General features: G+C 53.4%; 58 protein-coding genes and 1 riboswitch (2 of these 59 cut by a window edge). Of the genes, 16 read left to right on the top strand and 42 right to left on the bottom strand.

Features of this window, described 5'->3' with window-relative positions; all coding sequences use genetic code 11:
• From G5B47_RS20595 to G5B47_RS20550, 10 genes are all read right to left on the bottom strand, one after another.
• Positions 1-284: the start of a hypothetical protein gene (locus tag G5B47_RS20595; RefSeq protein ID WP_165102159.1), read on the bottom strand. It extends 331 nt beyond the left edge of the window; the window shows 284 of its 615 coding nt (coding positions 1-284); it begins with the start codon at positions 282-284; the stop codon falls past the left edge of the window.
• 234 nt (positions 285-518) lie between these two features.
• Positions 519-1,085, bottom strand: coding sequence for a hypothetical protein (locus G5B47_RS20590; protein ID WP_165102157.1), 567 nt, complete (start codon positions 1,083-1,085; stop codon positions 519-521).
• A gap of 387 nt (positions 1,086-1,472) precedes the next feature.
• Positions 1,473-1,709, bottom strand: coding sequence for a hypothetical protein (locus G5B47_RS20585; RefSeq protein ID WP_165102154.1), 237 nt, complete (start codon positions 1,707-1,709; stop codon positions 1,473-1,475).
• A 171-nt stretch (positions 1,710-1,880) separates the two neighbouring features.
• Positions 1,881-2,033 carry a hypothetical protein gene (locus G5B47_RS20580; RefSeq protein WP_165102152.1) on the bottom strand — a complete coding sequence of 51 codons (153 nt, stop codon included), beginning with the start codon at positions 2,031-2,033 and terminating at the stop codon, positions 1,881-1,883.
• Between the two features lie 217 nt (positions 2,034-2,250).
• A complete protein-coding gene (locus tag G5B47_RS20575; protein WP_165102149.1) occupies positions 2,251-2,817 on the bottom strand; it encodes a hypothetical protein in 567 nt (188 codons plus the stop codon).
• Positions 2,818-3,020: 203 nt separating this feature from the next.
• On the bottom strand, positions 3,021-3,728 hold the full coding sequence (locus tag G5B47_RS20570; RefSeq protein WP_165102146.1) for a GNAT family protein: 708 nt from the start codon (positions 3,726-3,728) through the stop codon (positions 3,021-3,023).
• 229 nt (positions 3,729-3,957) lie between these two features.
• Positions 3,958-4,335, bottom strand: a complete 378-nt coding sequence (locus G5B47_RS20565; protein ID WP_165102143.1) for a hypothetical protein — start codon at positions 4,333-4,335, stop codon at positions 3,958-3,960.
• Entirely contained in the window at positions 4,332-4,529 is a 198-nt protein-coding gene (locus G5B47_RS20560; RefSeq protein WP_165102140.1) for a hypothetical protein, read from the bottom strand. Before G5B47_RS20560 ends, G5B47_RS20565 begins: the two co-directional genes overlap by 4 nt.
• A gap of 119 nt (positions 4,530-4,648) precedes the next feature.
• Positions 4,649-5,296 carry a restriction endonuclease gene (locus G5B47_RS20555; RefSeq protein WP_235957240.1) on the bottom strand — a complete coding sequence of 216 codons (648 nt, stop codon included), beginning with the start codon at positions 5,294-5,296 and terminating at the stop codon, positions 4,649-4,651.
• Positions 5,297-5,662: 366 nt separating this feature from the next.
• On the bottom strand, positions 5,663-6,022 hold the full coding sequence (locus tag G5B47_RS20550; protein ID WP_025336304.1) for a HesB/IscA family protein: 360 nt from the start codon (positions 6,020-6,022) through the stop codon (positions 5,663-5,665).
• A gap of 387 nt (positions 6,023-6,409) precedes the next feature.
• Here G5B47_RS20550 and mqnE point away from each other — a divergent pair, with 387 nt between their 5' ends.
• Together mqnE and G5B47_RS20540 are read left to right on the top strand one after the other, a co-directional pair.
• Complete coding sequence (gene mqnE, locus G5B47_RS20545) at positions 6,410-7,516, top strand: aminofutalosine synthase MqnE (protein WP_165102137.1); 1,107 nt, start codon at positions 6,410-6,412, stop codon at positions 7,514-7,516.
• Positions 7,517-7,553: 37 nt separating this feature from the next.
• The gene (locus G5B47_RS20540) at positions 7,554-8,615 is read left to right on the top strand and encodes an NAD(P)/FAD-dependent oxidoreductase (RefSeq protein WP_165102135.1); all 1,062 of its coding nucleotides are present in this window, start codon (positions 7,554-7,556) and stop codon (positions 8,613-8,615) included.
• Positions 8,616-8,622: 7 nt separating this feature from the next.
• Here G5B47_RS20540 and G5B47_RS20535 read toward each other — a convergent pair whose 3' ends face one another.
• A complete protein-coding gene (locus G5B47_RS20535) occupies positions 8,623-8,877 on the bottom strand; it encodes a YuzB family protein (protein WP_165102132.1) in 255 nt (84 codons plus the stop codon).
• Positions 8,878-8,959: 82 nt separating this feature from the next.
• Here G5B47_RS20535 and G5B47_RS20530 point away from each other — a divergent pair, with 82 nt between their 5' ends.
• The gene (locus tag G5B47_RS20530; RefSeq protein WP_165102129.1) at positions 8,960-9,208 is read left to right on the top strand and encodes a NifU family protein; all 249 of its coding nucleotides are present in this window, start codon (positions 8,960-8,962) and stop codon (positions 9,206-9,208) included.
• 212 nt (positions 9,209-9,420) lie between these two features.
• On the opposite strand, the gene G5B47_RS20525 is transcribed toward G5B47_RS20530, so the two are convergent.
• The 14 genes from G5B47_RS20525 to G5B47_RS20460 form a co-directional block, all read right to left on the bottom strand.
• Positions 9,421-10,287 (bottom strand): MetQ/NlpA family ABC transporter substrate-binding protein, encoded by an 867-nt coding sequence (locus tag G5B47_RS20525; protein ID WP_165102127.1) that lies wholly within the window; start codon positions 10,285-10,287, stop codon positions 9,421-9,423.
• 152 nt (positions 10,288-10,439) lie between these two features.
• A complete protein-coding gene (locus tag G5B47_RS20520; protein WP_025336310.1) occupies positions 10,440-11,108 on the bottom strand; it encodes a methionine ABC transporter permease in 669 nt (222 codons plus the stop codon).
• A complete protein-coding gene (locus tag G5B47_RS20515) occupies positions 11,108-12,124 on the bottom strand; it encodes a methionine ABC transporter ATP-binding protein (protein ID WP_165102124.1) in 1,017 nt (338 codons plus the stop codon). Before G5B47_RS20515 ends, G5B47_RS20520 begins: the two co-directional genes overlap by 1 nt.
• A 110-nt stretch (positions 12,125-12,234) precedes the next feature.
• Positions 12,235-12,379: riboswitch (SAM riboswitch) on the bottom strand.
• Positions 12,380-12,445: 66 nt separating this feature from the next.
• A complete protein-coding gene (locus G5B47_RS20510; RefSeq protein ID WP_165102121.1) occupies positions 12,446-13,180 on the bottom strand; it encodes a Cthe_2314 family HEPN domain-containing protein in 735 nt (244 codons plus the stop codon).
• Between the two features lie 37 nt (positions 13,181-13,217).
• The gene (locus tag G5B47_RS20505) at positions 13,218-14,996 is read right to left on the bottom strand and encodes a UbiD family decarboxylase (RefSeq protein WP_165102118.1); all 1,779 of its coding nucleotides are present in this window, start codon (positions 14,994-14,996) and stop codon (positions 13,218-13,220) included.
• 25 nt (positions 14,997-15,021) lie between these two features.
• Positions 15,022-15,975 carry a COX15/CtaA family protein gene (locus tag G5B47_RS20500; RefSeq protein WP_165102116.1) on the bottom strand — a complete coding sequence of 318 codons (954 nt, stop codon included), beginning with the start codon at positions 15,973-15,975 and terminating at the stop codon, positions 15,022-15,024.
• Positions 15,976-16,170: 195 nt separating this feature from the next.
• Entirely contained in the window at positions 16,171-16,515 is a 345-nt protein-coding gene (locus G5B47_RS20495) for a thioredoxin family protein (RefSeq protein WP_025336315.1), read from the bottom strand.
• A gap of 85 nt (positions 16,516-16,600) precedes the next feature.
• Positions 16,601-18,226 carry a putative polysaccharide biosynthesis protein gene (locus tag G5B47_RS20490; protein WP_165102113.1) on the bottom strand — a complete coding sequence of 542 codons (1,626 nt, stop codon included), beginning with the start codon at positions 18,224-18,226 and terminating at the stop codon, positions 16,601-16,603.
• A gap of 26 nt (positions 18,227-18,252) precedes the next feature.
• Positions 18,253-18,738: a DUF456 domain-containing protein gene (locus G5B47_RS20485; RefSeq protein ID WP_165102110.1), complete on the bottom strand. Its 486-nt coding sequence runs from the start codon at positions 18,736-18,738 to the stop codon at positions 18,253-18,255.
• Between the two features lie 63 nt (positions 18,739-18,801).
• Positions 18,802-19,572, bottom strand: coding sequence for a Cof-type HAD-IIB family hydrolase (locus G5B47_RS20480; RefSeq protein ID WP_165102108.1), 771 nt, complete (start codon positions 19,570-19,572; stop codon positions 18,802-18,804).
• A 22-nt stretch (positions 19,573-19,594) separates the two neighbouring features.
• Complete coding sequence (locus tag G5B47_RS20475) at positions 19,595-21,685, bottom strand: peptidoglycan D,D-transpeptidase FtsI family protein (protein ID WP_165102105.1); 2,091 nt, start codon at positions 21,683-21,685, stop codon at positions 19,595-19,597.
• 245 nt (positions 21,686-21,930) lie between these two features.
• On the bottom strand, positions 21,931-24,027 hold the full coding sequence (locus G5B47_RS20470) for a peptidoglycan D,D-transpeptidase FtsI family protein (RefSeq protein ID WP_165102102.1): 2,097 nt from the start codon (positions 24,025-24,027) through the stop codon (positions 21,931-21,933).
• A 42-nt stretch (positions 24,028-24,069) separates the two neighbouring features.
• Positions 24,070-25,212 carry a transglutaminase domain-containing protein gene (locus G5B47_RS20465; RefSeq protein ID WP_165102100.1) on the bottom strand — a complete coding sequence of 381 codons (1,143 nt, stop codon included), beginning with the start codon at positions 25,210-25,212 and terminating at the stop codon, positions 24,070-24,072.
• 79 nt (positions 25,213-25,291) lie between these two features.
• Entirely contained in the window at positions 25,292-25,741 is a 450-nt protein-coding gene (locus G5B47_RS20460) for a hypothetical protein (protein ID WP_165102202.1), read from the bottom strand.
• A gap of 396 nt (positions 25,742-26,137) precedes the next feature.
• Here G5B47_RS20460 and G5B47_RS20455 point away from each other — a divergent pair, with 396 nt between their 5' ends.
• On the top strand, positions 26,138-27,334 hold the full coding sequence (locus G5B47_RS20455) for an MFS transporter (protein ID WP_165102097.1): 1,197 nt from the start codon (positions 26,138-26,140) through the stop codon (positions 27,332-27,334).
• 544 nt (positions 27,335-27,878) lie between these two features.
• The gene (locus tag G5B47_RS20450; protein ID WP_165102095.1) at positions 27,879-28,226 is read left to right on the top strand and encodes a toprim domain-containing protein; all 348 of its coding nucleotides are present in this window, start codon (positions 27,879-27,881) and stop codon (positions 28,224-28,226) included.
• Positions 28,227-28,343: 117 nt separating this feature from the next.
• Here the strand turns inward: G5B47_RS20450 and G5B47_RS20445 are convergent, their stop codons facing one another.
• Both G5B47_RS20445 and cyoE read right to left on the bottom strand, forming a co-directional pair.
• The gene (locus G5B47_RS20445) at positions 28,344-28,961 is read right to left on the bottom strand and encodes an SCO family protein (protein WP_165102092.1); all 618 of its coding nucleotides are present in this window, start codon (positions 28,959-28,961) and stop codon (positions 28,344-28,346) included.
• A 15-nt stretch (positions 28,962-28,976) separates the two neighbouring features.
• On the bottom strand, positions 28,977-29,915 hold the full coding sequence (gene cyoE / locus G5B47_RS20440) for a heme o synthase (protein WP_165102089.1): 939 nt from the start codon (positions 29,913-29,915) through the stop codon (positions 28,977-28,979).
• A gap of 260 nt (positions 29,916-30,175) precedes the next feature.
• On the opposite strand from cyoE, the gene G5B47_RS20435 reads away from it, so the two are divergent.
• Positions 30,176-31,180, top strand: a complete 1,005-nt coding sequence (locus G5B47_RS20435; RefSeq protein ID WP_165102086.1) for a metal-dependent hydrolase — start codon at positions 30,176-30,178, stop codon at positions 31,178-31,180.
• Positions 31,181-31,350: 170 nt separating this feature from the next.
• Positions 31,351-31,518: a hypothetical protein gene (locus tag G5B47_RS20430; RefSeq protein WP_165102083.1), complete on the top strand. Its 168-nt coding sequence runs from the start codon at positions 31,351-31,353 to the stop codon at positions 31,516-31,518.
• A 72-nt stretch (positions 31,519-31,590) separates the two neighbouring features.
• Here G5B47_RS20430 and trpS read toward each other — a convergent pair whose 3' ends face one another.
• Positions 31,591-32,577, bottom strand: a complete 987-nt coding sequence (gene trpS / locus G5B47_RS20425) for a tryptophan--tRNA ligase (RefSeq protein WP_165102080.1) — start codon at positions 32,575-32,577, stop codon at positions 31,591-31,593.
• Positions 32,578-33,079: 502 nt separating this feature from the next.
• Here trpS and G5B47_RS20420 point away from each other — a divergent pair.
• The gene (locus G5B47_RS20420) at positions 33,080-34,057 is read left to right on the top strand and encodes an aldose 1-epimerase (RefSeq protein ID WP_165102077.1); all 978 of its coding nucleotides are present in this window, start codon (positions 33,080-33,082) and stop codon (positions 34,055-34,057) included.
• A 262-nt stretch (positions 34,058-34,319) separates the two neighbouring features.
• Positions 34,320-34,556, top strand: coding sequence for an alpha/beta-type small acid-soluble spore protein (locus tag G5B47_RS20415; protein WP_025336329.1), 237 nt, complete (start codon positions 34,320-34,322; stop codon positions 34,554-34,556).
• Positions 34,557-34,673: 117 nt separating this feature from the next.
• Here G5B47_RS20415 and G5B47_RS20410 read toward each other — a convergent pair whose 3' ends face one another.
• A complete protein-coding gene (locus tag G5B47_RS20410; protein WP_165102074.1) occupies positions 34,674-35,081 on the bottom strand; it encodes an O-methyltransferase in 408 nt (135 codons plus the stop codon).
• A 300-nt stretch (positions 35,082-35,381) separates the two neighbouring features.
• A complete protein-coding gene (locus G5B47_RS20405) occupies positions 35,382-37,181 on the bottom strand; it encodes a M3 family oligoendopeptidase (protein ID WP_165102071.1) in 1,800 nt (599 codons plus the stop codon).
• Between the two features lie 262 nt (positions 37,182-37,443).
• On the opposite strand from G5B47_RS20405, the gene G5B47_RS20400 reads away from it, so the two are divergent.
• Together G5B47_RS20400 and G5B47_RS20395 are read left to right on the top strand one after the other, a co-directional pair.
• A complete protein-coding gene (locus G5B47_RS20400) occupies positions 37,444-37,626 on the top strand; it encodes a YycC family protein (protein WP_165102068.1) in 183 nt (60 codons plus the stop codon).
• Entirely contained in the window at positions 37,623-37,853 is a 231-nt protein-coding gene (locus G5B47_RS20395) for a hypothetical protein (protein ID WP_025336333.1), read from the top strand. The genes G5B47_RS20400 and G5B47_RS20395 overlap by 4 nt, the downstream gene beginning before the upstream one ends.
• Positions 37,854-37,896: 43 nt before the next feature.
• Here the strand turns inward: G5B47_RS20395 and G5B47_RS20390 are convergent, their stop codons facing one another.
• Both G5B47_RS20390 and G5B47_RS20385 read right to left on the bottom strand, forming a co-directional pair.
• Positions 37,897-38,607 (bottom strand): DUF2225 domain-containing protein, encoded by a 711-nt coding sequence (locus G5B47_RS20390; protein ID WP_165102200.1) that lies wholly within the window; start codon positions 38,605-38,607, stop codon positions 37,897-37,899.
• A 29-nt stretch (positions 38,608-38,636) separates the two neighbouring features.
• Entirely contained in the window at positions 38,637-39,026 is a 390-nt protein-coding gene (locus tag G5B47_RS20385; protein WP_165102065.1) for a globin domain-containing protein, read from the bottom strand.
• 516 nt (positions 39,027-39,542) lie between these two features.
• Between G5B47_RS20385 and ylbJ the strand changes: the two genes are divergently transcribed.
• From ylbJ to G5B47_RS20370, 3 genes are all read left to right on the top strand, one after another.
• Positions 39,543-40,811: a sporulation integral membrane protein YlbJ gene (gene ylbJ, locus G5B47_RS20380; RefSeq protein ID WP_165102062.1), complete on the top strand. Its 1,269-nt coding sequence runs from the start codon at positions 39,543-39,545 to the stop codon at positions 40,809-40,811.
• Between the two features lie 194 nt (positions 40,812-41,005).
• Positions 41,006-41,809 (top strand): NAD kinase, encoded by an 804-nt coding sequence (locus G5B47_RS20375; RefSeq protein ID WP_165102059.1) that lies wholly within the window; start codon positions 41,006-41,008, stop codon positions 41,807-41,809.
• A gap of 398 nt (positions 41,810-42,207) precedes the next feature.
• Positions 42,208-43,659: a S41 family peptidase gene (locus G5B47_RS20370; RefSeq protein WP_165102056.1), complete on the top strand. Its 1,452-nt coding sequence runs from the start codon at positions 42,208-42,210 to the stop codon at positions 43,657-43,659.
• 124 nt (positions 43,660-43,783) lie between these two features.
• Here the strand turns inward: G5B47_RS20370 and G5B47_RS20365 are convergent, their stop codons facing one another.
• Positions 43,784-44,455, bottom strand: a complete 672-nt coding sequence (locus G5B47_RS20365) for a YutD family protein (protein ID WP_165102053.1) — start codon at positions 44,453-44,455, stop codon at positions 43,784-43,786.
• A 43-nt stretch (positions 44,456-44,498) separates the two neighbouring features.
• On the bottom strand, positions 44,499-45,401 hold the full coding sequence (gene lipA / locus G5B47_RS20360; protein ID WP_165102050.1) for a lipoyl synthase: 903 nt from the start codon (positions 45,399-45,401) through the stop codon (positions 44,499-44,501).
• 240 nt (positions 45,402-45,641) lie between these two features.
• On the opposite strand from lipA, the gene G5B47_RS20355 reads away from it, so the two are divergent.
• Positions 45,642-46,742 carry a M23 family metallopeptidase gene (locus G5B47_RS20355; protein ID WP_235950146.1) on the top strand — a complete coding sequence of 367 codons (1,101 nt, stop codon included), beginning with the start codon at positions 45,642-45,644 and terminating at the stop codon, positions 46,740-46,742.
• A 27-nt stretch (positions 46,743-46,769) separates the two neighbouring features.
• Here the strand turns inward: G5B47_RS20355 and G5B47_RS20350 are convergent, their stop codons facing one another.
• The 7 genes from G5B47_RS20350 to G5B47_RS20320 form a co-directional block, all read right to left on the bottom strand.
• Entirely contained in the window at positions 46,770-48,734 is a 1,965-nt protein-coding gene (locus G5B47_RS20350) for a sigma-54-dependent Fis family transcriptional regulator (RefSeq protein WP_165102048.1), read from the bottom strand.
• A 227-nt stretch (positions 48,735-48,961) separates the two neighbouring features.
• Positions 48,962-50,347: a dihydrolipoyl dehydrogenase gene (gene lpdA, locus G5B47_RS20345; RefSeq protein WP_165102045.1), complete on the bottom strand. Its 1,386-nt coding sequence runs from the start codon at positions 50,345-50,347 to the stop codon at positions 48,962-48,964.
• 14 nt (positions 50,348-50,361) lie between these two features.
• Positions 50,362-51,798, bottom strand: a complete 1,437-nt coding sequence (locus G5B47_RS20340) for a dihydrolipoamide acetyltransferase family protein (RefSeq protein WP_165102042.1) — start codon at positions 51,796-51,798, stop codon at positions 50,362-50,364.
• Between the two features lie 16 nt (positions 51,799-51,814).
• Complete coding sequence (locus G5B47_RS20335; RefSeq protein WP_165102040.1) at positions 51,815-52,786, bottom strand: alpha-ketoacid dehydrogenase subunit beta; 972 nt, start codon at positions 52,784-52,786, stop codon at positions 51,815-51,817.
• Positions 52,783-53,739, bottom strand: a complete 957-nt coding sequence (locus tag G5B47_RS20330) for a thiamine pyrophosphate-dependent dehydrogenase E1 component subunit alpha (protein WP_206107466.1) — start codon at positions 53,737-53,739, stop codon at positions 52,783-52,785. Before G5B47_RS20330 ends, G5B47_RS20335 begins: the two co-directional genes overlap by 4 nt.
• 292 nt (positions 53,740-54,031) lie before the next feature.
• On the bottom strand, positions 54,032-54,535 hold the full coding sequence (locus G5B47_RS20325; protein WP_165102036.1) for a hypothetical protein: 504 nt from the start codon (positions 54,533-54,535) through the stop codon (positions 54,032-54,034).
• Between the two features lie 146 nt (positions 54,536-54,681).
• Complete coding sequence (locus G5B47_RS20320) at positions 54,682-55,350, bottom strand: alpha/beta hydrolase (RefSeq protein ID WP_165102034.1); 669 nt, start codon at positions 55,348-55,350, stop codon at positions 54,682-54,684.
• 525 nt (positions 55,351-55,875) lie between these two features.
• On the opposite strand from G5B47_RS20320, the gene G5B47_RS20315 reads away from it, so the two are divergent.
• The gene (locus G5B47_RS20315; protein WP_165102032.1) at positions 55,876-56,547 is read left to right on the top strand and encodes a DUF559 domain-containing protein; all 672 of its coding nucleotides are present in this window, start codon (positions 55,876-55,878) and stop codon (positions 56,545-56,547) included.
• 271 nt (positions 56,548-56,818) lie between these two features.
• Here the strand turns inward: G5B47_RS20315 and yunB are convergent, their stop codons facing one another.
• On the bottom strand, positions 56,819-57,671 hold the 3' portion of the coding sequence (yunB, locus tag G5B47_RS20310; protein ID WP_407945237.1) for a sporulation protein YunB. Its footprint extends 299 nt past the window's final position; the window shows 853 of its 1,152 coding nt (coding positions 300-1,152); the start codon falls outside the window, past its right edge — the gene reads right to left on this strand; the stop codon is at positions 56,819-56,821.

Here is a 57,671-nt window from a genome sequence, read left to right as displayed (position 1 = left end):
GTCCATCTTAAATCCGTATAAATATGCAAAAAGTAACCCAATACAAATTCCTTCCACTCCGTCTCCGATCGTTTCGACAAATATTCACGGCACTTCTCCATGATCAATTCCTTGGCCGGTAATTTATCGTTATGTACGAGATGGGTCACGCCTTTTTCTTCCCTGGACACGTAGCCTCTCATATGTATGGCATCCGGAGCGATACTGCCTAATAATAGATCTGGAGTAGAATTACCATCCGTTAAGATTTCTGGAATTGCAAAATGAACCATAGGCCAAGGCAAATCAATTCCTCCCTTGATATTCCCCTCAATTATGCTCTTGCTGGAATTTCAGTTAATGTTGTTGCATTTACGAACCCGAGGGGCTTAAGGTGCGCCAGCACCGGGTCGAAGACTTAGCCTCGCGGGTTGTCGCCTGTAGATGCTTCTTCGAGATACTCCAGTCAACCCAGGAGCGGTAGCGACGCAGCGTGAATACGTTGCTATCAAAAGGTCTTGTCCTCCATGAAATAATACCTAGCTCTCTTCAAGTTTTTTTAATTTGTAGTAACTACTAATATTTATATAAGTCCATATTTGTAAAACTGTCATAGCCAAAAGAAAAGCAGTATATACAATCGCTAGTTTTAAGCTTAAATTGATTCCAAATAACAAATAATTTGCAATAGGTATTAATATCGAACCAAATGAAATCAATACTCCAATTCCAGAAACAAATCTATAAGTTTTTTTAAGTAATATGGGCAGCAAAATATTTAAGAAGATTATACAAATAATTATTAATGATAAATACGAAAGTATTTGAAGATTTACTTTTAATAGTCCATTGCTGGTAATTGTATTTAGATTAAAAGCCAAAAGGCTCAAAAATATTAATAAAACAAACATAGGCAACAATAAATTTCCTAAGGTGACCACCATGATAAAATTCTCTTTTTTCTGTTCTTCTCTATCAATTCTTGACTTCTTACGAGACTGCATAGCAAATGTATAAGCAACAAATACTAATCCAATTAATGTAGCGCATGTACCTACTAATGTCGTAAAAACTGAAGTGATAATTGAGATCTGTTCTGACGTCATAATACTACTCCTTAATTTTCACATGACTTTCTGATAGCGTTCCTGTATTCACGACGTCCCACCAACTTAAGGCTTCGTCAGAAGCTGGCCACAATGTGTTTAGTCGGTGCGGATGTGTCCGCCTGATCCAGCTTCTTTGTATGTCTTTTGGTAAAGTTGAATCCTTTTTTTCCGCTTTATCTATTGCATGCTTCATTTGCATTGCTGCCTCAAATTCATGAGCGATTAATAAGCTTCCATTAACTAACTTTACAATTTTATAGTCGCTTCTCCCGGTTCCTTATATCCTGTAATTGAAAATACCCGTTTATTCGGATTCATCAATCTGTTCGAAGAGAGTTGATACTTTGTGAAGTTACTAGGAATTGGTTCATCAAATTTAGATTACTAAACAATAATTGCAGTCTTGTGAAATACACCAGCGGCAAGAACATTGGATAGCTTAGGGATAACATCAATCCCCATCGCAGTATCCTCAAAATTTTCATTCTTTTCATTTTCAATTAATGAAAATGCTATACTAATTCTTTCTCTAGGATTTTCTATTGGTTTCAAACATCTCTCTTTTAATGATACGAACCCATAATCATCCTCAGTTTCAGAACGTTCTATCCAGTAAAACATTCCAGTAATCTTCCACATCGAGCGAACTAATAGCTACGCTTCGTAATCATTAAATCCTTGATTATCTTCTAAACTTCCAAAAATTTTTGAGACTGGTAACTCCAATATTTTCCTAACTAAGTATTACAATCCTCACAAATTGGAATTACACAATGCTTCCCAGGTATTTTTTTATTTTCCTGTTGTTCCCTTAATTGGGTTGGGGAAAAAATTGGTTTTCTTCAATAACCATTGAGGAAAAATATGTCCTTTGTTGGATTTTTTATCTTTTTCTGCGCAACAAATACATATTTGTTTAACTAACTCTCGATCTTGATTTTCCATAATTATTTACTCCTACTCATTACGAATCTTTCAGCTAAGGTTTCCGTATTCACGAATCCGAGGGGCTTAAGGCCCGAAAGCGCCTGATGAAGACTTAGCTCGTGGGGTTGTTTACAGCCATAACCTCTTCGTCCCTTAGCTTCTTCAGACCAAGGGATCCCAAGGTCCCGCAGCGTGAATTTTATGGTATCGGATGCTTCCCAATTCATCGAATCACCTAAACTAACTTAGTAGCGTCTAATAGATCAACAATAAAAAAAGATAAAATAGAATTAATAATGCCTAAGCACATTATGGATAAAGAAATTGAGTTTTCTTTAATAAAAGTAGATGTTAAAAATTTGATTTTTGGAATTCTGAAGTCATCTTTAACTTGAAATAAACAATCATTAATATCCAATAAAACTTCTAAATAGACGAAGAAAAAAGCTGATAGTATTATCCAAATGTTTTGTTCAACTTGTTCCATTGATGAAAATTGCACGATTATTACTACCCATACTGTAAACATTATCTTAATTAAAGATTTGACTAGAACAATTATAAATTTCAAATTCATATACCCTAGACCCATAAAAAAACCAACGGTCATAATGTAGATTTTTAGTATAGTGTCTAAAAGATCATAATATGCGGTTCCTTTAAGGGTATTAGCCCACAATACCAAAGTTAATATATAAATAAAAAAACTAATTATAAGAATAATAAGCATCTTTGGAATACTTAAGACTTGCTTTCGTATTTCTTTCTTTCTTTTTTTAGACTTTTCAATTCTTGTTTCCAATGTTTTCTCCTTTAGTTGGAAATTTCCGATAATGTTTCCGCATTCACGAACCTGGAGGCTTAAGACGCATTAGCGCCGGGTCGAACACACTTAGCTTCGCAGGTTTGTCTGCTGTCTTAACTTCCTCGCTTTACCTCAGCCAACAAGGAAAGCCAGTAACGCAGCAGAAATATGATGTTAGATCAAGTATTTCTCTTCAAAAATTATTCGCGATATCTTAGTTTACTTATTTCTACTTCCATTACTATGTCACTGTTTATAGAATTAAAAACTCTTTTAAATCCTAGCTTTTCATAATAGTTTACTAATTTTATAGGTTTCATCTTTCTTTTCCCCGATTCTATTTCCTGAGTTATGGGTTCCTGAGGAATAAGAAAAACCATCCCATTATAATCTTTTATAAAATGTTCGAAGGCATAGTTTATAAGTTGCAGCCCTAGTTTTTCTCCTCTAAAGGCTTTATGAACTTTTAATGTTTGAATATAATATAAGCTTCCAAAATCAAAAGGATCATCATAAAGCTCTCGATCTAAAATTTCATCTGCCCGTGAGCCTACTACTGCATGATCGCCATCTATCGCGTCAAGCCAGTAAAACCAATTAGGTCCTATTTCATCTTTCCACTCATTTGGAAACTCAGTGATATGTAATTCTGCGATATCAATTAAATTCTTATCCTCATCAATAGCATAACTCTCTTTTAATCTCTGTATAATTTCTTCAGAGTTATCATATTCATCGGTGAGTAGATCAAGTGAGGCAACAAGCTTTACAGTGTGAAATATAAAGCTTGAACTCGGGTCGAAAGAAGGTTCAGGAAAATCTAAATCGTTGCATTGGGATTCATAACTTATAAAAGGATAAATTTCATATTCATTTTCAATACTAGATTGGTGAAATTTTATAATCATGTGTTAGCTCCTATAAGGTATTTTAATTATTTTATTAACGTTTCTGCAAAAACAAACCCGAAAGGTGTAAGATTTAGCCTTACAGGGTGGTTACTGAATATCCTCGCTTTATCTTTAAAATTCCACCTATCTACGCTAAATAGAAATATGAACATTCCAATCCAATACAGCTAGCTGTATCTATTATTTTAGAACCACTATTAAAATGTTAATATTTCATGAAATAAACCTATCTATTCCACTTTAACAATTCTTGCTTCACTAAATAAAAATTATCACCGTCATCTTCTTCGGCTGCATCCCAATCTGAATTAAATAGGGCATTTGAACGAATTAAATATTCAAGCTCAATTCCTCTACCTTCAATTATTAGTTTTACAACGTATGATAATCTGTTCACCATAAAATTGTTTAATGTCTTCATATCTGTTTGTGTTAGTTGATGATTAGAGTGTATATCTTCAACAGGGCCTGATCTAAAAGCAAAGTTTGTTAACGCCTTCGATATCGTATCAATATTTTCAGCTATCATAACTCGTTCAAACGCCTTTTGGTTTAATTCATGATAATCTTCATCTATATTATTTATTAAATCTTCTATTATCATTTCTTTTCTTGTAATCCCCAGTTTCCTTCTCTTTTGTTGTACTTTCGATTAGACACGTTAAATAATTCAGCTATCTCCCAATCAAATCTACCTTCATTCCAATGTAATTGCTTTAATTCATTTAATGTTAATTGATTAAAATCGACAACTTCACCATTTGCTTTTTTTAACTGATAAGATTCAAAAAGTGTCATCAAATTAGATCCTTTCATTTTTTATAATATTATTTTTCATACTTTCCTATAACGTTCTTTGTATTCCCGGACAATGCGTCGTGAGTAACATTAGAAAAACTGCAACTTGAAATACAAAATCACTTCCCCATCACCCTCTTCACATACTTCTCCGCCTTATAATCTTTCCGAACCTCACGCAGTACCGGCTTACTCGCCTCACTCCACGATTCCAAAATCATTCTCGGCTCCGATTCAATAAGATCCTGCGCCGCTCTAACGTTATCCTTTTTAAAAGCTTCAATAATATTAATCAAGTCCGCTCGATCCAGCAGCTTTACATAGTTAATTCCTGCTAATGTCTCACAGGGTTCGGTAAACTTTGCAGTAGCGATTACGATGGCTTTCTTCGCCTGGTAATATCTCATACAAGAGAAGACCTCTTGCACAGCGCTGATGCCGACTGAATTACCTTCAGAATACCGCTTTGCTTGCACAACATTTCTGATGCCATCTCGATCAGTAAAAACGACGTCTGCTCCAAAATCACGACTCCCGACAGTCTTGTATACACCTGAGTAGCCAAGTTCTATAAAAAGTCTGTATAGGTACATTTCAAACTCTGAACCATCTAGCATCTTGTCAATATCAGCAATCGTAATCGACTTTAAATCGTAGTTTTCTTCAAGAGACTGAGTAGATTTTTTTCGTTTTTGAAGCATGCTGAAGAACAAGAAGCTGACACCAAAAAACAAAATAACGATTAACGCTATAAATGCATAGATCAATAGAACTACCTCCGTTGGCTTAATGGTAAAATGATACCATAATTTTCTTGGGATATAATCGACAAAATTGGGTTTTATGATACAAAAAAGAGACAATCCTACTGGAGTGCCTCTCTTCGCCATATTCAAGCCCAACTTTAAGCATAAAAAACCTCCCGAAGCTGCGCTTAGAAATCAACACAAGCTTGGGAGGCACGTAATCCGCAACCCTGAAACAGCGTTCCCTAAGTTGTTAACGCCGGACTTTCGGGATTGTTAACATTCCATTTCACCGGCGAAATCCTCAGCTCCGAACGCTCGATTGGACCGGGATGCCGGCTCGGCTACCGTTCAGATCAGCTGAGAAAAACCGCGTCACTCCAACGCTCAGCAAGGCTCCTCGCTAGGCTTCCCCGCGTCCGTTGCCGTTCTGAAGCTGTGCCCGCAGCCGCAGGTGGCGGTGGCGTTCGGGTTGTTGATGGTGAAGCCGCCGGACATGCCGGATTCCTCGAAGTCGATTTCGAGGCCGTCGAGCAGGCGCAGGCTGTCTTTTTCCATAACGACCTTGAGGCCTTTCACGTCCATATAGACGTCCTGATCGGTTTCGTTGTCGTCAAAGCCCATCGCGTACGAAAATCCGCTGCATCCTCCAGCGGTTACGCCAAGGCGAAGGAACATATTCGGGATCTCCTGCGAGTCGCGCATGGTCTTCAGCTGCTCCGCAGCCGTATCGCTGATTGTAATCATGGTTTCCAGCCTCCTTTAAAATATATGGGATCGGCCGTGCTTGGCCAAAAGTTATTGTCTATATAAAATAAAGTATACTTCACTCCACCCCGCTCCACAAGCCGCAGATGAGGGGACAAGAACGGTTCCGGGCGGTTGCTCACCTTTCAAGAGAGGTTTATAATAGGAAAAAGCACTATGCAAAATTCGAAATTTTGTCACGCGCGGCCTATGACTCCATAGAAAATGAAATTGCTGCCGCTTCGATATGTTGTTCTTGAAAACATCTGCGTCGTTTTTCCGTTTGCGAGAAACAGCGGGGTGTTTTCTTATTGGTAGGCCGCACTCGCTATCGTTTGCCCATGCTGGCTGAGCCTCTGATCTCAAACCTTACTAGGAGGAATCATAATGTCTACACTTATTACGCCCCACACCGATGCCAGAATGGCGGATATTATTGAAAAGGTTCATGCCGGCGAGCGATTGACCCTGGAGGATGGCGTTTATTTATATGATAGTAACGATCTCCTGACGATCGGCCAGCTCGCAAACGAGGCCAACCTTCGGAAGAACGGAAACAAGGTGTATTTTATCGAAAATATGAGCCTGTACTTCACCAATGTGTGCGAATCGCGCTGCGCGTTCTGCAACTTCCGCAAGGATGAGGGAGAAGAAGGCGCGTATACCCTCTCCGGCGAGGAAATGATCTCCTATGTGGAGCAGCATATCCACCCCGGCGTGCGCGAGTTCCATATTGTGGGCGGGCACAACGCAAACGTTCCTTTCCAGTACTATGTTGATTCGCTTCAGGCGCTGCATGACCGTTTTCCTGATGTGACCTTGAAGGCTTATACGGCGGCGGAGATCGATTTCTTCACCCGGATCAGCGGTCTGAGCATCCGCGAAGTGCTGGAACGCTTGCAGGCTGCGGGTCTTAAGACCCTGACAGGCGGAGGAGCGGAAATTCTGTCCGACCAATACCGCCAAAAAATGCACGTCGACAAAGCGAATGTCGAACAATATCTGGAGGTGCACCGGCAGGCGCACAAGCTCGGCATGCGGACCCATACGACCATGCTGTACGGCTCCATTGAGTCCCACGAGGACCGCGTCCGGCACATGCTGCAAATCCGCGAGCTTCAGGACGAAACAAACGGCTTCATGGTGTTCATCCCGCTGTCGATGCAGCCCAAGAGCAAGAATGCCGGCATTATGCGCCGCAACTCCGCGTACGAGGATCTCAAGACGATCGCCATCAGCCGTCTGATGATCGACAATATCGACCACATCAAAGCTTACTTCATTAATATCGGACCGCAGCTGACCCAGGTCTCGCTGAGCTTCGGCGCTTCGGACGTGCACGGTACGATTCTGAAGGAACGGATCAGCCATTCCGCCGGTGCACTGACTCCCGAAGGTCTTACACGCGAAGAACTGATCTGGCTCGTGAAGGGCGCCGGCAAAATCCCCGTTGAGCGCGATACCTTCTACAACGAAATCAAGGTATACGAATAGCCAACCCATTTCACAGCGGAAAGGAAGGGCGCACTGCATGAAGAAACTGCTTGTTCTCGGGGGCGGCTATGGCGGCCTCGCACTGATCCAGGATTTGCTTAACCACCAACTCCCCAACGACGTGGAAATCGTCCTGATCGACCGAATGCCCTTCCAGGGCATCAAGACGGAATATTATGCGCTTGCTGCCGGTACGGTTTCCGACCATAATCTTCGCATCGCCTTTCCCGTTCACCCCAGACTCTCAATCAAGTACGGCGAAGTCGGCTCCATTGATCTGGAGAGGCGGCTCGTCCTTATGGCAGACGGCGAGCCTGTCCCTTACGATATCCTGGCCATCGCCCTCGGCTGCACCGATAATTATCACGGCATTCCCGGCGCCGAGGAGCATACCTGCAGCATCCAATCGCTCCCTGGCACCAGAGAGACCTACCGCCGCCTGAGCGATGTGAAGCCCTACGGCACCGTCAACATTGTGGGCGGCGGCCTGAGCGGCGTCGAGCTTGCCGCCGAGCTGCGCGAAAGCCGGCCTGATCTGAACATCTCCATTCTCGACCGGGGTGATCGTGTGCTGTCCGCTTTTCCGGCCAAGCTGTCCGAGTACGTCGAGGAATGGTTCAGCGAGCATCAGGTGCAGACGCTCAGCCGGATTTCGGTCTCCCACATTGAGAAGGATGCGGTCTTCAACGGCTCACAGGCAATCGCTTCCGACGTTACGGTCTGGACCGGCGGTATTCAGCCTGTCCAAGTTGTACAAAACCTCAATGTGGCCAAAGACCGCGGCGGAAGAGTGCTTCTCGGCCAATACTATAACATCCCGGAGTATCCGGAAGTCTATGTGATCGGCGACTGCGCCAGCCTGCCGTATGCGCCCAGCGCTCAGGCGGCGGGCGCCCAGGGCGAGCAGATCGGGCAGATTTTGCGTGCCCTGTGGCGAAACGAGAAGCCGAGACTGCATAAAATCAAGCTGAAGGGAACGCTCGGTTCCCTGGGAAAAACCGAAGGCTTCGGCCTGCTCGGCAGCCGTTCCGTTATGGGCCGGGTGCCCCGTATCTTAAAGAGCGGCGTGCTGTGGATGTCCAAGCGTCATTTTGGCTAAAGGCCGCTTAGTCGATTTCGAGATTGTCCCAGGCTTCCAGTTCCTTGATCTTGGAATCAATGGCGGCTTCCAGCTCTTCGGGCGAATCGGCGGCGACGACTTCTCCGTTTACCATCGCGAACGGCTCGAAGCGGCATTGGCTGCAGTTGCCCAGGCAGGTGTATTCGATGACATCGTAATCGAGATTCTGTTCCAATTTATTCTTAAGCGCTTCGGTGCCATGTCCTAGGTTGCTGACACAAAATTCAATAATTGGTCTCATGTTGATCTCCTTGGCCCTTACTAACCGTTTTATTTTTTAAGTATTTGTACTATAATATACGTACGAAAGGAGTGATTGAGAAATGAGTGAGAATACACAAAGCACTAGCATGTACGATGAAGTGCTGGAAGTTCTTGATAAACTGCGTCCGTTCCTCCAGCGCGATGGCGGCGACGTTGAGCTCATCGACGTTGAGGACGGTATTGTTAAACTGAAATTGATGGGTGCCTGCGGCAGCTGCCCAAGCTCCACGATTACGCTGAAAGCCGGAATTGAACGTGCTCTGGTCGAAGAAGTTGAAGGTGTTGAGGAAGTCGTTCAAGTATTCTAATTTTCGCGTACACACCGTCCCGGTGCTTTGCCCTATGGCAAACGCCGGGATTTTTTGTGCCTAATTTGCGCCTAATCTATCGGTCAATTATATTAAATTTAATCTTTCGCCACAACCTTGTCTCTTAGCGGAACCCGAACCCGTGATCTCCATGAAAAAAATCCCGCACGCCCAAAACGGGCAGTACGGGATTGGTTTCAGCTTGCAGTCAATTAGAACGCCGGGATGATGGAGCCTTGGTACTTGTCTTCAATAAATTTCTTCGCTTCCGGGGAAGTCAGCGCGGCTGCCAGCTTCTTGATGGCGTCTTTCTCCTTGTCGTCCGGACGGGCTACAAGCAGGTTCGCATATGGAGAATCTCCGCTCTCGATGAACAGGGCGTCCTTCGTCGGAACGAGTCCCGCTTCCAGCGCGTAGTTGGCGTTGATCAGCGCCAGGTCGACTTCATCCAGCTGACGCGGCAGGTTAGCGGCTTCCAGCTCGATGATTTTGAGATTCTTTTTATTTTCCGTGATATCCGATTTGGTGGACGCAATATTGTTAGGGTCCTTCAGCGTGATCAGACCGTTCTTCGCCAGCAGAATCAGCGCGCGGCCGCCGTTGGTGGCATCGTTCGGAATGGCTACTTTCGCGCCGTCTTTCAGTTCGTCGATCGATTTGATTTTTTTGGAGTAAGCGCCAAAAGGTTCAACATGGACAGCGGCGACGGAGGTCAAATTCCAGCCGTTCTTTTGATTCTGGTCGTCCAAGTAAGGTTTATGCTGGAAGAAGTTCGCATCCAGTTGGCCTTCGGCCAGCTGTACGTTCGGCTGAACGTAATCGGTGAATTCCTTGATTTCAAGCTTGATGCCCTGGGCTTCAAGCTGCGGTGCGATAGCCTTCAAAATTTCTGCGTGCGGAATCGGAGAAGCTCCGACAACAAGCGTAACGGGTTCTGCGCTTGGAGCAGCCGAGGCTCCGGCAGCAGGCGCACTGGAGGCGGCAGCGTTGGAGGCTTTGTTTCCTCCGTTGTTAGCACCGCAGGCAGCCAGCACCGTAATCAGCGTCAGGCTGAGCAAGGTCAACAGCATTTTTTTCATTTGATAAATCCCCCTCTGAAAGTGTATGTGTGTTAACGGAGGCTTGTACGGTTCCCCAACCGCCAGCTCTGCCGGTTTCGGCGAAAGCCTCTGCTTCCATCGGAAGCGGAAGGCGCCCTCGCCTCAATAAGGTATTTTTATATAAATAGGCCTTATTTTCGTGTGAAATGTCTTACCAGCCGGTCGCCCGCCATCTGCAGGAACTGCACCAGCACAACAAGCAGAATAATCGAGACAATCATGACTTCCTTCTCATAACGCTGATAGCCGTAGCGGATCGCCAAATCCCCAAGTCCCCCGCCGCCGACCATGCCTGACATGGCTGTGTACGACACAAGCGTAACAACGGTTATCGTTATCCCCGCAAGCAGGCCAGGACGGGCTTCCGGCAGCAGCACGCGCATCACGATCTGGGTTGTCGAAGCTCCCATTCCCTGCGCGGCTTCAATCACGCCACGGTCCACCTCGCGCAGCGACGTTTCCACCAGACGGGCAAAGAACGGCGCGGCTCCGATGACAAGCGGCGGTATGGTTCCCAGAACCCCGATGGACGTACCGACCACGGCCCGGCTGAACGGGATCAGCGCAATTACGAGAATAATAAACGGCACCGAGCGCAGAATATTAACAATGAAGGAAATAACCGCGTATAAGCCTTTTACAAAAGGAAGCTGTGATCTCCCCCATAAATATAACACAATTCCGAGCGGTAAACCAAGGATTATTGTAAAAATCGCGGAACTGCCCAGCATTTTCAAGGTATCCACCGTACCGGTAATCATCTCATCCCAGTCAACAGCTGAAAAATCAAGACCGAATATCATGACAGCACCTCCACATCAAGTCCCTGCGCGGTCAGCTCGGAAATTGTTCTGCCGATGGCTGTGGCGTCTCCTTCGAAGCGGACAACGAGCTGGCCGTACGGAATGTCTTTAATGGTGGAGATGGTTCCTTGCAGGATAGCGAAGTTCACTCCAGTACCGCTGGCTACGCGCGACAGTGTTGATTCGTACGTCTTTTCCCCAAGGAACGTAATCTTGACCGCCGTCGTCCCGTCGGGATGCGGAGCCTGCAGCGCCGCAAGGAGCGGACTGTCGTCATGGGCTTCGCTTTGGATGAACTCCTTCGTCACCCCATGCCTTGGCTTCAGGAACACATCGGCCACCCGCCCCTGCTCGACAATGCCCCCGCCGTGAATCACGGCCACCCGGTCGCAAATGCTCTGGATGACATGCATTTCATGCGTAATCAGCACAATGGTCAGATTGAACTGCTTGTTGATGTGAAGCAGCAGCCTAAGGATCGAATCGGTCGTCTGCGGATCAAGCGCCGAGGTGGCCTCGTCGCACAGCAGCACGTCCGGATCGCTGGCCAGCGCCCGGGCGATGCCGACCCGCTGCTTCTGCCCGCCCGACAGCTGAGCCGGGTATTTGCTCCGGTGTTCGGTGAGGCCCACAAGTGCGAGAAGCTCATTCACCTTCCGGTCGACCTCGGCCTTTGGTGTGTGCACCAGCCGGAGTGGAAAGGCGATATTGTCATAAACCGTCGCCGACGAGAGCAGGTTGAAATGCTGATAAATCATGCCGATCTTCCTCCGGCGCTCCTGCAGCTGGCTTTTGCCAAGCCGGGTCAGCTCCGTGCCGTCGACCCACACTTCGCCTTTCGTCGGACGCTCCAGCAGATTGATGCAGCGGATCAGGGTGCTTTTGCCCGCACCAGAGTGGCCGATTACGCCGAAGATTTCTCCTTTTTCAATGTGAAGATTTACGCCCGAGAGCGCAGTGGCGGCAGTGCCGCCTTTTCCGTACACTTTGGTCAAGCCTTTTAACTCTATCACTTTCTATCCTCCCCATGCCCCATAAACCACAAATCAAAAATCTATCCAAAAAGCCCCCCGACAATCCATGCAGACCGCGGGAGGCTCTCTTAACTGTAAAAGACCATGCCTTCTCATCTGCACAAAGCCGTGAATCTGCCACAGCTATGTAGGAATTAGCACCATGACACTGATGCTCAGGGCGTATGCGTACGCCGCGCATCAATCGGTTGCCGGGCTTCATCGGGCCTGTCCCTCCGCCACTCTCGATAAGATTGGATATGAAATTTTCATGCCTTAGTATAAAATCTTTTACATGCTTTGTCAAAGATTTTTTAAAGGTTATCGTTTACTATCTCTTGATTTTTCCAGACTCTTGCCGAGCAGCTCGTTGCTGTACGTGAAGACTTCGACCAAGGTTTTGCATACCATTTCCATCCCCTGACGTAAATCCTCCAGATTCTCGTCGAGATCCTCAAGCCGGATTTTGTCGTGCAGACCCTGATGCCGCTGCCACAAGTCATCCTGCATTTCGGAGTTCATATAATGAATCTCGGCGTTGCGGCGATTTCGCAGCTTCTGCATCGGATCGCGGTACGATTCCTTGATCTCATCCAGCCGGCCCGACAATTCTCTATGCTTCTTAGTGGAACGAAACCGCCGGAGCACGGTAAAGTAGGAAAAATGCGCTTTAACCCGGACCGTATTCAGGTCGTACAGGGTGTTCAGCACCGTTCCCAGCTTGTCGAGCAGGGAGAAGACGCGGATGAAGCCGTTTTTGTAAAAATAGACATAGCGCGCGTAATCCCCCTGTTCGCTGACGGACATATCGTCCATATAGCCCGCCTTCACCGATTTGCGGAAAAAGCAAGCGGCGAACAAGCTCTGCTCAAGCTCATCCAGCGAGGAGATCAGCCCGCGAATCCAGATTTCCAGCTTCCGGTACTCATGGTCCCGATCCTCGTTGTCATTCATTTCCGAGCGCAGCATGGACGCCATTTCCGCCATTTTGTCCATGGCATCCGCCAGCACGCCGGTATTTTCACGGGGAGGCTCCCCCAGTAATATCCGCAGCATATCCGTCCTCCTTGTGCATTCGGCACGGGATGTATCATTAAAAAGCTTGTTTAGGGAAATAGTTCTTCCAGTTGCGGTCGACCAATTCCACGATATCCTCGCGCGGGAACAGCTCGTCCGGGTACCCCGGCTTCATGCGGGCGTCAATGACGACCGGAAGTTCGTAGGCGATGTGATGATTTTTAACCGAGGCTTCGGCAAAAATATCGGTCGCCGGATTGAAGCGGGTGAATACCGTCCATAGGAACGAGGTTTGCGTCTTCACCGTTTCGGCGGCATTGTCGACCAGAATAACGAGCGGCCAGGAGGTGTTCTTCTCCCGAAGCGCGCCTACGAGGCGCTGCGGCAGCTCCGGGTCCTCCGTATAGGACGGGCCTGAAACAACAAGGCAGCCGCCGCAGTAAGGCAGCGCCGAGTGAATGCCCGGAAGGTTGCCCTCCTCGTAGCTTCGCGGAAGCTCGCGTACCTTGCTGCCGATGCCCATCAGGACGCCTTTGCTGCCGTGATTCATTCGCTGTCCGGTGTAATCGAGCGTATCATGCGAGGTTTTGTTGAAAATAAACAAGTCGACCGCCGGATTGAACCGCTCCAGCACCGTTTCCAGCAGCTTCGGGAAATCGGCCAGATCCACGGGCTCGTTCGTCAGAATCAGGAATTTGGTGAGGGACAGCTGCCCCTCGCCCAGGATGCGGAACGCCGAAACGAGCGCTTCGCGGGAATAGCTCTCCCGTACGACGGCGGACGCCAGCGTATGGGAGCCCGATTCCGAGTACGCCCACAGGGAGCGGACGGACGGCATGACGAGCGGATAAGCCGGAGACAGCAGCCGCTGGAGGAAATCGCCGAGGTAGTAATCCTCCTGCCTTGGCTTGCCGACAATGGTCGCCGGATAAATGGCGTCCTTGCGGTGCCACATGCGCTGCACGTTCATCACCGGGAAGTCATGCTTCAGCGAGTAGTAGCCGTAGTGGTCCCCGAACGGGCCTTCCGGTCTGCGCTCATGCGGCGGAACCAATCCGCGAATAACAAATTCCGCCTCCGCCGGCATCCGGTGGCCGCCCATCGGGTCTTTGACCATCGGTAGACGGCCGCCCAGCACCATGGAAGCCAGCAGCAGCTCCGGCATGCGCTCCGGCACGGGAGCGATGGCCGTGGCGATCAGGGCCGGCGGACCGCCGATGAAGACGGATACCGGCAGCGCTTCGTTCCGCTGCTCGGCCTCAAAATGGTGGAAGCCTCCGCCCTTATGAATCTGCCAGTGCACGCCTGTCGTTTGATCGTCGTAGATTTGAATCCGGTACATCCCGAGATTATGGTCTTTGGGATTGGAAGGGCTTTCGGTGTACACAAGCGGCAGCGTGACGAACGGGCCGCCATCCTCCTGCCAGCTTGTGACTCGCGGCAATCCCTTCAAGGGATCGGTGCTCCGGCAGACATTCAGGATGGGCGCGTCTCCCTGCGGCACATTCTTGATGCCAACCTTCAGCAGGTCAAAGAGCAGCCCTTTTTCCTTCCAGACGCCAGTCACTGTAGGGGGCAGCAGCGTTTCCACCGCGCCCATCAGCGACTTCATCAGCGCCTCAGGACGGGGGCCAAACGCTTGATCTACCCGGCGGACCGTCCCGAACAGGTTGGTCACTACCGGGAAAGGAGTTCCTTTTACATTCGTAAACAACAGCGCCGGCCCCTCTTCCTGGATGACGCGGCGGTGAATCTCCGCCAGTTCCAGATAAGGATCGACCGGCGCTTCAATAACGGCAAGATCTTTATCCTTCCGCAGTTGCTCTATCCATTGACGTAAATTGCTGTATCCCAATATATTGTTCCTCCTCCAAACAACTCTATCCAGAACGGCTGATTTGATCTGAAGCCGCCTCATTTTTTAACCGGCCAAGCTGCCAGACGCGTACACTCATATAGCACAGCACGCCGAACAGACCGGAGATCAGTACAATATGTGCCAATGCTGCGAAAAGGTACCACTGCTCGTTATCCAGCGTGAACACGACGCCCGCTCCGCTAAAAATCTGCAGCACGCACAAAATAACGGCGGCAATGCCAAGCTTCTTGAACTCGGGGTAATTGCCGTAGCGCCAGAACGCCAGATGCCCGAGCGCTGCCACCAGAACGAACAGCAGCATCGCCGCGACCCGGTGAAAGAACATAATGGCGACTCCTCCGGACAGCTCCGGAATCACTTCTCCGTTGCACAATGGCCAGCCTGAGCAGCCCCCTTGCGAATCGGTATGACTCACATAAGCGCCGATATAAACGACGATATACGAATAAACGGCGGTCACCCAGGTCAGCAGGCGGAAGCCCCCGGCAAGCGGCGGAAGGCCGACGGGCGTTTCGGCAGAGGGACTTCTTCCCGCGCCGAGAGCCAGCATCAGGGAGCTGGCGAAGGCGATCAACGAGAAGCCCATATGCAGCGCCATCACGGCGGCGGATTGCGGCCGGACAACAGCCAAAGCGCCCATGGCCGCCTGGATGACGACGAAAAGCAGCGTCAAGAAGGCATACGCCTGCAAATCACGGCGGTCCCGGGCATAACGGCGGAAAGCCACGGCTGAAGCCAGTGAGAACAGGCCCGCCAGACCGCTCAGCAGCCGGTGGCTCCATTCGATCATCTGTCCGAGCGTATAAGCTGGTACCAGCTTGCCGTTGCACAGCGGCCATTCATTGCCGCATTCGAGTCCGGACCCCGTTTTCGTGACCACCGCACCGCCAAGCAGGGCGAGAAACATAATGAGACAGGTTATGTATCCAAGCCATTTCAACTGTTTCGCCGTCAATCCGATCACCCGCTGTCTTATGAAATTTTATAGCTTCCGGGTCTATCGCGACAAAAAGTTATGCGTTTCCATTATAACCGATAAGTACGTTTCTCGTAAAAATATAAGACCAAATGATAAGCGCCCAGCTTATACATTCTTTTATTTGAAAAAAAGCCGCCTCCGCACGAACCTTTGCGAAAGCGGCGAATCGCATTACTTGTGAATGGTCTGGTACACCTCGGACGCCCGGTTCAGGAAATCTTCAATTTCCTGTCTCGACTTGCGCAGCTTGTTGACGAACCGGACCAATTCTTTTCCCTCCGAGTAAGCGACAAAGCTGGGGATGCCGAGTATATTCTGTTCCTGGCTGACATCGCCAACCGCATCGACGTCCACCTCAACCAGCGTCAGTTTATCTGCGAAATTCCGCTCTACCTCGGGAATAAACGGATTGATAAATTTGCAATCTCCGCACCAGTCTGCCTTGAATACGGCCACGGTCAGTCTTGGAGATTGGATGGCCTCCTGAAATTCGGCCGCAGAGCTGATTTTGTCCATTACTTACACCGTCCCTTTCTAATATGGCAATAATCTCTTCTTACTCTTTAAGTGAAGCAAAATGCGCAGCGGAAGTCAAATGCCCCTACTCTCTTTCCCGCATGCGCGACGGCTGCAGCTTCATGAGCGGGCTTAGCAGCCTGCGCACCGGACGCGGATAGCTTGCAAGTTCCTGCGCGCTTAATACGCCCAGCACAATCAGCATAACGAGATAAAGAATGACAACCGCCGCTCCTGCTGCGAGACATGCAATCAGATAAGCCAGCCGCGCAGGCATCATTCCAGCCAGACTGATTCCGGCTTCGTTCAGACCGTAACCGGCGGCGCCCGATACGAGCACAGCCAGCAGATACCCTCTCCAGCGCTTGCCCATGATCTCGAACGGCACAATGGTCCGAAGCAGGCGCAAGTTGAGGGCGGTGATGACAATAAAGCAGAGCGCCGTAGCGATAATGATGCCGTAAATGCCCATGAACCGGCTGAGCAGCACGCTCGCCGCCAGCTTGACGATAATCCCCGCCAGCACGTAGAACATGGAAATGCGCGATTTGCCCATACCGAGCAGAATGGAGTTCGAAGTGGTCATTGTAATCTGAAAAATCGTGCCCAGCGTCAGCAGCGCGATCATGCCGCTGCCGGAAGGGCTTGTAAAAAGCAGGCCGTTCACCGAATAGGCTGCGACGACAAGCGACAGCACGATCGGCGTTCCGGTCAGAATGGCGATGCGCATGGCGAGCGTAATCTGCCGCTTCAGATGCTCCTCGTCCCGGCGGGCGTAGGCCGCCGAAATGACCGGAATGAGCGAGGTGCTGAGGGCGATCGCCAGCACGGGCGGAATGCCCGCGATGCTCTGCGCCTTCTGGCCGAGAATGGCTAGCTGCCTGGTCGCCTCAGGGACGCCCACCTGCCCGCTGAGCAGCGGAACGATCAGGGAAGAGTCGATGAAATAGACGGCCTGAATCGTCATGGACGACAAAATGATCGGGATGGATAAGCTGAAAATATCTTTATAAATCCCCAGCAGCGGCAATTTGGCTTCGGAGGAAGCCTGGATGCCGCTTTGCTTGTCGCTCCGCTTCATCTTGATCGCGGCATACAGCATGATGGCGAAAGCTCCGATACTGCCGAACACGCTGCCGAACGAGGCTCCCGCCGCCATAACCGGGTTGCCGTACCCTTGATGAAGCAGGAGGAAAGCCAGCAGAATAGCCGTCATCACGCGGGCGATCTGCTCCACGATTTGGGAAATCCCGTTGGCCATCATATTGTTGCGGCCCTGCGAGTACCCGCGCATCATCGCGATGGTGGGGAACAGCAGCAGCGCGGGAGCGATCGCCCGGATCGCCAGCGTGCTCTCCGGCACGCCTGCATGCTTCGCGAACAGCGGAGCAGTTATGTACAGCACCGCAGAGATGATCACGCCGGCAACGGCGCCAAAAATAAGCGCGGCCCGGTAAACCTGGCGCGCTTCATCCGGACGGTTCAGAGCGTAGCGCTCTGAGACCATTTTGCTGAGCGTGCTGGGAATGCCCGCCGTGGCGAGCGTCAGCAGCATCAGGTACACATTGTTGGCCTGCGAAAAGGCCGCATCCCCAACATCATCGAACAAATGCTCAAGCGGAACCCGCTGAAAAATGCCAAGCACGCGCGCCACCAGCGCGGCGGCGGCGAGTATAATTGTGCCTTTGACAAAAGAATCCTTCTTCGACAACCTGTTTCCCCTACTTTGCAGTGAATTTAATACCGGCCGATCCAAATAAAGAAGAGGATGACCATAACGATTTGAAGCACGACTTTAACCACGGTGCTGCTGAACAGCCCGAGCATGGAGCCGGCACTGACCTTGAGCGCTTTGCCCGGATTCGATCCGGCGATCATCTCGCCGATAAACGCTCCGAGAAGCGGCCCGATAATGAGGCCGAACGCGGGGATCACGAATGGTCCCGCGATCAGGCCGATGGTGCTGCCGATCACGGAGGCGCGCGAACCGCCGAATTTTTTGACGCCCCATGCCCCCACGACATAGTCCGCAATGAACAGCGCGGCGACGATCAGCGTCTGGATGATCCAGAACCATGGCCCGAACGGCGCGAAGCCGAAGAACCAGCCATAGACGAAGAAGGCAAAATAAATCGCCAAGGCTCCCGGCAAAATCGGATAGACGGCTCCGGCCAAGCCGACGGCAAAGAGTGCGATAATCAGAATCCAACCGAGAATAGTCAAGCTTGGTCCCTCCTGTGTTTATATTGTCCGCGTTCCCTTGGCAAGCAGGTCTTACGCATCAGGTCAGGACTTGCGCTGGGAGGCAGCCGCTTCATCCAGCAGAATAAAACGGCGGATCACCTCGGCAATTCCATCCTCGTTATTCGACGAAGTTACCGCGTCGGCTTCCTCCTTGACCGTATCCTGGGCATTGCCCATCGCAACGCCAAGGCCGGCCTGCTGAATCGCCGCCAGATCGTTCAAGCTGTCGCCGACCGCCACAACTTCTTCCATCTTGATGCCCAGCAGGCCGCACACTTCCTTGATTCCGGCCGCTTTATTCACGCCGAGCGGATTGATCTCAAGATTGTAAGGCGAGGAGTTGGTGATCTCCAGACCGCCCATGTCCTGCAGCTTCAGCAGCACCTGATGGCGGATATCGTTGTCTTCCGTATGATAGCCGAACTTCAGCCACTCCCGTCCATCGATATCGCCGTCCCAGCTTTCCTTGTTATACACGCCATCGACGGCATACGCCCAATACCAGATGCCGGCCTGGGCCGCGATCGCGTGCATTTGTTTGACGAGCTGCGGGTCCATCAGTGAACGGCGGTACAGCTCATGCGGCGCCCGCCACACTTCGCTGCCGTTCACCGTCACCATCGGTGTCTTGAGTCCAAGCTGCTCGGCATAAGGATACGCAGAGTCGAAAGAGCGTCCGGTGGACAAGCACACATGGATGCCCGCGTCGACCGCCTTGTGAATCCATTTTACCGTCTCCGGTGTAATCAATTGTTCGTCATTCAGTAAGGTCCCATCCATATCCAAAGCAAGCAGGCGGTATTTGGCAGTCATTGCCACCCCTCCATTTTCTGTTTTATTGGTTTATATTAACCGGTTGATTCTGCTGGAGACTCTTCTTCGGCACACCATTCAGCCCGTACTCCCAGTCGTAAGCGTCAAAAATCTTCCGCGCGACCGGCGCGGCGCTGTTCGAGCCGAAACCCCCTTCGGGGATCACGACCGCAACGGCCAGCTTCGGATGCTCACGCGGAGCGTAGGCGATGAAGACACCGTTGTCGACCGTGTGTTTGCCATTCTTATCGTAATAATCCTGCTGCGAGGTTCCCGTCTTACGGGCAAAATCGTAAGGGAAGCCGTCAAACGCGCTGACTTTACTGTTCATGCCCCGCTTAACTTCGTTCCAAAACGCATCGTTGATTTTAACGGTATTTAATACCGTCCGGCCGAACGTTTTGACCACATTGCCACTCGAATCCGTGATTTTGCTGACCAGATTCGGCTTGATCCGCTCACCCTTATTGGCCAATGTTGACGCATACTGGGCAAGCTGCAGCGCCGTATATCCGCCCTGCTGGCCGAACGAGGCATAGACCAGCGCTGCCTGGACGCTGCCCGCAGCTTTAATTTTGGTGTAGTTGATTTTCCCCCTGCGTTCTCCGGGGAGGTCTACTTCCGTATAGACACCAAGGCCAAACTCCTTCATATATTTATCCCATACGTCAATGCCTTTGGAACCATATTTCTTTAATAATCTCTTGCCTACCATTTCCACCATAAAAACGTTAGACGATTGTGCTATGGCCTCAGACGGATCCATTCTACCTAAAACGTGGCCGGATGCGTTTCGAACGCTGGTCTCATGGCCGGCTCTGCCAAAATAAGCAATCCCTGTATCCGTGTACTTGTCTGATGTTCCAAAGAGGCCTTCATTTAGCCCTAGCAATACACTGAGCGGCTTGACGGTGGAACCCATCAGAACTATCGAGTCAAAGTTATGGCCCGATCTGCCTGAAGCATTTGGAGTAATCGTACCATTCTGATAATAATCTTTAATTTTATTGTAGGTTGGAGTATCAATACTGCCGCTGGTCCACGCGTTCGTATCATAATCCGGCATGCTGGCCATGGCCACGATATTTCCGGTATCGACTTCCATCGCCACCGCATAGCCTGTTACAGCGTCAGGATGCGTCTTGCCCTGAACGGCATGGGTATGCAGCCATTTCAATTGATCAGTGATCGCCTGCTCCGTCTTGAGCTGCACATTTTTATTAATCGTCATCCAAATGTCATTGCCCTTGACGGGAGGAACGACCTTTTCAACTTTCTCGGCCATGTTCTGCGGATTGATGGAGACAACCTGATAACCGTTCTGCCCACGAAGCTCCCGCTGATACTGCCGCTCAAGGCCATCGAAGCCAACAAATTCCTCATCTTTGTACATCAGCCCCGAGTTCGAATTCTTCTTCTCCATCGCGTTCAGAACGTTCTGGTACATGGGAAGACTGTTGGAATTCTTGAACAGCTTGATATACCCGACCGTTTGGACAGCCACCGTATCCTTATCGTAATGCCGCACGTTCTCTTCCACGACTTCCAGGCCCGGGTACTCATACTTGTGCTCCATAAAATAAGCGACTTCCTTGGCGGAGAGTCCCACCTTGATCCGGCGCGGTGTATAGCCGTTGTATTTCCTGAACTTCAGGTCGAGCGAGTCCTTTACGTCCTCCACCGTCAGCTTCTCCCCGCTCTTGTCGCCTAGTTCATTGAATTTATTCACCAGATTCGTCGCCAGCTTGTCGACAGCGGTCTTCGCTTCCGGAGTATAATCCGTAATCTTAGTATCCTTGTCCGTCTTCTTCGCGGTGTATTCCTTGGTGAGCGTAATGTACAGTGACTGGACAGGGGATGAGTAGGCAATCTTCTCGCCTCCGGCGGCGAGAATCGAACCTCGCATGGCGGCCAGCGGCACATCTTTCGTATCCCGGTTCGTCTCCACTTCGGTCAGCGTTGGTCCTTCTACAAATTGCAGTACGGCAAGACGGATAATAATGACGCAAAAGATAACAAACGTGCTGAAAAAGAATACATTGGTCCGCAGCGCCAGGGTGCTTTTGCCATTGGTCTCGTCCGAAGGCGAGATTTGATTGCGAAAAAGGTTCACTTTGTTCTCTCCTTAATTATAACATTAAAGAATACCCTATGAATCCCCGGGAAGCAGGTTAAAGTCCAAGGAATCCATTTCCAAAGTAACCCATTTATTGTAACACAAGCACCGCTGAGCCTCGAATATTTTTCAGCACATTTCTGTGGCCTGTCATCAAAGAAAAAGACACCTTCTTGTGTGGTATAAATACAAAGAAGATGTCCCCTCTCTTAATATACGATTAAAGGCTGCTGTCAGTTCCTTTAGTTCGTACCTGTTGCGCCGCTCTCGTCAGGACTGCCGCTTTGACCCGCGGATTGCTGCTGGAGACTCTTTTTCGGCACACCATCCAGCCCGTACTCCCAGTCGTAAGCGTCAAAAATCTTCCGCGCCACCGGCGCGGCGCTGTTCGAGCCGAAGCCCCCTTCGGGGATCACGACGGCAACGGCCAGCTTCGGATTCTCTCTCGGCGCGTAGGCGATGAAGACGCCGTTGTCTTTTAAATCACCTCTCGCCGCCTGCTGCGAGGTTCCCGTCTTGCGGGCAAAGTCGTAAGGGAATCCGTCAAACGCGCTGACGTCACTGTTCATCCCCCGCTTAACCTCGTTCCAGTAAGCATCGTCCATTTTGACGGTATTCAGTACCTCACGTCCAAACGTCGTGACCACTTTACCCGAGGGATCCGTAATTTTGCTGACAAGATGCGGTTTGATCCGCTCACCCTTATTGGCCAGGGTAGAAGCATATTGGGCAAGCTGCAGCGTGGTGTAAGCTCCCTGTTGACCAAAAGAGGCGTAAACCAAAGCTGCCTGGGCACTGCCTGCCGCCTTTAGATTCGTATAGTTGATTCTTCCCAGAAACTCATTGGGCAGATCAACTCCAGTCGACACGCCCAGTCCAAACTCCTTCATATATTTGTCCCATACTTCGATGCCTTTGGAGGCATATTTGTCATACAGTCTCTTACCAACCATATCAACCATAAAAACGTTGGAGGAATGCTCAATAGCCAAGGCGGGGTCCATTCCTCCATAGACGTGGCCGGAGGCGTTCCGAACCTTGGTTTCATGGCCTGCCTTACCGAAGGAAGTAATCCCCCTATCCGTGTACCAAGTGGAGGTCGTGAAGAGTCCCTCGTTTAGCCCAATCAATACGCTTAACGGCTTGACGGTGGAGCCCATCAGAACGGTCGATTCAAAATTATTGCCCGATCTCCCGGACGAAAAAGGAGTTATCGTGCCATTCTGATAGTTGGTGATGTCCAGGATTTTCGAAATACTTCCGTCAGTCCACGCATTCGTATCATAATCCGGCATGCTCGCCATGGCCACGATATTTCCGGTGTCGACCTCCATCGCGACCGCGTAGCCCGTTATGGCATTGGGATGCGTTTTGCCCTGAACCGGGTGCGTATGCAGCCATTTGATCTGGTCCGTTATTGCCTGCTGGGTCTTGAGCTGCACATTTTTGTTGATTGTCATCCAGATGTCATTGCCCTTTATTGGAGGAACGACCTTCTCGACTTTTTCCGCCATGTTCTGCGGATTGATGGAAATCTCCTGATATCCGTTCTGCCCGCGAAGCTCGCGCTGGTACTGAAGCTCAAGACCGTCGAAGCCGACGAATTCATCGTCTTTATAAGTGAGGCCCGCTGTCGGATCCTTTTTCATCGCGTTTAGAACGTTCTGGTAAATGGGAAGACTGTTGGAATTCTTGAACAGCTTGATATACCCGACACTCTGAACGGCCACCTTATCCTTGTCGTAATGCCGCACGTTCTCTTCTACAACTTCCAGGCCGGGATATTCATCCTTGTGCTCCATAAAATAAGCGACTTCCCTGGAAGAAAGTCCCACTTTTATCCGGCGGGGCGTATAGCCGTTGTATTTTCTGAACTCCAGATCGAATGAATCCTTGACCTCTTCCACCGTCATCTTCTGCTCGCCTGGATCGCCCAGCCGATTGAACTTATCCACCAGGTCAGCCGCCAACTTGTCGGCCTTCGCCTTGGCTTCCGGAGTAAAATCCGTTTTGCCGGTATCCTTGTCCGTCTTTTTGGCGGTGTACTCCTTGGTCAGTGTAATGTACAACGACTGAACGGGTGTCGAGTAGGCGATCTTCTCGCCTCCAGCGGCGAGGATCGAACCCCGCATGGCGGCCAGCGGCACATCTTTCGTATCCCGGTTCGTCTCCACTTCGGTCAGCGTCGGTCCTTCCACAAATTGCAGCACGGCAAGACGGATAATAATGACGCAAAAGATGATAAAGGTGCTGAAAAAGAATACATTGATCCGCAGCGCCAGGGTGCTTTTGCCGTTGGTCTCGTCCGAGGTCGAGCCCTGCTTGCGAAAAAGGCTCACTTTGTTCTCTCCTTTATGATTAAAATAATTAAAATAAATGCCTTAAAGCACACTTTCCTTCATATGGGTGGAGTCAAAATCCGGCGGATTGAACCAGTTTCCGCTCTTGGCCCATGTGGAGTCCAGAGGAATCCACGCCTTCCGCTCGGCGATATACACCTCGTTCCAGGCATGCGGCCCGTATCCGCCCTGACCGTCATAGCCGCGGCCGGTCACCACCCGCACATCAAGGCCCTGCGATCGGGCCATCATGGCATACAGCCGGGCATAGTCGATGCATACGCCAAGCCTGGTATTGAAGGTATCCTGCGGCGTCTGTTCTTTCCATATCCGATTCTGCTCATAGTTCTCGGCTTTGGCATAATCGTAGGAAATTCTGCTGCCGACCCAATCGTAGAGCAGCCGGGCTTTCTCCTCGTCGTTCTTCGCGTTCCCCGCGATGTCCTCCGCCGCTCCGGCAATATCCTTGGGTACATCCCGGTCGATGATTTCGTATTTGCGCCGGAGAATTTCGTTCATCTCGTCGGCGACCGCCTTGGTCAGCACCGGCAGATGGTCCTGCACCGTGGTACCGGCCACGGGCTTGATCACGGATTCGACGCCCTGCCGGTACACCGGCGACTCTTCCACGTAGCGGGACAACCCGCTGCTTGGACTCAGTCCGGTCCAGACATACAGCGCGATGATGATCAGGAGGCAGCGGACGGCGCCGATGAACAGTCCGATGCCCGCACCGCCGAGGCGGCTTGCTGCCGAAATTCTCCGGCCAGGCAGACCGGGCCGCCGGCTCCGGGGAAATGGCAGCAGCGGGACCAGCAGCCCCAGGATGATCCGAATGAGGCTGTAGCCCAGGATCAGCAGGAACAGGAACCGCAGCAGCGGAAGTCCCGCAAGCGCCGACACGGCAGTGTAATAAAGCTGCTGCCACTGCTTCAGCTCTCCTGCGGGCGCGGTTGTTTCAGCCGCCCACGTTTGAACGTACGGCGAGAAATACGCCGCGGCCAGCGCGGAGAGAACCAACGCCGCAATCGTCGCAATGCCCGAGCCGAGCAGCCCGAACAACCTGCCCGCGGACAGGGAAAATCCCCGGAACCAGCCCTGAATCAACGAAAAGGCGGCAACAACCAGCAATAATAGCGTGATGATATTGGCATCGCGCAGGCTCTGCAGCCATTCGTTCAACATGTCTTCCCTCCTGCTCTAACACCTGTCTTGTATTTAGCTGCGGCTATGATTAATCCGGTACCGATCGTTCTTAATCCCTTTATTGACCCGTTCCCTGCGCTTTCCGCGCTTCATTGATGAAGCTGCGCAGCGTATCGTTCACGCTCCACTGACCGAGGCTGACGCCGCGGAAGGTTACGCTCACCTTATCCTCGCCGGCCTTGCCCTTCACCTCGATATTGGGCGTCGTAATCGTAAAGGTTCCGTCTTCATTCGCGGTGTAGACAGCATCCTTCGCTTCCTTCAGCATTACACTCTGGGCTTCGGTCTTCAGCGTGTCGACCGTTCCCTCCTTGACCTTATTCACGGCATTTCCGATCTGATCTATGGTAACGCCGCTGTAGATGAGCAGCCCTGCGACAATGACAATGGCGATCGCCCATTTCAGCACCGTTTTGACCAAATTGACAACAGCGAACAGCAGCACAAGCCCGATAACGATCACGAGCCAATTTTCTCTAATAAATTGCGACCACACCTGAGTATCCATCAATCCTGCAACACGCTCCTGTACCTATTTGCCCCGGGCTCCGCTCTGTACGGTTTCGCTTAAGCGCAATTGCCACGGATATTGATTATTATACATGATCATTCCGCATATTTCACAAATCGGTCTATATAAGTTGAACTTAAGATTTTCCCATCAGATATCAGTCGTAACTACGAGAAACGTTTGGACTTCCGGCCGCTGCCCATCTCCAGATTTCTTGATTTAAACCGCTCCTCGCGGATCTTATATTTTAAAAAACCAGCATATGCCGTCCCGCCCTCACGTAAAGTACAAGTAGCGATTGTCCACACCTTCCGGGAAGGTGTCTCTTCATTTTTCATTTCTGTCCGCCCTGACCTGGCAAGCCTGGGACGGCTCATGGAGGTGCACAGCCGCTTGAAGACCGCACTCTGGCTCTATCTGTTCTTGTTTCTGGCCTACTTTGATCTGCATGCGCAGTATCCCGTTCTGACCCCCTTCGCCATCTCGCTGGGCGCCGGTCCTGCCTTTATCGGCTGGATGATGGGCATGTATTCGCTTACGCATCTCCCCGGCAATCTGCTGGCCGGCGTGCTGATCGACCGGAAGGGCAGCCGCCGCTATATCGTCTACAGCCTGATCGCCGCGGGCGTAATCCTGCTGTTCCAGGCGTATGCCCGTCTGCCGTGGCATCTGCTGCTTCTCCGGGCGGCGAGCGGCTTTGCGCTCGCGTTCCTCTCCCCCGCCTGCATGTCGCTGCTCGCCTCGCTGTCAAGCGATTCGGAGAAGCAGGGGAAGTACATGTCCGGGCAGGGGATCGTGCATACGCTCGCTTCCGTCCTTTCACCGGCAGCCGGCGCTTTCATCGTAGCCAAAGCCGGCTTCTCAGGCACGTTCCTGAGCCTGGGCTGGCTGCTGATCGCTACCGGCGTAATGGCGTTCTTCAGTGTGCCAAGGGCTGCAAGGAACCAGCCGGCGAAGGCGGTAAGCGCAGCGGCGGAAGACGGGCACGCCAAAGCGCTGATTTCGCCGGAAGCCGCTTCAACGAAGCTGGTTCCCTTGCGCTTTCTCCTGCTGCCTTTCTTCATTGCAGCCGCACAGGGCGTACTGTTCTTTGAGCTCCCCTTGTCGCAGGCAGCAAACGGAAACAAGGGCATTCTTTCAACGGGAATTTTGCTTTCGCTGCTCAGTCTCGGCGCGCTCGTCACGTTGAGCATGCTGTTTATGAACCGCCTGCCCGCTCTATGGCGGATCGGCGCGGCGCTGCTTGGCATGGCGCTCTGCTTCTTCGGCCTTGCCGCCGTCCCCGGAATCCCTCCGGCGGTCATTCTGTTTCTGATGGGCACCGCAAAGGGCGTGCTGTTCCCGGCCTTAGCCTCGCTATTCATCAGCATCGGCGGACCCGGGCGTATGGGGCGAATCTTCTCGCTGCAGTCCATCGCCACTTCCCTCGGGGCCTTCGCCGGCCCTGTCGCGGCCGGACAGCTTCGGGGGTTCGTTTCGCCTTACTTCATCGCCTTCGTTCTGGTGATGCTCGCCCTGCTGATTATCCCGCTTCCAGGATCAGGCAAGCTGTCCGCCTACCGTCCCGATTGGGAAGGTCCGGCGATTTGATCTATACGCAGTACAGCCGCCTCCCTAAAGTCGAGTCTTGCCGTCCGTCGTTAAATGGGCAGGGACACAAACCCGGTAGATAAATCGACATATAATACATCGTAGTCAAGAATCCACTGCGAAAGAGAGTTGATTTACAATGACGAATCCCTGCTGCCCTAAACCCGTTGTGGCTCCGGTTCAAACCGCTCCGGTGTGTCCGACTTCTACCGGCGTTATTCTGGTCCTCTACGTTCTGCTCGTCATCATCCTCAAAACATGCTGGCTATAAGACACGGACTCTGCTCTCTATAGCGCATATTCCACGAAATCATCCGGACAGCCGTCAGGCTCCGGATGATTTTTTTACTGTCCATGTACGGGTTTCAAGCTGCGAGATAAAATTCGCGGCAGATTCCGGCGGATGATGCGACATTTCCCGGGGAATGACTACAATCCTGCGGCCGCTTCTGTTAAAAGTGACAAACCTTAGGTAATATATAGTTAAAGGCCCGGCAGCCGTCATGCCGCGCTTCCATTATCCGCCGGAGGTGACGCCGCCATCATGTCCATTACCATCATTGTCGAAGGAAAGAATGACCGCAGCCGGTTAAGGCGTCTGCTGAAGCCCGAGATCGACATTCTGTGCACCAACGGCACGCTCAATACGCTCAAGCTGGAGGCCCTGCGCAAACAAGTTGGAGATAATGAAGTCTACCTTTATATGGACAACGACAGCTCCGGCAAAAAAATACGCGGCGTCCTGCGCGAAGCTTTTCCCGACGCCGAGCATATCTACACCCGCCGCGGTTACGCCGGAGTCGAAGGCACGCCCGATGAATACAATATTGCGCAGCTTGAAAAGGCGGGGCTGGAAGAATTCATTATCTATCCCGAGCCGCTGCCCTACTGAAGCAGCCCGAGTCCTTATTTCCACAAAAAACGCCTTTTTCCGCTCCTCCCCTCCATGTCGGCACAAGGGAAAAACGAAAAAGGCGCGTTTCCAAACAAAGCTTACAAATCCAAAGCGTTACTCGCGGGCGAGCTTGTTCACCGCATCCGCCAGAAATTCCGGGGTCACCTGGTCCGTGTCGCCGGCATTGTACAAGGCGCGCAGCCGGTTCTCCCGGTCCACCAGCCCGATCAGGTTCGCGTGGGCGAAATTGTCCTTGCTGTTCCCTGCGATCAGGATTTTGAACGAATCGGCCGCCAGATTCCGCACCTTCTCCTGATCTCCGCGCAGAAAGTACCAGCCGTCATAGTTCGCATGGAAACGGTCGGCATACGTCTTGATCGCTTCGCGCGTATCGTTCTGCGGGTCGAATGAGATGGAGAGAAAGGCCGCATCTTTGCCAAAGCTGCCGTCCTTGATCAGCAATTTCTGAGTCTGCGACAGGGTAAAGGTCGTAACGGGGCATACATCCGGACACTGGGTAAAAAAGAAATAGACCAGCCGCACCTTGCCCTCCGTATCCGACAGCGTCACCGTGTCACCGTTTACATTTTCAAGGGAGAAGTCATGCACTTCCCCGATAACCGGGAGCTTCCCCGTTCGGGAAGACCAGGAGCTTGCGGCCAGATAGGCCGCCATGGCCAGCGCGAGCAGCAGCATCAGCCAAGTCCATTTGTACCGTAAGAGGATGCGCATGATCTTCTCCCTTCGTTATCCGTTAATCGTATTGAGCACCATAGCGATCAGGCTGAGCGTCAAATAATTAATGGAGAAAAAGAAGTTCTGCTTCGCCCAGGCGTCATCATCCTTTGCCCAGAGGCCTTTCAGCGTCAGATAAAGCCAGGTGACGGAGAGTCCAGCGGAAACAATCAAATAAAAAATGCCGGCGTAATGGTACACATACATGTACACCGAAACCGGAACGAGCAACGCAACATAGGGAATCATCTGCAGCTTGGTGCGCCGCGTGCCTTTCACGACCGGAAGCAGCGGAAATCCGGCGGCGCGGTACTCTTCCTTGCGGCGGATGCCAAGCGCCCAGAAATGTGGGGGCTGCCACAGGAACAGCATTGCGAACAGCAGCCAGGCGCCAAGATCGACCCTGCCCGTTACGGCAACATAACCGATCACCGGCGGCATTGCGCCGGAAATGGCGCCGACCGAGGTGCTCCAGGTGGAGGTCCGCTTCAGCCAAAGGGTATATACTACAACATAGACGAACATGCCGACGATTCCCAACAGACCCGCCAATACTCCGGAAAAAACGAACAGCGAGACGAGTCCGGCGATTCCGAGCCCTGCAGCGTAGACCAGAACCGTATTCGGCTTCAAGCGGCCGGTTGGCAGACCCCGCTTCTTGGTCCGTTCCATTTTCATATCCAAATCGCGGTCGAAGTAGTTGTTGAACACACAGGCCGAAGCCATCACAAGCATCGTGCCGATGAGGGTCAGGATCAGTTTACCGTAATGGACGTCCCAACCGGAGGCCAGCCAGAAGCCCGCGAACGCGGCGATCAGATTCGACCGGATAATGCCCGGTTTGGTTACCGTAATGAAATCGCGCCATGTGGCGCGTTCGGCTTCAGGGGGGAGTTTGGCGGACATGGCCGCGGATTCGGAAGAGGCTTGATATCTCCATTGATTATCCACGTATATGAGTTCCTCCTTAATGCTCCGCCTTTAAGACGGAACGTACTTGCAAGCCTGTTTCGTAGTTTATACTGACGAATATTAACCTTCCGCTGTTAACTTTATCATAACAAACGGCAAAATACTTTGACAATCATTGACCAAGATGTTCATCAATTTGACAATTGCGTGACGGAAAATATTTCAGTTGAACATAAATATTAAGGAGTTAAAATGGGTAGTTATTAATAGAGAACTTCCGTACAAAGGAGAACTGCGCTATGGATACCGCTACACACTTCGTTATGGGTTTTGGACTCGCGGGGCTCTCCTTCGTCGATCCCGCCGTCTCCTCGCAGCCGATGCTGGCGGGAGCCGTCATGCTGGCCACCGTTATCGGCTCTCAGGCCCCGGATGCCGACACCGCTCTTCGGTTGAAGAGCAATGCGGTTTATATCCGAAATCACAGGGGAATCACTCACTCCCTTCCCTTTTTGCTTCTGTGGCCCGGGCTTATCACAATGGTGCTTAGTCCGATTTTCGGACTGAACGATGCGCGCTCCGTCGGTCATCTTGCCCTCTGGAGCTTTATCGCCGTTGCCATTCACGTGTTTAGCGATTTATTCAACACGTACGGCACCCAAGCGGCCCGGCCGATCACGGAACGCTGGATTGCCTGGAACATTATCCATATTTTCGATCCCTTTATTTTCGGTACTCACGTAGCGGCTATCGCGCTGTGGGTTACAGGCCTGATCCCGCCAGCTCCCTTGTTCGTCACACTGTACATCATCATCGTCCTGTACTACATCTGGAGAATCGTGGCGCATGCCCGGATCACCCGAAGCATCAAGCTCAAAGACATCAAGCATGACCCCAGCGACAAATATATCGTCATCCCCACGATCAAGCCAAGGCGCTGGAATGTCGTCAAGGCCAAGAAGGAAGGCGACTACTATGTCGGCCAGCTCAATTACGGACGTCTGGAGTGGTTTAAGCACGCGGTCAACTCCCGGCATCCGGCCGTGGAACACTCCAAGTCCCACCCGGATATCCAGGCATTTCTGTACTTTACTTCCTATGCCGTCGCCGAGGTGGAGGAATTGTCTTCGGGTTATATTGTACGCTGGGGAGACGTCCGTTATTTGCACCGCAAGCAATTTCCGTTTGTCGCCGTGCTTGTCATGGATCACCAATATCACCCGCTTCAGACTTATGTGGGCTGGCTCAGCAGCGAGAAGCTGGACGAACGGTTCGCCATTGAGCCCGGGTCGATGAAAGTATAAATAAGCGTCAAACTTATCCATATAAAAAAATCCCGAAGCCTTTCATGGCGCTCCGGGATTTTTAGTGTCAACCGACCTTATTTCATTATAGAATATTCTATTATTGGGCAGCCGCCTTGATCCAAGCCCGTTCGGGCTTCGAAAGGCCTGCCTCGAAACGGAGGCATTCCATGAGTAAAGGGCTCTCGCTATGGTTCGCGCTTTCTTCGATCCTGCTCCTCGCCGCAGCCTCCATCGCCCTCAGCTACCGGCTGTGGATGGCGCTCCTGTTGGGCGCCTTATGCATGCTCAATATCGGCTGGGGATTCATCATCAAAGCCCGCAGCGAAAGGGAATGACAAGCGTACGCTGCTAAGAGCGCAGACTATAAAGGCAGGGAGAATGCCGGGGTTCAGAAGAGGCCAACGGGCTTAACGCGCCGGCAGGAACCCCATCCGATCCTTGACCCCGGCCAGCGTTACCGACGCCACGGCCCGGGCGCGCTCGGCTCCCGACGCGAGGATGTCGGTAATGGCGCCGGAGCTGCGGATCTCGCGGTAGCGCTCCTGAATCGGCTCCAGCGTCGCCACGACGACTTCAGCCAGATCCTTTTTGAAGCCGCCGTACATCTGTCCTTCATAGCGTTCGGTGATTTCCGCAAGCGACAGCCCGGAGCATTCCGAATAAATGCTCATCAGATTGCTGACCTCCGGCTTGTTGGCCGGGTCGTATACGATTTCCCGTCCGGAGTCCGTAGTCGCCCGGCTGATTTTTTTGCGGATGACATCCGGGGAATCGAGCAGGGCGATGTAGCTGCCTGCGTTCGGGTTGCTCTTGCTCATTTTCTTCCGCCCGTCATCTAGCGACATGATCCGTGCGCCAACCTTCGGAATATACGGCTCCGGAATGGTGAAGAACTCGCCGTAGCGGTGGTTGAAACGCCCCGCCAGATCGCGGGTAAGCTCCAGATGCTGCTTCTGGTCTTCGCCCACCGGAACGAGATCCGCGTTGTACACCAGAATATCGGCGGCCATCAGCGCCGGGTATACGAACAATCCCGCGCCCACGGTGTCCTTGCCCGAGGATTTGTCTTTAAACTGCGTCATCCGTTCCAGTTCGCCCATCGCAGTGAGCGTCGTCATAAGCCAGCCCAGTTCGGCGTGCTGGGGCACATGGGACTGCAGGTACACATTGGACCGGGCGGGATCGATGCCCGCCGCGATGAACAGCGCGGCTACTGCTTCGGATTGCTCACGCAGGCTGGCCGGTTCCTGCGGTACGGTGACGGCATGCAGGTCTACCACCATAAAATAACACTGGTGCTCTTCCTGAAGCTTGACGAAATTTTTCATCGCGCCGATATAGTTGCCGAGCGTCAGCGAGCCGCTGGGCTGTATGCCGGACAGAACTTTTTTCATAGTATATCTCCTCCGATTCAAATTCATGATGATTGGCCTAAAAAAAACGCAAAAAAGCCTCACTCCCAAGGGACGTGAGACCGTGGTGCCACCCTTATTTGCCGCTGCAGCCTTTCTGTTGCGCTTACCGCCTGGAAGCGTCATGAAATGCTGCAAACCGCCTTAAGACTTCCTGTAACGGGGAAGAACCGGCCGGTCTACCAGGGAGAATTCTCCCGTTCGATCGCGGCGCTCAGGGGTCCATTCATCCGGGAGGCATTCTCCGGTTCGCATCACCCACCGGCTTTCTGATGACCTGCCACTCCCGCCTACTTATCCCCGTCATCGCATTGACAACATCGTTAACTGAGTTCATCATAGAGCCCGGAGAGCAGGTTTGTCAAATGAGTGTTTAGCGAAATAACGAATTCTTTAACCGCGCGAACATAAATCTGTTATGATAAGGATATCGTGTTCACATCTATATTTTCGAATCAAGCGTACGAAAAAAGGAGCATGGATCATGAAACAGGTGACCAAAGGGCAATGGTGCGGTTATGACACTTACATTTTGCACAGCCGCGATTTGGAAGTCACGCTGCTGCCGCGTCTCGGCAACAACGTAATCTCCCTGTGGGACCGAAAGGAAGGGCGGGAGGTTCTGCGCCGGCCGGAAGAGGCGGATCTGGATTTCTATATGCAGAAGCCCTATCATTTTGGCATTCCGCTCCTGATTCCGCCAGGACGAATCTCCAAGGGACAATTCGAATTTGAAGGCGCACATTACCAATTTGACCGCAACACCGCCGGCGACAATCATATTCACGGCCTGCACCGGACACAGTCCTGGTGCGTCAGCGATATTGAGGAAGACGATGAGGGCTGCGCGGTAACCACCGAATTCAAGACGACGGACGATCCCCACTGGATGCAGCAGCTGCCGGCTCCGCTTCAATTCGAAATGACCTTCCGGCTGCAGGATGCGGTTCTGTATCAGACCCTGAAGGTGACCCATCTCGGCAACGGACGGAGCATCCCTTTCGGGATCGGCTATCACACCTGGTTCATGATTGACGGAGAGCCGCAGCGGTGGAGTCTGAAGTTGCCCGTAGAGAGCATCTACGAGCTGAATGACCAGCTTCTGCCCAGCGGAAAGGTGCTTCCGCTCGGCCCGCTCGAAGCCCTGAATGAAGGCATGAACCTGCAGGGGACCAATTTCGACACCGCTTTGCGGATCGGCGCGAAGACCCCCGTTCAGGCACTGCTGCTTCGTGACGACGGCTACGGACTTCGATACAGCGGCGACGGGAACTATTTCCGTCATTGGGTCGTTTATACGAAAGGACCTGCCGACCAGTATCTCTGCGCCGAGCCGTACACATGGCTTCCGGACGCGCCCAACGTTTCCCGGGACCCGGAATTCACCGGACTGCTGACGCTTTCTCCCGGCAAGAGTCTCGAACTAAAAACCACAATTGAAATCATATATCCCAAAGAATGAAATAATCGTGGTATTACAAATACCGCAAGCAGCGCCAAGAGGGCAATCCGCCGCTACAAACCGGGTTGCCCTCTTGCTGTATTCCGCAGCCGGTATTAGCTTGGTAAGGACGCGGCGTTTCCAAGGAAAAATCCGCAGCTGACGCGTGAATTCGCCGTCTTTTTATACACTTATTCCCAGCCTTTGAACCTTTCTTTATCATGCATGAATTCCCGCCTTCGCGCTCATACTATCTCTACCAAGGACGAAGGAGGTGACACACATGGGTCAAGTAGGTCAAAACCAAGGTCGCAGCAGCCGTTCCAACAACCTGGTCGTTCCTCAAGCAACCGCTGCGCTGCAACAACTGAAACTTGAAGCGGCGCAAGAGCTTGGAGTAACTATTCCTCAAGACGGTTACTATGGTAACTACACTTCCCGCGAAACCGGTTCTCTGGGAGGGTATATCACCAAACGTCTTGTACAACTGGCAGAGCAACAACTCTCCGGTCGTGTGTAATGCATAGTCCATCGTTTTTATTCAGCCGGTCCGAATAGGCCAGCCGAACAGCTAGTCAGCCTCCCGCTTCGCTGAAGCGGGGGCTTTTTCAAATACAAGTATGAATGAACAGCGAAGTTATCCGCAATAATGATCAGTCTCGGCCTGCGTGTTCCGGGGATAGCGGATCATCAGATTAGCCATGTTGTAATTGGATTCCATTACGGCGTCGACCATTACAACTCCCTGCCTTACGGCAAATTCATAGCTGATTTCGCCATGCGTCCACCGCCGTTTGAATTTCAGACTTTCCAGCGCCATCAGGCGAAACGAGGACAGCTGCCCGGCGGTAAGCCCCTCCCCCTTGTCGGTGAATGTGCCGCTGCGTCCGGATAGAGGATTATGGCGGATACCGAATTTGCCAATGACATTATTTCGTATTTGTACAAATACGGTCCCGGAAGACAATCCCGACAATTCCTCCTGAAGCTCTTTAAACACCAGATCCATCTGCCTCGCCAAAGACAATTGTTCCGTCTTAAGCATATCTTTCCTCCTCTTTATACATACAGCCTTACTGCCTAAGGCTTAGGACTCATTATAGGATATCGGACCGAACCGTACAACAATTATCAACATAATTGGGTTATTATCCCTATAAATGCGCATTTTTCAACGTTTTCTTTCATCTTCCTTGCTTATAATCGATTGTTTTCGACAAATATCCATGAAAAACGACCCCCACAATGCTACGCATCGCAAGGGTCGTTCATATTCGCACAGTAAAAACGCAACCGAATGTGCTTTTTTTCCTCAAATCTTACTAACTTTTGCGTAAATCTGAAGTCAAGCTAAATGCTTCGTCATCTCCAGGAAGGCAGAAATGTCTTCAAGAATCAGATCGGCGGCTCCCTGCCAGAAGTCCGGCCGGGTCAGATCGACGCCCAGGTGCTTGCGCACCAGATCCTCAAGCGTCATGACGCCGGTATCCCGCAGCAGCGCATCGTACTTATCCGCGAAGGACGGCCCTTCCTGCAGAGCAAGGCGGTATAGCCCCGTGCTGAACATATAGCCGACTGTGTACGGGAAATTGTAGAACGGCACGTCGGTAATATAGAAATGCAGCTTCGACGCCCAGAAATGCGGATGGTAGCCGGACAGCACTCCGCCGAACGCTTCCTTCTGCGCCTCCACCATAAGCGCGGAAATCTCCTCGGCGCTGACCAGTCCCCCTTTGCGCTTCTCATAGAACCTTGTCTCGAACAGGAAGCGGGCATGGATGTTCATAAAAAAGGCGACGCTGTTCTGAATCTTCTCCTCCAGCAGCGCCAGCTTCTCTTCATCGCTGTCCGCCGCCTTGACCTGGGCGTCCGATACGATTACCTCGGCGAAGGTTGAGGCCGTTTCAGCTACGTTCATGGCGTAGTTCTGATTCAGCACCGGCTGGTCATCCAGCAGGAAGGAGTGGTAGGCGTGGCCCAGCTCATGCGCCAGCGTGGCGACATTGGAAGGCGTGCCGCTGTACGTCATAAAGATCCGGGATTCATTTATCAGCGGGAACGAGACACAGAAGCCGCCGGGACGCTTACCCGGCCGGTCCTCGACCTCGATCCAATCGCTGTCGAACGCGCGCTCGGCGAATTCCGCGAGCTTTGGGCTGAACTTGCGGAACTGGGTGACGATTTCTTCCGCCGCCCGGTCGTAAGGAATCTTGCCCGAGGATTTCGCCAGCGGGGCTTCCACGTCCTCCCAGCTGAGCGATTCAAGTCCCAGCAGCTTGGCCTTGCGCTCCAGGTACGAGATGAGGACCGGCTTGCTCTTGACGATGACATCCCACATGGCGTCCAGCGATTCGCGGGTCATGCGGTTGATGCTGAGCGGCTCCTTCAGCACATCGTCCCATCCCCGGCGCTCATACAGCTTCAGGCGGAAGCCTGCAAGATGGTTCAGCGTGTCGGCGGCGTAATCGGCGACGCCTTCCCACGCCTGCTCCCATTTGGCGAACATTTCCTTGCGCGCCTTATTGTCATTGACATGCAGCTTGTTGAAGGCTTGGCCCGCCGACAGCTTCTTCTCTCCATCCTCGTCGGAGTAGGGGATGGCAATTGAGCTGACGATCGTCTCATAGTGCTCGCTCCAGCCGTGATAGCCGTCCACCGCGAGTTCAAGCGCCAGGCTCTCGAGCTCAGGGCTCATTTTCTCGCGGGCCAGGTCCCGGCTTTCACTCAGCACGAACGACAGCGGAGCGATTTCGGGCCGGGCCATCCATTCTCCCCATACCTCGTCACCGGTCTGGCGCAGTACATTCTCGAATTCCGACGTTACGCCCTGAAACCGGGCGCTGAGCCCGGCCACGGTGCCCGAGAGACGGACGGCTCCTTTATCCTGCTGGTTCTGCGCGCCAAGGCATCCCGCGAACTCCGATGCCTGAACCAGCCGCGCGGTACAGCTCTGCAGCAGATCGATCACACCGTCAAGCGACCGGGTCGACTCCAGATCGGCCGGAGCCTGCACGGCTCTTACCTTGTCCGCAAGCGTGCCGATATCCTTTTCCAGATCGCTTAAGAAGCGTTCAAACTCGGGAGAAGACGATCCTCCCGGAAAGAGAGAATCGAGTTCCCAGGTTAAAGACAACGGCTGTTTCATCTTCTATCACCATTCCTTTACAAATGATCCATTCCCCGGAACTGTTCATGCAACATTGCTTTGTCATCTGCCGCATCCCATGGTAAAGTGAATAACACACCTTACCTTTAAGCATTGCGCAGAGATCCGGAGCTCCTGCTTATTCATCGTAATCCAAAGACGGGAATGCTTCAACTCGTCTACAGCTTGTACACCTAAGCGTTCGAATCCGGGTGCTGCCAAATGCCCATTTCATTTTCAAAAGGACAGGAGGATTTAAACCATGCGGCCACTTCAAATTTCGCCGGAAACGGCCTTGACGCTCTCCAAGCAGCTGGGTGTGCCCCTTGAACACTTGATGCATATGCCCCAGCATATTTTATTGCAAAAAATAGCCGAGCTATCCAAAAAAAATACGGAAGACGGTAACGCGGAAGACGGCGGTGAAGGCAAGGACAAAGCATGATTCCATTCAGCCACGCCTGGCCTTATGAAATCATATTGGGCGATGTGTACGTCCAGTCCTGTCCATTCTGCCATACGGAGAACGTGCTTCTCCCCATGAAACCAAAAGAGCTGCAGAGTGTCCGGGAAGGCAAGAAGAAACTGCTTGTCTTCCCGTGCTGCAGCGAAAGGCCCGTCGTCGTGGACAGCGACGGCGATTATTTGTTGTTCGACCGGGCGGTGCGCTAAAGCACCGCCTCTTTTTTATGGTGATAACCAAGCAGGTTCCCCGTTACGCCCCCGTCAGAGTCGTTCCCGCAGCCGGACCGCTCTCTTCCCCGAGCATCTGCTCGCGGAGGACCGACCACTGCTCGCGCGCTGCTCGAATCATCGAAGCATCCATAATCCGCCGGTCGTTGATCAGACGGGAGAACCATTTGACGGCCTCGGAGAACTGGCCGATCCGCCGGTAGATCTCGCCGATCAGGAACATCAGCCGCGCATCATTCCCGCCAACTCCGTCCTGTTCAAACACATGGATATAGGACTCCAGCGAATACTGGAGAAAGCGCTGCTCCTGCCCGTTATCGCCTTGATAACGGTAGAGCCAGGCAATATGGTGTAGAAGGCTTGCGACGATGCGCTCTTTGTCGTGAATGAACTGCGCGCAGAGAAGCGCCAGCTTATAGGTCTCCATTGCTTCCGCCCAGCTGCGCTTGCCTCCGAAATCCCGGGGCTGCCACCGGCTGCTGATCCGCTCGTTAATCGCCTTCCGCTGCCAATCGGCCAGCCTGGACACGGAGTTCTCCGTAGAGGCGAAGCCGCACGAGGGACATACCCGGACAACATAGTAATCCGGATTCTCTTCCTTGTAGTAGGCGCAGAAATCGGCATCCCGGCGAAAAGCCCTCTTCAGGCTCGGACGCACTCTGGACGTTTCAAATTCATGTTCACAGTTGCAGCACACTACTTTGATCGTATACAAAGGCTCCAAATAGGTCATATGCCTCATTCCTTTCTCGTCCGTCACGCTTATTCTGCTGCGGGGGGCATGTTGACGAAGTGGCGGGCCGGACCTGCCAGCCGCTGTAGTACAAAAGTCCGAAGCGGCTCCTCTACGCCGGTTTCCTCCAGCGCCTCTCCCATGCAGGCCAGCCACTCTTCTGCCCGGTTCTCCGTAATCGGCACATGCATATGCCTCGCTCTCATCATGGGGTGTCCGTGCACCTCGGAATACAGCGGCGGGCCGCCGAAGAATTGGGTCAGGAAGCGGTACTGCTTATCCATAACGGGAGAAATATCGGCCGGAAAAAGAGGACCAAGCCGCGGGTGGGCCTGCACTTTGCCATAAAACACTTCCACCAGCCTGCGCAGTCCTTCGGCTCCCCCAAGATTTTCATATATGCTTTCATTCGGATTCATTGAAGTAACCAACTTTCCGCCGTTTTTAATTATATCGGCCTATTGATTATAACAAATTAGGGGTCATTCGACATCTTTCGCACTAAATTTTACTTATGACAAAAAACCCTTACACAGTAAACAAGACCCGTTCGGAGATATTGTTCTGTGAAAAGGTGCCTATGAGTAATATTCCCCCTAATAAGTGAAAAAAGACGCTAAAAAAGCCAAAAAAGACGCTAAACAAATGTTTAGCGTCTGCAGCATATTAATAGGTCCGCCAATCCTCATCGCCGGGAGAGACGAGGGAGGCCCGGATGACATAAACAAAGGCGCAAACGAGAACGCCGGCAACTACGCTCATCATCATCACTCCATCCCTGAATTTTGAAGTTTTCGAAAGGGTGCTTTAATTAATTTTTATATTACCATAAATAAAGCGAAAATGCACTCCCGTTTGTAACCGCTTTCCTATATTTTTTTGGGATGTTTGTCCCTAGTACCGCATATCTTACCATAGACCGGGAGGCGTAAATTATGACCTTGAACAAGTTAAAGGGGCCGTTTCTGGCGCTGGTGCTCGCCGGCTGCATGCTGCTTCTGCTGCTTCATCCCGAAGCCGCCCTTAGCGCCGCGCTGCGCGGGCTGGCCATCTGGTGGGATGTGCTGTTTCCGTCGCTCTTTCCCTTCTTTGTCATCTCCGAGCTCATGCTTGGCTTCGGAGTCGTCCACCTGTTCGGCGCTCTGCTTGATCCGCTGATGCGCCCGCTGTTCCGTATCCCCGGAAGCGGCGGCTTTGTAATGGCGATGGGCTATGTGTCCGGCTACCCGGTAGGCGCCCGCCTGACGGCCAAGCTCCGGGAGCAGAATCTGCTAACCCGGGTGGAGGGCGAAAGGCTTGTGGCCTTCACGACGTCCTCGGACCCGATCTTTCTGCTGGGCGCCGTATCGGTCGGCTTCTTTCAGAATGCCGCTTTGGGTCCCTGCCTGGCAATCGCCCATTACGGCAGCGGCCTGCTCGTCGGACTGCTGATGTCCTTTCACGGGCGCAAGGAAGAGGCGGACGCCGCGGCCACGCCCAGGTCCGTGGCGGAACGGACAGCCTCCCGCTCGGCCACGCCGCCGCCCTCCAAAGCGGGGGGGATTCGCGCCGCCCTCGCCTCCATGGCCGAGGCCCGCCGCCGCGACGGGCGTTCATTTGGAGAGCTTCTGAAGGAGGCGGTACAATCCTCTCTGCACCTTATTATTGTCGTAGGCGGCCTGGTTGTATTCTTCACAGTGCTGATGGAGCTGCTGAACCGGGCCGGAGTGATGTCCTTCCTCATCTCGCTGACGGGAGGACTCTTATCGCTCTTCCGTTTCCCCGCCGGGCTGAACGAGGCGATTACCAGCGGCTTCTTCGAGGTTACGCTTGGCGCCAAGGCCTCCGGAACCGCGGCGGCCGCGCTCCCTTTCAAAGCCGCCGCGGCCGCCTTCATTCTCTCCTGGGGAGGCCTGTCCGTGCACGCTCAGGTCGCGAGCATATGGAACGGCACCGGGCTTCGCTATCTGCCGTTCATGACCGCCCGCTTCCTGCATGCCTTCCTGGCGGCCGGATTTACGCTACTTCTCTGGCGGCCGATGATGGAGGCATCCCCGGCGCTGGCTTTCCCGTGGACGCCCGTTCCCGGACTGTATCCGCCCGCCGCAGGATTCGCGCTCCTTCCCCTCCTGCTCGCCGGCACTCTGCTGCTGTCGCTTGCAACGGCTGCCACCGGCAGGGTTCTGCGGCTTCTGCGTCCGCGCGGAAGCCGCCCCCGGAGCTGAATTTGCGGGACCTTTAGAAAGGGCCGCCGCCGCCCGGGCCGCTCCCCTCCTGTGATAGCCTCCCTTGCCGAACCGGGCAGAGCGGCCGCTGCTTCATGGGCGCTTTATCCTTTTGATCCGCCAAACATTGTGTTCCGGACTCAGATTGATTATGATCGGTGTATGACAGAACCTAACAAAGGAGTCTATTCACCTTGAGATATTATGTCCTGGACCGCGGCGATCAACTGTCCATTGATCTCAGCGAACAATTTCACAAGCTTGCGAAGGAGCGGGGGCTGCAGCTCGACGCCGAGTCACCCGAAATCGTCGTTTCCATAGGCGGAGACGGCACAATGCTTCACGCCTTCCATACCTTCATTGACCGGATTCCCGAGCTGGCTTTCGTCGGCGTTCATACGGGCCATCTCGGCTTCTATGCGGACTGGCAGGCCGATGAACTGCCCGCCCTCGTCGATTATATGTCCGGAAACGGAGACCATCATCCGCATAAGCCGAAGATCGTTAAATATCCGCTGCTGGAGCTGGAGATCCACAGGAAATCAGGAACCTCTTCCCATATCGCCCTGAATGAGGCCACGCTGAAAGGGGTGGACGGCACGGTTGTTCTTCAGATCGACATCAACGACGAGACGTTCGAGATGTTCCGCGGGGACGGAATCTGCATTTCGACGCCCTCGGGAAGCACGGCCTATAACAAAAGCCTCGGAGGCGCAATGATCCACCCTTCCATCGAGGCTCTTCAGATTTCCGAGATCGCATCAATCAACAATCGGGTGTTCCGCACGATGGGTTCCCCGCTGGTACTGCCCAAGCATCACCACTGCGACATTTTTTCCTGCAGAGAACAAAAGCTGATGCTGACGCTGGATCACATCAACCATCCTATCGACGATCTGATTTCCATCCGGTGCCAGGTGTCGGAGAAAAAGATCAGCTTCGCCCGTTACCGTCCGTTTCCATTCTGGAGCCGGGTACGTTCGGCATTCCTTGTATAAGCAGCCTGCGGCAATCGCACGCGCATAGACCTGAAACGAGCCTGTGCGGCAGCCACCCCGGCTGTTGACGCAGGGCTTCTTTTTGCCTGCAATCTATCAGAACGACCGTGTTATGCCGATAGACATAGAAAGAGACCAAATGGTATAATGAGGCTATTTTACAAGAGGTTACATAAAAACATGCAGAAAATGGGATATTCCGATCTAAAAGACAATGAAGCGGCGGGGCCTCAGCAGACCTCTGCACTTACCGGAGAGGGGTTTACCGGCCCTGGAACGATTACATAAACGAAAATGACGGGAAATTCGGATAGACGGCACTTTATTAATCAGCAGCAGCTTTACCGTCTCCAATACAAAGGCAGGCGGACCAAATAATCCGTAAAGGACGTTATAAAATGACATTTAAAAAGTTAACAGCGGCGGCGGCCGGCACCTGTCTGGCCCTGTCGCTGGTTCTGTCTCCTGCAGCAATGGCAGCGGACAGCGCGCAGGCATCCGGCCAGGCTGCCCCGGATACCGATTTAATCTATGAGGTCATGCAGTATATCGAAGATTACAACCTGACCGGAGCCGACAAGGACGCTTTGATCCGCGCCGCGATCGACGGCATGGTGGAGTCGCTGAACGACCCCTATACCCAGTATTTCAGCAAAGTCGAGAGCAAGGAGCTGCAAAGTCAGCTGGCTCTGGATTATGTCGGCATCGGTGTCCAGTTGGTCTACTCGGGCAACGAACTTTATATCGAGCAGATCATGCCCGGATCGCCTGCCGAAAGCGCCGGACTGAAACGCGGTGACACCATTCTGAAGATCAACGGCGTGAAAATCAGTGAGCTCGAAAGCGACACCCTGAGCGGTAAGGCGGGCACCAAGGTGACGCTGCTCATCCAGCGCGGCGGCGTTTCCAAGACCTACTCCGTGAAGCGGGGAGAAATCGAATATCCGTCGGTTACCGGCAAAATCATAGGCCCCCAAATCGCCTATATCGAGCTGAACGGCTTCACGGAGGATTCCGATGAAGAATTTGCGGCCGTGCTCCAGAAAATGCGAGCTTCGGGAATGAAGTCCATGGTTCTCGATCTCCGCAACAATGGCGGCGGATATATGGATACGGCTTATAATATCGCATCCCAGTTTATCGACAAAGGGATTATGATGTACACGGCAGACAATTCGGGCGTTCTTACCCCGGTAACCATCACGAACGGGTCCAAAATCGATGTGCCTGTCATTATCCTGACGAATGAATATACCGCCAGCGCCTCCGAAGCGCTGACCGGAGCGCTGCACGACAATGATCTGGCCACGATAGTCGGTACCAAATCGTACGGAAAGGCCCGGATTCAAAGCCTGGTGGAGCTGTCGGACGGCGGCCTGCTGAAGCTGACAACGGAAAGGTATCTGACTCCGGATAAAGTCGATTTCAACCATATCGGCCTGACCCCGGATATCGAGGTTAAAGACGACGCCGCGCAGATTATCACCGCGCTTCGGCTTGCGGGCATGAAATCGATCGAAGCCGCGGGCGACAACCATATTCTCGACGTGAACGGTTCCGCTTTTTCCGGAAATGTCGGTCTGGTGAAGCAGGGAGGCCGCGTGTACGCTTCCTCCCGTGTGCTGACGGCGCTTGTTAATGGCACTTTGACCTGGGATGCCAAGAACAAGAAAGTCATCGTCGCCGCAGGGTCCGGCAAGACCTTCGGCTTCAGCGTCTCCTCTCAAGAGGCGCTCTCCCGGAACGGAGAAACGTTTATCGCACTCAACACCTTTACGAAAAAATTCCCAGCGGTAATCTGGAGCTTTAATCAGGCCCAGAACCGCCTGACGATTACTATAAAGCCTTAGGAGCAGCAATTTACGCCACTGAACTTATGCTAAAACAATAAAGGTGCCGCAAAGCGTTCATGGAACGAACGCCTTGCGGCACCTTTTATCGTCATCCCGGCTGCTAACAACGTTTCAAAGAACGTTACGACGGTCCCGAAGGACCTTGCGGCGGTCTTTGCTGGGAGGCTCTGCCCTGGGCTTCGCGGCCCTGATTCTCCCGGGACGGATTACCCTTCGGGTGGTTGCCCCGGCCTTGATGATCCCGGGACTGGTTCTCGCGAGGGCCTTTTCTGCTCTGGTAATCCCTGTTCCGGTTGTCTCTTCCGCGATCCTTGGCGGGTCTGTCTTTGGAAGTATATTCTCTGGACGGCACCTCTTTGGAAACGGCCGATTCCGCCTGAAACTTTCTTGAGGAAATCTGCGGAATGCCTTCCTCTCTGGCAGCGGCCGTCTGGGAGACCGGTCCTTTGTCCGGAATCTCCTTTGAAGCTTCGCCAGGCTCCTTGACCAGAATATCTTTGGCGTCCGGGTCCTTCGGAGCATCCTTCATCTTGCGGAGGACAAAATAGGCGCAGCCGAAGTTGCAATATTCATTAATGTAGTCGATCAGACCCGAAATGACCGTATCCCGGTTCGCCTTCGGATGATTATCCCGATAAAAGCCTTTCAGGCGCAGCTGGCTGTAGCCCCAATCGCCGACAATATAATCATAGCGGTCGAGCACCTCGCTGTATCTTCCACGGAAGCCCTCCGGATTCCAGCCCTCCTTATGGTTCACCATAAGCTCGTAACATTTGCCGCCAATAACGATCAAGCAAGACTCGCCTGCCTTTCACAAAAAAATATATGTCACGGGGTCAGTTCGTTACCGGCCGCCCTTCGCGGGCTTTTTCAGCCGATTGAACCTGCTCATGCGCATGATAGGAGCTGCGGACGAGAGGTCCCGATTCCACGTGACTGAAGCCGCGCTTCAATCCTTCTTCCTTCAGCCGCTGGAAATCCTCCGGCGGATAATATTTCACAACATCCAGATGCTGCGGGGACGGCTGCAGATATTGCCCCAGCGTCAGGATGTCGCAGTCGACCTCGCGCAAATCGTCCATCGCCTGCAGGATTTCGTCCCACTCTTCCCCGACTCCGAGCATGATGCTGGACTTGGTCGGAATATCCGGCTGCATTTCCTTGGCCCGGCGCAGCAGTTCGAGCGAGCGGCGGTATTTAGCCTTGGCGCGAACGCGGTCGGACATACGCTCGACTGTCTCGATATTATGGTTCAGAATATCGGGCTTACTGTCCATCACAATCTTAAGGCTGTCCCGGTCCCCGAGGAAATCGGGAATCAGCACCTCCACGCTGCACAGCGGCAGACGTTTGCGAATAGCGGCGACCGTCCCGGCAAAAATACTTGCGCCTCCGTCCTTCAGATCGTCGCGCGCCACACTGGTTACAACGCAGTGGCGCAGGTTCATGTTCTCCGCGGCTTCAGCCACCCGTTCCGGCTCCTGAAGATCCAGTTCGGTAGGCATCCCGGTGTTGACTGCGCAGAAGCGGCAGGCGCGGGTGCAAATGTCGCCCAGAATCATAAAAGTTGCCGTCCGGTTCGCCCAGCATTCATAAATATTCGGGCAACGCGCCTCTTCACAGACGGTATGTAAAGTTTTGGAGCGCATCATGCCTTTAATATCCTGATAATTATCGCCGGTTGTCAGCTTAATACGAATCCAATCCGGCTTGGGTTGTTTAGCATCTCTATTCTTCATGGTAGCAAACCCCTCTCCGACTGAATGTGAAAATGTAAAGTTACTGCCTTTCATTATAGCATGCGCCATCCGGAATTGCCTGCTTTTGTGAAAGAAGGGTGACAAAAGCAAAGCCGAACCGTTAGTGAGACCCCGGCTTCTTTTCGTTCCTCATGGATAAAAAATGCGATTTGGTTCAATCTAAAGGAAAAGCTGCTGCTGTAATCGCCCTTATATCCGTAAAAAGGAGGCTTGTAAACCTTGCCGTTCCTACGAACAAGAACGCAGCGGGCGCTGATCTCCCTGTCCGCTGCGGCCGCCCTATGGGGAAGCTCCGGCGGCGCAACCGCTGGAACCGCCCTTAATCCGCAACCCGGGAACAAAGGATTGTCTCATCAGGGAAACCGTATTGCGGTCCGGTCCGAAGCCGCTGCCGGAGATACTCTTGCCGCCCGCCAGCACCTATACGACCAATTGAGCGCAACCACCAATATTCCCTGGTACCGCCTGGCGGCCATCGACCAATATGAACGAACCCTTGCCAAAAAAGGAAAATCAATGACCGACGGGCCTCAACGTCTCATTGGAATTTCGGTTCCCGAGCCGATTTGGTGCGGTCCGCTGAATCCGGATCAGGAGGATACCTCTCCCTCGTCCATTTCCTTCTTTGACGGATTCGGACGCGACGGCTCGGGAGACGGCAAAGCCGATCTCCGAAACGACATTGACGTTCTTTACAGTATGGCTGCCTATCTCGCCAAATACGGAAACTCCGCCAGCGACTTCAACATCGCCGTCTGGGAGTATTACCACAACGGCCGCGCTTCCCAGCGCATCGACCAATTCTCCAAGCTGTATCGGCACTTTGGCCGGCTAGACCTTTCGGGGAGCGCTTTTCCGCTCCCGCTGGGCAGCACATACTCCTACCGGAGCACCTGGGGCAGCGGGCGAAGCTGGGGCGGCGCGCGCATACATGAAGGCACCGACCTGTTCACGCCCCACGGCGTCACCGTGCGGAGCACCTGCTACGGCGTTGTGGAGACCAAAGGCTGGAACCGCTATGGCGGCTGGCGGATCGGCATCCGCGACATTGAGAACCGCTACCATTATTACGCCCATTTGTCCGGCTTCGACAAATCGCTGTCCGCCGGCGATATCGTCATCCCCGGCCAGCAGCTCGGCTGGGCCGGCAGCTCCGGGTACGGCAAGCCGGGGACGCAGGGGAAATTCCCGCCCCATCTGCACTACGGCATCTACAAGGATCGCGGTCTTACGGAGTGGGCCTTCGATCCTTACCCGCTGCTGAAGCAGTGGGAGAATACCGAAAGAATAGCGCTGAAAAAGAACAAGAAGAGCCGCTGAGCAGAACCAGCGGCTCTTTCTCTCGGTTCAGATATCCTTTCTGCCAATTCCGTATTCCGTCAGCTTGCGGTACAAGGTCGATTTGCCAATTCGCAGCAGCCGGGCGGCCTCCACCACATTGCCGCCGCTTGCGGCCAGAGCGCGGCGGATGCTCTCAAGCTCGGCCTGCCGCATGCTCTTGACCGCGGGAAGGGCCTCCGGCGCGGATGCCTGAAGAGGCGCCCATGTAGAGTCCCGAAGCCCGCTGTCACTCCGGCTGACCGGAGGCGCTTCCCGCTCCGTAATGCAGTCCCCGGCGCATAAATAATAGGCCCGCTGGACGGCATTTTGCAGCTCGCGCGCATTCCCGCTCCACCGGCGCTCCTTCAATTTCTCCAGAAATCCGGCGCCAAACCGTTTGGCCGGTCCGGGATTTTCCTGGTTGCATTTGCGCAGGAAGAGCCGGGCAAGCGGCGGTATATCCTCCGGTCGCTCCCGCAGCGGGGGCAGCTTGAGATTGATGACATTCAGCCGGTAATACAGGTCGCCCCGGTATGCCTTCTGCGCAACTTCCTCCAGCAGATCTCGGTTGGTAGCCGCGATGACCCGGACATCCAGCAGCCGCTCATGCTTGCCGCCGATCCGCCGGACCTTGTGGTTATCCAGCACCCGAAGGAGTTTGGCCTGAACTTCAAGAGACAGCTCGCCAATTTCGTCGAGAAATATCGTCCCACCGCTGGCCAGTTCGAACTTGCCGGGGTTGCCTTCGCGCAGGGCGCCTGTAAACGAACCTTTTTCATAGCCGAACAATTCGCTTTCCACCAGCTCCTTGGGCAGCGCCGCGCAGTTAATGGCGATAAACGGTCCGTCCGCCCGCGCGCTGGCGTTATGGATGGACTGGGCGAACAGCTCTTTGCCTGTGCCGCTCTCCCCTTCGATCAGAACCGTGCAGTTCGTTCTGGCGATTTTTCGGGCAAAATCGATCTGCTCCTGCATATAGGGATGCTGCGTGACAATGTCCTCAAACCGGTAATTGGCCTTGAACCCCGCGAGCTGATTAACCTCCTTGCGCACCTGTACCGCTTCCCGAATGGTGAGCGACGCCCCGATCACCCGTTCATCCAGCGTGTAAGGACAAATATTGACCATGCAGTCAATCTTCTTCCCTTTCACCGTTAGCGTACAATCCGCATACCCGATACGGGTCCTGTTCCGGAACACGCCGTCCAGATCAACCTCCCGCAGCAGCTCCTTGATGTCCATCTCCCGAATCTCATCCATCTCCAGCATAAAAATGGAAGCCAGCCGCTCATTGAACGACCGGATGCGGTACTCTGTGTCGATCACAAGCAGCCCGTCCTGCATCGATTGAAACACGGCGTTCATCAGCTGGTTCGTCTCCAGTACATTCAATTGTTCTTCGATGCTCTTGACGGCGGAAACGACAATGCCAAAGGTATGGGGATGCACATCCTCCGCTTTGCCGGAAAGATCGAGGCAGCCAATGACCCGCCCGGAGCTGTCGTGAATCGGCGCCGCCGAGCAGGTCCAGGCGTGATGCGATTCGCAGAAATGCTCGTCCCCGACCACCTGTATCGGCAGGCCGCCCGTCAGCGCGGTTCCGACGGCGTTGGTGCCGACGCTGGCTTCATCCCACCTGGCCCCCTCGATAAAATTCACTTTCGCGCACTCCGGCTCAATTTCCTTGTTAAGTATCGTGCGGAGCAGCACGCCGTCCTGGTCCGTCAGCACGATAGCGTAAACCGTATCCTTGATCACCTGGTAGATGCTGTTCATCATCGGCTGGGCCACGGAGACCAGCAGCCGCTTCGTTTCGAGCCGCTGCCCAAGCTCTTCCGCGGACACCTGCACCCCCCGTCCCTGCAGCGGGTTGACTCCTGCCTCCCGGCATCTATTCCAGGAAGCCGCGATTTCCGGACGCGTTCCTTCGGGAATTCGCCCGCTCTCGATAAAAGCTTCCCATCTGCTCGTCGTATTCGGAAATCCGATCATTCCCTGTTCCCCCTCTGTCCGCTCCTTCGGCCGGACATACATATCCTGCAGCCGTTATTATTGTATGCGCTTACAATATTCTACCTTTATTATAAGTGCCCGTTCCTAGATTGATAACGGCAAAAAAACGGATAAGATGAACTTCTAATGACATTTTCCCATAACGGGAAACGCCCATCGGGTTCATTCATCTTATCCGTACCCGCGGCAGAGGGGGAACGTCCTGCCTAATGCGAATGAATCGCGCGGTGATTCACGGCAAGGGCCGCTTCCAGCAGCGCTTCGGAAACGGTCGGATGCGCATGCACCGTCGTTTCGATCTCATCCAGCGACGCTTCCAGCCGAAGCGCCAGCGCGCCTTGTGCGATCATATCCGTCGCTCTCGGACCGGCGATGTGCAGCCCGAGAATCTCGCCGGTCCGCTCATCGGTTACATACTTGACCAGCCCGTTCGTTTCGCCCATGATCATCGATTTGCCGTTGGCCTGAAGCGGGAAGATCCCCGTCTTCACATCCCGTCCCTGCTTCCGGGCTTCGTCTTCGGTCAGTCCGACCGAGGCCAGCTCCGGTCTCGTATACACACAGGACGGCACGGTCCGGAAGTCGACCGGTGATGGCTCGCCCATGATGTGCTCAGCCGCAACGACGCCTTCCGCCGAGGCGACATGCGCAAGCATGACTCCGCCGACGCAGTCGCCGATGGCGTAAATGGATGGCACCGCCGTCCGCATGCTGCCGTCGACTTCGATGGCGCCCTTGTTGATGGAGACGCCAAGGATCTCAAGGCCGAGTCCCGACGTCTTCGGACGGCGGCCGATGGACAACAGCACCTTCTCCGCTGTGACGGTAATCGGGCCGGAAGGCGTAACCGCCGTTATGGACAGCCCCTTCGGTGTTTGCTCAATGCGCTCCACCCGGGTGTCCGTATGGACATCGACGCCTGCGGTGGAGAATTCCTTCCGCAGGCAGCGGACGATGTCACGGTCCATCACGGCGATCAGCTCCGGCAGCATCTCGATGATCGTCACCTTGCAGCCGAGGCTGCTGTAAATACTGGCGAACTCGCAGCCGATGACCCCGCCGCCGATAATGCAGAGGCTGCCCGGCACCTCCGGCAGCGACAAAGCCTCGTCGCTCGTGATGACTGCGGAGAGCTCCGTCCCGGGAATCGGAACCCGCGACGGCTCCGATCCGGTGGCGACGATGGCCCGGTCAAAGCCGATCGTCTGCAGGCTTCCGTCTTCCTTGCTCACTTCCAGCTCGTGAACGCCGGTAAACCTGCCGGTGCCGATGATTTTCGTCACTTTGTTCTTCTTAAGCAGGGCGTCGATTCCGCCCGCGTTTATGCGGATCATCTTGTCCTTGCGCTTCTGCAGCCGCTTCCAGTCCACCGCAATCTGCGGGACCTCCAGGCCGATCTCGGCCGATTCGCGCTTCAGCGCCGTGTAGAACTCTGTCGTATGCAGCAGCACTTTGGTCGGAATGCAGCCGACATTCAGGCAGGTTCCGCCTAAAGCTTTTTTCTCGATCAGCGTCACTTCCGCTCCCAATTGAGCGGCCCTTATAGCGGCGACATAGCCGCCGGGACCTCCTCCAAGCACGACTACCTTCATCCTTTGTTCTCCTTTCACAGCAGCAGCAGCGCCGGATTCTCGGCGTACGCCTTGATTCGCTGCATAAACTGGGCCGCGACCGCGCCGTCCACCGCCCGGTGATCCGCAGTCAGACTGAGATTCATCAGCGGCTTGACAACGACTTCGCCGCCCACGGCGACCGGCGTATCCACGATCGCATTTACGCCCAGAATCGCCACTTCGGGCTGATTGATAATCGGGGAAAACGACTCCATGCCGTACATCCCGAGATTGGTTATGGTAAAAGTGCCTCCGGTCATGTCGGCCGGGGTCAAGGCATTGTCTCTCGCGGCTGAGGCAAGGGAGCGCACTTCATCCGAAATTTCACCCAGTCCTTTCCGATGGGCGTTGCGGACTACGGGGACGACCAGGCCGCCCTCCAGCCCCACGGCCACGCCGATATGAACCGATTTGTGAAGCACCAAATCATTTCCTTCAATGGAGCAGTTAAGCAGCGGATGCTCCTGCAGCGCTTTCGCGGCGATCGCGATCATCAGGTCGGTGTAAGTGATCTTCCGCGAATCCCGCAGCTGTTGTCTGAGAGCGGCCAATGCAGAGGTGTCCACCCGCATGTTGTAAGTGACGGCGGGCGAAATATCGACGCTCTCGCGCATCCGTTTGGCGATGACCCGGCGCATCGCGCTCATCGGAACCCGCGACACAGCCTGTTCCTGCAAACTAGCGTTCGAACTTACGGCAGCCGCTTCGGGAGATACGGTCCCGGAGACAGACCCCGGGACTTGATTCGGCCCGACTGGAACCGCTTCTGTTCCAGCGGCGTAAGACCGGACATCCTCCTTCATGATTCGGCCGTCCTTGTGAATGTCGGCGGGATTTATGCCAAGCGCCGCCGCTTCCTTCGCAGCGGCCGGAGAAATCCGGACCTTGGGCGAACCTTGCTTGCCGCTCTCGGCATGCCGCCGCACGTCGCCGTCCGTTATCCGGCCCTGCGGCCCCGTGCCTCTTACCGAAGCCAGCTCGACGTCCAGCTCCTTCGCCGTTCGCCGGGCCAGCGGCGAGGCCTTGATCCGCCCGCCGGGCGCGGCCGGTTCGTCCTGGGCGGCTTCTTCCTCGGCGGCTACGGCTTTCGCCCCGGAACTGCCAAGGCCGGATGCCACGGACCTTGGAGACGCCGCTTCTCCTTCCGGCGGATTTCCGGAAGCCCCTGCCGGAAGCAGCGCGGATATATCCTCATCCGCGTCCGCTATAATCGCCAGCGGATGAAAGACCTCCACCGTCCCTTCCTCGACCAGAATCTCCCTCAGCACGCCGCCGGTTTTGGCTTCGATTTCATTGGATATTTTATCGGTCTCCACATCGAACAGAATGTCTCCCTGCTCGACGCGGTCTCCCTTGGACTTCCGCCAATTGGAGACGGTTCCTTCCGTCATTGTAAGGCCCAGCTTGGGCAGTACGACCAATTCAGCCATGACGCACCTCCATGATTTAGAACATCTCTTTGACGCCCTTGACAATATCCTCTGCGCTCGGCAGCACCAGCGACTCCAGCACCTGGGAGTACGGGACCGGCGTATCCAGCGCGCCGATCCGCACAACGGGGGCGTCCAGCTCGTCAAAGCACTGCTCCGAAATCAGCGCCGACAGCTCGCCGCCATAGCCGCCGCGCTTCACTTCCTCCGTAACGACAAGCGCCCGGTGCGTCTTCGCGACCGACCCGAAGATCGTCGCTTTATCCAGCGGATAGAGCGACCGGAGGTCTATCACCTCGGCCTCGATGCCGTCTTTGGCGAGCGCAGCCGCCGCCTTGAGCGCGTCATGCACCTGCTTGCCATAGGTAATAATCGAGACATCGGCGCCTTCCCGCGCAATTCGGGCGGAGCCGAAAGGAATCGGATCGACCTTGTCCGGCACTTCGCTCTTTTGCGAGTACAGCACCTTGCTCTCGATGTACACTACCGGGTTGTCGTCGTCGATCGCGGTCAGCATAAGACCCCACGCGTCCTGTGCATTGGACGGGTATACCACTTTAAGTCCGGGCACATGCGTCACCCACGCCTCAAGGGAACCGGAGTGCTGTGCTCCGGCGCTGATGCCGCCGCCTGCAGGAAGCCGCAGCACGAGCGGCACGGAGATTTTGCCGCCGAACATGTAGCGCATCTTGGCCGCCTGGTTCACCAACCCATCCATGCCAAAGGTGAGAAAATCAATGAACATCAGCTCCGCCACCGGTTTCAGACCCGTCGCTGCCGCTCCCACCGAAGCGCCGACAATCACTCCTTCCGATATCGGGGTGTCCCGCACCCGCTCTTCGCCGAACTGCTCCCACAGCCCTTTCGTGACGCCGAAGGTGCCGCCGTAAGGACCGACATCCTCGCCCAGCAAAACGACGTTCTTGTTCTCCAGCATTTTCTCCCGCAATGCTTCGCGGATGCCCTCGCCGTAAGTAATTTTTCTCATCTGATTCGCGCCTCCTCAATCAAATCGGAGTAAATATCCCGCACGGAAGACTCCGGAGCCGGATACGGGCTTGCATCAGCGAACTCCAGCGCTTCCCGGATCTCCTGATCGATCTCCTGCCGGATCGTCTCAAGCTCCTCCTCCGTCAGGACGCCGTTGTCCAGCAAATAGCTTTCGAACCTTGGAAGCGGGTCCTTTTGCAGCCAGGCCTCGACCTCCTCCTTGGGCCGGTAAGCGCCAGCGTCGCCTTCAAAATGGCCATGATGCCGGTACGTCTTAAACTCCAGCAAAGTCGGCCCGCCGCCCGCGCGCGCCCGGCTCACCGCTTCGCCCACCTTCTCATAGACCGTAAGCACATCGTTGCCGTCCGCCGAGAGCGAAGGCATGCCGTAGCCGACGGCCCGCTCCGAAATATCCTGTATATTCTGGTGTCTCGCCTGGCTGACGGAGATGCCGTACAAATTGTTCTCGCAGACGAAAATCACCGGAAGCTTCCATATGCTGGCCAGGTTCATCGCCTCATGGAAGGTGCTTTGGTTCGTGGAAGCGTCTCCAAAAAAACATACGCTCACTTGATCGGTTCCTCTGTACTTCGCGCTCCAGGCCGCACCCGTCGCGATCAGATGCCCGGCCCCGACAATGCCGTTGGCGCCAAGAATGCCCAGTTCCGCATCTGCGATGTGCATGGAGCCCCCTTTTCCTTTACAGTAGCCCGTTTCTTTGCCGAACAGTTCCGCCATCATATACTTCAGATTGCCGCCTTTGGCAACGATATGCCCGTGTCCCCGGTGGGTGCTGGTAATGTAATCGTCGTCCCTCAAGTTCGCGCAGGCGCCGACAGCAATCGCTTCTTCCCCGATATATAAATGCACAAAGCCCGGAATCTTGCCTTCCGCGAAAAAGACCGACGCTGTCTTTTCGAACTTGCGAATGCTCTGCATTTTTCGGTACATCCCGCTCAACAATTCTTTTGGAATGGTCAAGGTGAATCCCTCCCGATTCTTTAATAGTCCCTGCTGCCGTTTCTTGATGGAATCTCTGCTTCCCGTCAGGCGCCCCACCCCCGGATTAAATTGGCCTTCGCTTATATTAAAGATGCAATTTCCGTGCCAAACTCAAATGCCTGAAACATAAGGCCGCACTAAAAAAACCTTTCCCATTCTGGGAAAGGCCGGGAGAATCCTTCCCATTTCGGGAAGAATCGGGAAAGACGGGTAGTAGGCTGAATTTCGAATAATTGGCGGCTTATTTTTCCATGATTAGCTTCTCAAACGCCGGGGCATCAAATCGGTCGCCCTGTATGAGCCATTGCCCGTTCACGTTAACAAGGGTCAGTAGCCCATCCAAAGGAACGCGTTTCCTTTCCTTGCCTTCAAGGTCCGACAACACAAGGTCCAATGTATAATTCAGCTCGACTGTATCTTGTTTGTGTTCTTCCGGATTGAACTTTAGGTTCGCCGGTTTAAAGGAAAGGTTCTGATTATGTGCAGCTTGCAAAGGCAATAGTGTGTACCGGGTGTCGACCGCCTTTTGATAAAAATCATCCGTTAAAAAGGGCTTCATCTGTTCATTTCGCTGCCGGATTGATGCTTCGGACAAGATATCTTCGGACGCCTTGACTACGTACTCGGCCTGTTTGTACTTCTCTGCGGCCTGAACAGCCTCGTCAACAGCCGTTGATGAATTGCAGCCCGCAAGGATCGCCAGGGAAAGGAACGTTACGCTTAACAAGCACCAGATTTTTCGCATAGCAGCCACCTTTTCAATAAATTGGAAATGATAGTGATGATTTTACCATATTTTTGCTATTTATAGAGTGAAAAAAGCCCTTCCCAAATGGGAAAGGCTTGACGCGGTCTCGGGCGCGTATAGGAAAAATGCAGGTAAACCGGATGTTACATGGAAGAAGCACCTTGGATGAACCGGTGAACCTTGTCCAGAACCCTCTCTTTCTCCTCGCAGTAGCACAGCATATGCCCGCTGCGCTCGACCAGCAGGATTTCCTTGCCCGAAGAGCCGATATTCCGCTCCAAATAGGCCGCGCTCTTGGTTTTGACGAGATGATCTCTCGTTCCCTGCACAATGAGCGTCGGCGCCTCGATCTGCGGGAACAGGTCAAAGCTCTCACGGACGATCCGGTTAAATTCGCGGTTGGCATGGATCGGCGTCGAGCCGAACTTGCTCACATAATTTTTCAGCATCGCAGGGCTCCCCAGCGTCTTCACAATCTCCCCCGGATTCAGCGGGAAGACCGGCGCGGCGAGCAGGGTCAGCGATTTGACGAGACTTTTGTAGCGGACGGCCAGACGGGAAGCGATTAGCGCCCCCATCGAAAAGCCAATAACATGCACCCCCTGCCCGCTCTCCGCCAACTGCCCCAGCTCGCTCCCGGCCTGCCCGTACCAGTCCTCCCGGGTGGCCCGCCGCATATCGGCCTTACGGCCGGTGTGCCCTTTTAGCGTGAACGTATGGGTTAGATAATGATGCTGTTTTAAATATTCCGACAGAGGCTCGATTTCAAAAATGCCCCCGGTAAATCCGTGGATGAACAGACAGCGTTCCATGATCATTCCTCTTTTCGCACGGCTTAACGTTGTAATGGGTTCATTATACGCCTGCGGCGGAGGGGATACCAAGTTTGGTGGCGTGAAGGTTAAAACCTGTGATGGGCTATAGCTGTTCATGACCGAGGAGTGGAGGATTTGATTAAACAGTGAAAAAGACTCTTGATTCGGATGCTTAGATCGGTTGCCGGCGGGAATTCCTGCAGCCATGAAATAGCCAAACGGCATAAAAGCTAGAGGAAAAACGGCAACATGGACAGCGGCCAAAACGGCATGATAGCCGAGCTGAAACAGCAATATGGTATGCAGATAAATGGCACGATGACCGAGGCCAAACAATAACATGGTACGCAGATAAATAGCACGATGACCGAGACTAAATGCAGCGGTTACACACAATAAAGAAATTCAATGGTTTTTCCTTTCCGCCATTGCGGAACTGCATTATAATGGGTCTATGACGAAGAACGTCCTGTTTCACTCAACCGAGTGAGCCGGGGCGTTTTTTATTTTGGGGAGGAAAAAATGGACTTTAACGAAGCCTATCAGCAGTTTATTGAATATCATCTTGCACACCGGACAGGAGAACGCCAATCGAGGCTGAAAAGGGGGCATCTGCACGCTGAATCATTGTTTCTGGAAAAGGTCTGGTGGCCTTTGATCGGCCATATGAATGATCTGCATCCGGAGTATGAAGTATTGGATTGGCGCGGCAGGTCTTATTTTGCCGACTTTGCCTGGCTCCCGGGATACGCCAAGCTAATTATAGAAATCAAAGGATTTGGCCCGCATGTGCGCGATATGGACCGGATGAAGTATTGCAATGAATTGAACCGGGAAACCTTTCTGCACGCTATGGGATACCATGTGATTTCCTTTGCCTATGACGATATTGAACAGCGTCCACAGTTATGCGTCACCTTGCTGCGCATGGTGCTGAGCCGCTACCAGCCATCGGCTGCGCCCGTCTCCAGAGCGGTGCTGGCCGAGAAAGAGGTACTCCGGCTCGCCATTCACGCCGCTAAACCTCTGCGGCCGGTGGATGTTGCCCGGCATTTTGAAGTCGACTCCAAGACGGCTGTTCAAATTTTGAAAAAGCTGTGCGTCAAGGGCTGGCTGATTCCTGTCCGGCGCGGCAAAAGCGAAAGGGCGGTCGGCTATGAACTGGCTAATGGCGTTCTCGACTATTACCTGTAACGGAAACTCTCCGGCTTAATTCTCATATTTCATCCAAAAATGTACATTAAGGCGGAAAAGCTCCAGCTTATTCCTCCCCCTGCCCCGTAAAGTAGACAAAAGGGAGAAATAAACAGGAGCTTTTCCAGTTTATTTGGAAATTCAGAAGATTTAAAGATTATAAACGGGAGAAATTCCCGTTCATTCAGAAAATCTTCGGTCGGGCCTTGGGCGCCCGCCCGGCGCGGCCCGCCGCCACCGCCCGGCGCAGCCCCGCCGCCGCTCCGCCCGCCTACGGCTCCGCCGTCGACGGCGCGCCACCGCCGTTCGCTCCCGTGGAGCTGCCGCCGGCGGCCGTGCCTCCCGCCTGGCCGCCCTGGCCACCCCGCGCGCCCGGGCTTTGCGCGCCGCTCCCGCCCGGCGCGGCACCGCCCCCGCCCGGCGTGCTGACCCCGCCGGAGGACGGGGCGGGCACGGCGATATTCGGTGCGCCGGCGCTTCCCGAGCCGACCGGTCTGCCCTGGTTGTCGTAGTAATACATCGGGACGTCCCCGACAACCATCAGATAGGATACGGGAATTTCCGTATCGACCACCTGCGGCTCCATGTCGAACGGCACGACCACCGCTACCTCGGTAACGATATGGATATACACCTCAACCAGAATCATGTTGATTCCCGCATTTTGCTGGCGGGTGTTCAGCTCGACCTTGACCGCGCCCTGCGGCTCGATCTTGATCGGAACATCCGGCCCGAAGGAGGCGATCAGCGGACTGTCCAGCGCCTGGCCGAGCGGAATATGCTCGGTCTGGTTGTGCAGTCCGTCCAGGGTGGACTGAATCACTTCGGCCGCCTGCGAAGTAATCCGCATATGCTCCGCATAGTTGAGCATAAAGCCGGAGACCTTGCCCGCGCTGTCCGTCTTCCAGTCGATCAGCTTCTCGGCGTTGCTGCCGCTCGCCACCTGGGAGGCGATGGCTTTGTTGATCGCCTCGGTTGCGACCTGCTTCACCCGGATCTGCGCCAGATGGATGATCGGCGGTGTCAGATGCCTTTCCACATAGCCAAGGCCGAATAGCACAGCCGCCAGCATCAGCAGAACGGCGGTGAGCCAGAACCGGCGGCGGCTTCCCGGTCTCCGCTGC

Source organism: Paenibacillus apii (assembly GCF_011043685.1).
In the GTDB taxonomy this organism is placed as follows: Bacteria; Bacillota; Bacilli; order Paenibacillales; family Paenibacillaceae; genus Paenibacillus_AQ; species Paenibacillus_AQ sabinae.
The sequence above is the reverse complement of the archived record's forward strand: the minus strand, read 5'-3'. Positions and strand labels throughout refer to the sequence as shown.

Coding starts and splice junctions, on each gene's coding strand:
- G5B47_RS20565 (WP_165102143.1), bottom strand. CDS start 4,335: ATGATAATAGAAGATTTAATAAATAATATAGATGAAGATTATCATGAA.
- G5B47_RS20580 (WP_165102152.1), bottom strand. CDS start 2,033: ATGGAAAATCAAGATCGAGAGTTAGTTAAACAAATATGTATTTGTTGC.
- G5B47_RS20320 (WP_165102034.1), bottom strand. CDS start 55,350: ATGGAACGCTGTCTGTTCATCCACGGATTTACCGGGGGCATTTTTGAA.
- G5B47_RS20525 (WP_165102127.1), bottom strand. CDS start 10,287: ATGAAAAAAATGCTGTTGACCTTGCTCAGCCTGACGCTGATTACGGTG.
- mqnE (WP_165102137.1), top strand. CDS start 6,410: ATGTCTACACTTATTACGCCCCACACCGATGCCAGAATGGCGGATATT.
- G5B47_RS20340 (WP_165102042.1), bottom strand. CDS start 51,798: ATGGCTGAATTGGTCGTACTGCCCAAGCTGGGCCTTACAATGACGGAA.
- G5B47_RS20315 (WP_165102032.1), top strand. CDS start 55,876: ATGGACTTTAACGAAGCCTATCAGCAGTTTATTGAATATCATCTTGCA.
- G5B47_RS20335 (WP_165102040.1), bottom strand. CDS start 52,786: ATGAGAAAAATTACTTACGGCGAGGGCATCCGCGAAGCATTGCGGGAG.
- G5B47_RS20480 (WP_165102108.1), bottom strand. CDS start 19,572: ATGACTGCCAAATACCGCCTGCTTGCTTTGGATATGGATGGGACCTTA.
- G5B47_RS20510 (WP_165102121.1), bottom strand. CDS start 13,180: ATGCTGCGGATATTACTGGGGGAGCCTCCCCGTGAAAATACCGGCGTG.
- G5B47_RS20495 (WP_025336315.1), bottom strand. CDS start 16,515: ATGGACAAAATCAGCTCTGCGGCCGAATTTCAGGAGGCCATCCAATCT.
- G5B47_RS20585 (WP_165102154.1), bottom strand. CDS start 1,709: ATGTTTTACTGGATAGAACGTTCTGAAACTGAGGATGATTATGGGTTC.
- G5B47_RS20540 (WP_165102135.1), top strand. CDS start 7,554: ATGAAGAAACTGCTTGTTCTCGGGGGCGGCTATGGCGGCCTCGCACTG.
- G5B47_RS20350 (WP_165102048.1), bottom strand. CDS start 48,734: ATGATCGGATTTCCGAATACGACGAGCAGATGGGAAGCTTTTATCGAG.
- G5B47_RS20420 (WP_165102077.1), top strand. CDS start 33,080: ATGAAACAGGTGACCAAAGGGCAATGGTGCGGTTATGACACTTACATT.
- lipA (WP_165102050.1), bottom strand. CDS start 45,401: ATGAAGAATAGAGATGCTAAACAACCCAAGCCGGATTGGATTCGTATT.
- G5B47_RS20535 (WP_165102132.1), bottom strand. CDS start 8,877: ATGAGACCAATTATTGAATTTTGTGTCAGCAACCTAGGACATGGCACC.
- G5B47_RS20400 (WP_165102068.1), top strand. CDS start 37,444: ATGCGGCCACTTCAAATTTCGCCGGAAACGGCCTTGACGCTCTCCAAG.
- G5B47_RS20370 (WP_165102056.1), top strand. CDS start 42,208: ATGACATTTAAAAAGTTAACAGCGGCGGCGGCCGGCACCTGTCTGGCC.
- G5B47_RS20385 (WP_165102065.1), bottom strand. CDS start 39,026: ATGAATCCGAATGAAAGCATATATGAAAATCTTGGGGGAGCCGAAGGA.
- G5B47_RS20410 (WP_165102074.1), bottom strand. CDS start 35,081: ATGCTTAAGACGGAACAATTGTCTTTGGCGAGGCAGATGGATCTGGTG.
- G5B47_RS20465 (WP_165102100.1), bottom strand. CDS start 25,212: ATGTTGAACGAATGGCTGCAGAGCCTGCGCGATGCCAATATCATCACG.
- G5B47_RS20590 (WP_165102157.1), bottom strand. CDS start 1,085: ATGACGTCAGAACAGATCTCAATTATCACTTCAGTTTTTACGACATTA.
- G5B47_RS20395 (WP_025336333.1), top strand. CDS start 37,623: ATGATTCCATTCAGCCACGCCTGGCCTTATGAAATCATATTGGGCGAT.
- G5B47_RS20460 (WP_165102202.1), bottom strand. CDS start 25,741: ATGGATACTCAGGTGTGGTCGCAATTTATTAGAGAAAATTGGCTCGTG.
- G5B47_RS20530 (WP_165102129.1), top strand. CDS start 8,960: ATGAGTGAGAATACACAAAGCACTAGCATGTACGATGAAGTGCTGGAA.
- G5B47_RS20325 (WP_165102036.1), bottom strand. CDS start 54,535: ATGCGAAAAATCTGGTGCTTGTTAAGCGTAACGTTCCTTTCCCTGGCG.
- G5B47_RS20390 (WP_165102200.1), bottom strand. CDS start 38,607: ATGACCTATTTGGAGCCTTTGTATACGATCAAAGTAGTGTGCTGCAAC.
- G5B47_RS20450 (WP_165102095.1), top strand. CDS start 27,879: ATGTCCATTACCATCATTGTCGAAGGAAAGAATGACCGCAGCCGGTTA.
- G5B47_RS20415 (WP_025336329.1), top strand. CDS start 34,320: ATGGGTCAAGTAGGTCAAAACCAAGGTCGCAGCAGCCGTTCCAACAAC.
- G5B47_RS20330 (WP_206107466.1), bottom strand. CDS start 53,739: ATGTACCGAAAAATGCAGAGCATTCGCAAGTTCGAAAAGACAGCGTCG.
- G5B47_RS20405 (WP_165102071.1), bottom strand. CDS start 37,181: ATGAAACAGCCGTTGTCTTTAACCTGGGAACTCGATTCTCTCTTTCCG.
- trpS (WP_165102080.1), bottom strand. CDS start 32,577: ATGAAAAAAGTTCTGTCCGGCATACAGCCCAGCGGCTCGCTGACGCTC.
- G5B47_RS20430 (WP_165102083.1), top strand. CDS start 31,351: ATGAGTAAAGGGCTCTCGCTATGGTTCGCGCTTTCTTCGATCCTGCTC.
- G5B47_RS20550 (WP_025336304.1), bottom strand. CDS start 6,022: ATGATTACAATCAGCGATACGGCTGCGGAGCAGCTGAAGACCATGCGC.
- G5B47_RS20435 (WP_165102086.1), top strand. CDS start 30,176: ATGGATACCGCTACACACTTCGTTATGGGTTTTGGACTCGCGGGGCTC.
- G5B47_RS20560 (WP_165102140.1), bottom strand. CDS start 4,529: ATGACACTTTTTGAATCTTATCAGTTAAAAAAAGCAAATGGTGAAGTT.
- ylbJ (WP_165102062.1), top strand. CDS start 39,543: ATGACCTTGAACAAGTTAAAGGGGCCGTTTCTGGCGCTGGTGCTCGCC.
- G5B47_RS20570 (WP_165102146.1), bottom strand. CDS start 3,728: ATGATTATAAAATTTCACCAATCTAGTATTGAAAATGAATATGAAATT.
- G5B47_RS20445 (WP_165102092.1), bottom strand. CDS start 28,961: ATGCGCATCCTCTTACGGTACAAATGGACTTGGCTGATGCTGCTGCTC.
- lpdA (WP_165102045.1), bottom strand. CDS start 50,347: ATGAAGGTAGTCGTGCTTGGAGGAGGTCCCGGCGGCTATGTCGCCGCT.